Annotated in this window: 45 protein-coding genes (2 of these 45 only partly in view); 18 read left to right on the top strand and 27 right to left on the bottom strand. The window is 42.3% G+C overall.

What is annotated here, in order from left to right; all coding sequences use genetic code 11:
• The 5 genes in view from ACLOAU_RS11300 to ACLOAU_RS11280 are tightly spaced (at most 51 nt apart) and all read left to right on the top strand, a layout consistent with a single transcriptional unit that may run on beyond the window.
• A protein-coding gene (locus ACLOAU_RS11300) for a TonB-dependent receptor (RefSeq protein WP_427861978.1) crosses the window boundary here: on the top strand, positions 1-993 show its 3' end. The gene continues 1,416 nt to the left of window position 1, outside the view; 993 of the gene's 2,409 nt are visible here — the last part of the coding sequence; its start codon lies beyond the left edge, outside the window; it ends in the stop codon at positions 991-993.
• Positions 994-1,012: 19 nt separating this feature from the next.
• Positions 1,013-1,489 carry a DUF4625 domain-containing protein gene (locus ACLOAU_RS11295; RefSeq protein ID WP_427861977.1) on the top strand — a complete coding sequence of 159 codons (477 nt, stop codon included), beginning with the start codon at positions 1,013-1,015 and terminating at the stop codon, positions 1,487-1,489.
• A 31-nt stretch (positions 1,490-1,520) separates the two neighbouring features.
• Positions 1,521-2,435, top strand: coding sequence for a DUF4625 domain-containing protein (locus ACLOAU_RS11290; protein ID WP_427861976.1), 915 nt, complete (start codon positions 1,521-1,523; stop codon positions 2,433-2,435).
• A gap of 47 nt (positions 2,436-2,482) precedes the next feature.
• Entirely contained in the window at positions 2,483-3,415 is a 933-nt protein-coding gene (locus tag ACLOAU_RS11285; RefSeq protein WP_427861975.1) for a DUF4625 domain-containing protein, read from the top strand.
• A gap of 51 nt (positions 3,416-3,466) precedes the next feature.
• A complete protein-coding gene (locus tag ACLOAU_RS11280) occupies positions 3,467-4,699 on the top strand; it encodes a hypothetical protein (RefSeq protein WP_427861974.1) in 1,233 nt (410 codons plus the stop codon).
• Positions 4,700-4,772: 73 nt separating this feature from the next.
• Here the strand turns inward: ACLOAU_RS11280 and ACLOAU_RS11275 are convergent, their stop codons facing one another.
• Positions 4,773-5,480, bottom strand: a complete 708-nt coding sequence (locus ACLOAU_RS11275; RefSeq protein ID WP_427861973.1) for a DUF421 domain-containing protein — start codon at positions 5,478-5,480, stop codon at positions 4,773-4,775.
• A 47-nt stretch (positions 5,481-5,527) separates the two neighbouring features.
• Complete coding sequence (locus ACLOAU_RS11270) at positions 5,528-7,201, bottom strand: glutamine--tRNA ligase/YqeY domain fusion protein (RefSeq protein ID WP_427861971.1); 1,674 nt, start codon at positions 7,199-7,201, stop codon at positions 5,528-5,530.
• Positions 7,202-7,321: 120 nt separating this feature from the next.
• Here ACLOAU_RS11270 and ACLOAU_RS11265 point away from each other — a divergent pair, with 120 nt between their 5' ends.
• The gene (locus ACLOAU_RS11265) at positions 7,322-8,095 is read left to right on the top strand and encodes a hypothetical protein (RefSeq protein WP_427861970.1); all 774 of its coding nucleotides are present in this window, start codon (positions 7,322-7,324) and stop codon (positions 8,093-8,095) included.
• 84 nt (positions 8,096-8,179) lie between these two features.
• Here the strand turns inward: ACLOAU_RS11265 and ACLOAU_RS11260 are convergent, their stop codons facing one another.
• Both ACLOAU_RS11260 and ACLOAU_RS11255 read right to left on the bottom strand, forming a co-directional pair.
• On the bottom strand, positions 8,180-8,923 hold the full coding sequence (locus tag ACLOAU_RS11260) for a hypothetical protein (protein ID WP_427861969.1): 744 nt from the start codon (positions 8,921-8,923) through the stop codon (positions 8,180-8,182).
• 65 nt (positions 8,924-8,988) lie between these two features.
• Complete coding sequence (locus ACLOAU_RS11255; protein WP_427861968.1) at positions 8,989-9,552, bottom strand: hypothetical protein; 564 nt, start codon at positions 9,550-9,552, stop codon at positions 8,989-8,991.
• Positions 9,553-10,126: 574 nt separating this feature from the next.
• Between ACLOAU_RS11255 and ACLOAU_RS11250 the strand changes: the two genes are divergently transcribed.
• A complete protein-coding gene (locus ACLOAU_RS11250) occupies positions 10,127-10,576 on the top strand; it encodes a hypothetical protein (protein WP_427861967.1) in 450 nt (149 codons plus the stop codon).
• 3 nt (positions 10,577-10,579) lie between these two features.
• Positions 10,580-10,735, top strand: coding sequence for a hypothetical protein (locus tag ACLOAU_RS11245; protein ID WP_170138296.1), 156 nt, complete (start codon positions 10,580-10,582; stop codon positions 10,733-10,735).
• An 83-nt stretch (positions 10,736-10,818) separates the two neighbouring features.
• Here the strand turns inward: ACLOAU_RS11245 and ACLOAU_RS11240 are convergent, their stop codons facing one another.
• On the bottom strand, positions 10,819-11,862 hold the full coding sequence (locus ACLOAU_RS11240; RefSeq protein WP_427861966.1) for an ATP-grasp domain-containing protein: 1,044 nt from the start codon (positions 11,860-11,862) through the stop codon (positions 10,819-10,821).
• A gap of 106 nt (positions 11,863-11,968) precedes the next feature.
• Here ACLOAU_RS11240 and ACLOAU_RS11235 point away from each other — a divergent pair, with 106 nt between their 5' ends.
• Together ACLOAU_RS11235 and ACLOAU_RS11230 are read left to right on the top strand one after the other, a co-directional pair.
• Positions 11,969-12,760, top strand: coding sequence for a (Fe-S)-binding protein (locus ACLOAU_RS11235; protein WP_427861965.1), 792 nt, complete (start codon positions 11,969-11,971; stop codon positions 12,758-12,760).
• A gap of 196 nt (positions 12,761-12,956) precedes the next feature.
• Positions 12,957-13,469: a hypothetical protein gene (locus ACLOAU_RS11230; RefSeq protein WP_427861964.1), complete on the top strand. Its 513-nt coding sequence runs from the start codon at positions 12,957-12,959 to the stop codon at positions 13,467-13,469.
• Positions 13,470-13,478: 9 nt separating this feature from the next.
• Here ACLOAU_RS11230 and ACLOAU_RS11225 read toward each other — a convergent pair whose 3' ends face one another.
• Positions 13,479-14,327 (bottom strand): glutaminyl-peptide cyclotransferase, encoded by an 849-nt coding sequence (locus ACLOAU_RS11225; protein ID WP_427861963.1) that lies wholly within the window; start codon positions 14,325-14,327, stop codon positions 13,479-13,481.
• Positions 14,328-14,480: 153 nt separating this feature from the next.
• Here ACLOAU_RS11225 and ACLOAU_RS11220 point away from each other — a divergent pair, with 153 nt between their 5' ends.
• Both ACLOAU_RS11220 and ACLOAU_RS11215 read left to right on the top strand, forming a co-directional pair.
• Complete coding sequence (locus ACLOAU_RS11220) at positions 14,481-15,680, top strand: bifunctional 3,4-dihydroxy-2-butanone-4-phosphate synthase/GTP cyclohydrolase II (RefSeq protein WP_427861962.1); 1,200 nt, start codon at positions 14,481-14,483, stop codon at positions 15,678-15,680.
• Positions 15,681-16,168: 488 nt separating this feature from the next.
• Positions 16,169-16,543: an iron chaperone gene (locus ACLOAU_RS11215; RefSeq protein ID WP_427861961.1), complete on the top strand. Its 375-nt coding sequence runs from the start codon at positions 16,169-16,171 to the stop codon at positions 16,541-16,543.
• On the opposite strand, the gene ACLOAU_RS11210 is transcribed toward ACLOAU_RS11215, so the two are convergent.
• Entirely contained in the window at positions 16,544-16,903 is a 360-nt protein-coding gene (locus ACLOAU_RS11210) for a winged helix-turn-helix transcriptional regulator (protein WP_427861960.1), read from the bottom strand.
• A gap of 107 nt (positions 16,904-17,010) precedes the next feature.
• Here ACLOAU_RS11210 and ACLOAU_RS11205 point away from each other — a divergent pair, with 107 nt between their 5' ends.
• Positions 17,011-17,640, top strand: coding sequence for an NAD(P)H-dependent oxidoreductase (locus tag ACLOAU_RS11205; RefSeq protein ID WP_427861959.1), 630 nt, complete (start codon positions 17,011-17,013; stop codon positions 17,638-17,640).
• 148 nt (positions 17,641-17,788) lie between these two features.
• Positions 17,789-18,643 carry an endonuclease/exonuclease/phosphatase family protein gene (locus ACLOAU_RS11200; protein WP_427861958.1) on the top strand — a complete coding sequence of 285 codons (855 nt, stop codon included), beginning with the start codon at positions 17,789-17,791 and terminating at the stop codon, positions 18,641-18,643.
• On the opposite strand, the gene ACLOAU_RS11195 is transcribed toward ACLOAU_RS11200, so the two are convergent.
• Positions 18,644-23,512: a translocation/assembly module TamB domain-containing protein gene (locus tag ACLOAU_RS11195; RefSeq protein WP_427861957.1), complete on the bottom strand. Its 4,869-nt coding sequence runs from the start codon at positions 23,510-23,512 to the stop codon at positions 18,644-18,646.
• 199 nt (positions 23,513-23,711) lie between these two features.
• Here ACLOAU_RS11195 and ACLOAU_RS11190 point away from each other — a divergent pair, with 199 nt between their 5' ends.
• Positions 23,712-26,525 carry a TolB family protein gene (locus ACLOAU_RS11190; protein ID WP_427861956.1) on the top strand — a complete coding sequence of 938 codons (2,814 nt, stop codon included), beginning with the start codon at positions 23,712-23,714 and terminating at the stop codon, positions 26,523-26,525.
• A gap of 280 nt (positions 26,526-26,805) precedes the next feature.
• Positions 26,806-27,174, top strand: coding sequence for a transposase (locus ACLOAU_RS11185; protein WP_427861955.1), 369 nt, complete (start codon positions 26,806-26,808; stop codon positions 27,172-27,174).
• Positions 27,175-27,207: 33 nt separating this feature from the next.
• Here the strand turns inward: ACLOAU_RS11185 and ACLOAU_RS11180 are convergent, their stop codons facing one another.
• The 3 genes from ACLOAU_RS11180 to ACLOAU_RS11170 all read right to left on the bottom strand — a co-directional run bounded on the left by ACLOAU_RS11180 (position 27,208) and on the right by ACLOAU_RS11170 (position 32,883).
• Positions 27,208-28,896: a PNGase F N-terminal domain-containing protein gene (locus ACLOAU_RS11180; RefSeq protein WP_427861954.1), complete on the bottom strand. Its 1,689-nt coding sequence runs from the start codon at positions 28,894-28,896 to the stop codon at positions 27,208-27,210.
• A 460-nt stretch (positions 28,897-29,356) separates the two neighbouring features.
• Positions 29,357-29,731 (bottom strand): hypothetical protein, encoded by a 375-nt coding sequence (locus ACLOAU_RS11175; protein WP_427861953.1) that lies wholly within the window; start codon positions 29,729-29,731, stop codon positions 29,357-29,359.
• 530 nt (positions 29,732-30,261) lie between these two features.
• Positions 30,262-32,883, bottom strand: a complete 2,622-nt coding sequence (locus ACLOAU_RS11170; RefSeq protein ID WP_427861952.1) for a valine--tRNA ligase — start codon at positions 32,881-32,883, stop codon at positions 30,262-30,264.
• A 216-nt stretch (positions 32,884-33,099) separates the two neighbouring features.
• Here ACLOAU_RS11170 and ACLOAU_RS11165 point away from each other — a divergent pair, with 216 nt between their 5' ends.
• On the top strand, positions 33,100-33,756 hold the full coding sequence (locus tag ACLOAU_RS11165; protein ID WP_427861951.1) for an N-acetylmuramidase family protein: 657 nt from the start codon (positions 33,100-33,102) through the stop codon (positions 33,754-33,756).
• A gap of 49 nt (positions 33,757-33,805) precedes the next feature.
• On the opposite strand, the gene ACLOAU_RS11160 is transcribed toward ACLOAU_RS11165, so the two are convergent.
• The 15 genes from ACLOAU_RS11160 to rhaT all read right to left on the bottom strand — a co-directional run bounded on the left by ACLOAU_RS11160 (position 33,806) and on the right by rhaT (position 56,183).
• Positions 33,806-34,576, bottom strand: coding sequence for a succinate dehydrogenase/fumarate reductase iron-sulfur subunit (locus ACLOAU_RS11160; RefSeq protein ID WP_114789657.1), 771 nt, complete (start codon positions 34,574-34,576; stop codon positions 33,806-33,808).
• Between the two features lie 7 nt (positions 34,577-34,583).
• On the bottom strand, positions 34,584-35,456 hold the full coding sequence (locus ACLOAU_RS11155) for a glycosyltransferase family protein (protein ID WP_427861950.1): 873 nt from the start codon (positions 35,454-35,456) through the stop codon (positions 34,584-34,586).
• A gap of 12 nt (positions 35,457-35,468) precedes the next feature.
• A complete protein-coding gene (locus ACLOAU_RS11150; RefSeq protein ID WP_427861949.1) occupies positions 35,469-37,445 on the bottom strand; it encodes a fumarate reductase/succinate dehydrogenase flavoprotein subunit in 1,977 nt (658 codons plus the stop codon).
• A 131-nt stretch (positions 37,446-37,576) separates the two neighbouring features.
• Complete coding sequence (locus ACLOAU_RS11145) at positions 37,577-38,302, bottom strand: succinate dehydrogenase cytochrome b subunit (RefSeq protein ID WP_427861948.1); 726 nt, start codon at positions 38,300-38,302, stop codon at positions 37,577-37,579.
• Between the two features lie 174 nt (positions 38,303-38,476).
• Positions 38,477-39,040 (bottom strand): hypothetical protein, encoded by a 564-nt coding sequence (locus ACLOAU_RS11140; RefSeq protein WP_427861947.1) that lies wholly within the window; start codon positions 39,038-39,040, stop codon positions 38,477-38,479.
• A gap of 150 nt (positions 39,041-39,190) precedes the next feature.
• Positions 39,191-39,487, bottom strand: a complete 297-nt coding sequence (locus tag ACLOAU_RS11135) for a GntR family transcriptional regulator (protein WP_427861946.1) — start codon at positions 39,485-39,487, stop codon at positions 39,191-39,193.
• A 121-nt stretch (positions 39,488-39,608) separates the two neighbouring features.
• Entirely contained in the window at positions 39,609-40,928 is a 1,320-nt protein-coding gene (locus tag ACLOAU_RS11130; protein WP_427861945.1) for a rhamnogalacturonan acetylesterase, read from the bottom strand.
• A gap of 280 nt (positions 40,929-41,208) precedes the next feature.
• Positions 41,209-44,853: a hybrid sensor histidine kinase/response regulator transcription factor gene (locus tag ACLOAU_RS11125; protein WP_427861944.1), complete on the bottom strand. Its 3,645-nt coding sequence runs from the start codon at positions 44,851-44,853 to the stop codon at positions 41,209-41,211.
• Between the two features lie 58 nt (positions 44,854-44,911).
• Entirely contained in the window at positions 44,912-46,210 is a 1,299-nt protein-coding gene (gene thrC / locus ACLOAU_RS11120) for a threonine synthase (RefSeq protein WP_427861943.1), read from the bottom strand.
• A gap of 177 nt (positions 46,211-46,387) precedes the next feature.
• Positions 46,388-47,314 carry a homoserine kinase gene (locus tag ACLOAU_RS11115; protein ID WP_427861942.1) on the bottom strand — a complete coding sequence of 309 codons (927 nt, stop codon included), beginning with the start codon at positions 47,312-47,314 and terminating at the stop codon, positions 46,388-46,390.
• 17 nt (positions 47,315-47,331) lie between these two features.
• A complete protein-coding gene (thrA, locus tag ACLOAU_RS11110; RefSeq protein ID WP_427861941.1) occupies positions 47,332-49,788 on the bottom strand; it encodes a bifunctional aspartate kinase/homoserine dehydrogenase I in 2,457 nt (818 codons plus the stop codon).
• A gap of 233 nt (positions 49,789-50,021) precedes the next feature.
• Entirely contained in the window at positions 50,022-51,335 is a 1,314-nt protein-coding gene (locus ACLOAU_RS11105; RefSeq protein WP_427861940.1) for an FGGY-family carbohydrate kinase, read from the bottom strand.
• A gap of 87 nt (positions 51,336-51,422) precedes the next feature.
• A complete protein-coding gene (locus ACLOAU_RS11100; RefSeq protein ID WP_427861939.1) occupies positions 51,423-52,697 on the bottom strand; it encodes a sugar isomerase in 1,275 nt (424 codons plus the stop codon).
• Between the two features lie 190 nt (positions 52,698-52,887).
• On the bottom strand, positions 52,888-55,008 hold the full coding sequence (locus ACLOAU_RS11095; protein ID WP_427861938.1) for a bifunctional aldolase/short-chain dehydrogenase: 2,121 nt from the start codon (positions 55,006-55,008) through the stop codon (positions 52,888-52,890).
• A 50-nt stretch (positions 55,009-55,058) separates the two neighbouring features.
• Positions 55,059-56,183: an L-rhamnose/proton symporter RhaT gene (gene rhaT / locus ACLOAU_RS11090; protein ID WP_427861937.1), complete on the bottom strand. Its 1,125-nt coding sequence runs from the start codon at positions 56,181-56,183 to the stop codon at positions 55,059-55,061.
• A gap of 171 nt (positions 56,184-56,354) precedes the next feature.
• On the opposite strand from rhaT, the gene ACLOAU_RS11085 reads away from it, so the two are divergent.
• Positions 56,355-57,302, top strand: a complete 948-nt coding sequence (locus tag ACLOAU_RS11085; protein WP_427861936.1) for a 1-acyl-sn-glycerol-3-phosphate acyltransferase — start codon at positions 56,355-56,357, stop codon at positions 57,300-57,302.
• Between the two features lie 52 nt (positions 57,303-57,354).
• On the opposite strand, the gene ACLOAU_RS11080 is transcribed toward ACLOAU_RS11085, so the two are convergent.
• Positions 57,355-57,671, bottom strand: partial view of a lipocalin family protein gene (locus ACLOAU_RS11080; protein ID WP_427861935.1) — the 3' portion only. The gene runs 166 nt beyond the window's last position; the window shows 317 of its 483 coding nt (coding positions 167-483); its start codon lies off the right edge, out of view — the gene reads right to left on this strand; it ends in the stop codon at positions 57,355-57,357.

Raw genomic sequence — 57,671 nt, 5'->3', positions numbered from 1 at the left:
GCTTACCTATACGATAAATGGAAGGTGAGCGAAAAGCTGCTTGTACATGGCGCCATGAGGTATGACCATGTACATCTTGCCATGAAGAAATATACCGACTGGTTTCCTTCTACCACTACGGAGAATGGACACACACAACAGGAATACCTGATGAGGGCCGACCATGTGAACCGCAGCTTCAATAGTATTACAGGTTCTTTAGGTGTAAACTACAATACGAATCATTGGGAGCTGAAAGGCAATGTAGGCAAGAGTTTCAGAGTACCTATTGCCAAGGAGTTGGGGGCTAATGGTGTCAACTATCATTACTTCAGTTATGAAAAAGGAAATACACAACTAAAACCCGAAGAGTCATACCAGCTGGACCTGGGTGCGGCTTACGACAATTCTACAGTACGCGTTCAGCTCAACCCTTTCTTTAACTATTTCCCTAATTATATTTATTTGAACCCTACTGCCGGCCATGACTATTTCTATGGTGCGGGCAACCAGATTTTCGAATACGCGCAAGCACGGGTGATGCGGTATGGCGGGGAAGTACAGGTTAAATACCAGCCCTGGGAAAACCTGAGTACAGAGGTACTGGGTGAGTATATTTATGCGAAGCAGCTATCAGGAGATAAGAAAGGTTATACCCTGCCCTTCTCTCCCCCGGCTTCTGCACTGTTCAACATTACTTACAAGCCGGTACACACAGGTATTTTCACCCATACCTATTTATCGGTTGATTATCGTGTTACAGCAGCACAAAACAATATAGTCCCTCCCGAAAAGAAAACGGATGGATATACCCTGATCAATCTACAGGCGGGCACCAGCTTTCCGCTGCACGGTCAACAAATAGATCTGAATCTCCAGCTGCAAAATGCGCTTGATACGAGATACCTGAGTCATACCAGCTTCTATAGATTGATAGGTTTACCTGAGCAAGGAAGAAACCTGGTATTATCAATAAGAATACCCTTCAGCTTTAAACCAGCTGCTCAACCGTAATTTATAAATCTCCATAGTTATGAAACAAAAGCAATTATTCACCGGCCTGTTGAGCTTCTTAGTACTGCTCTCTGCCTGTTCGAAGAAAGACCAGGAAACCATTGATACCACCTATCCTGAAATTGATGTAGTCACTGCCAGTGCTTTTCCGAAACAATGCAGCGAGGTACAGCGGGGCCAGCCGTTTACAGCGAAGATCCACGTAAGCGACAATAAGGAGCTGGGATCGGTAAGCATTGACATACATCACAATTTCGACCATCACTCGCACAGCACGGAAGTTAGCGCCTGTAACATGGAAGCTGTAAAAACACCGGTAAAACCCATGGTGCTGATACAAACGATTCCGGTACCAGTAGGGCAAACGAATCATGTTGTTGAACAGGTAATCAATATACCTGCCGATGTAGATCCAGGAGACTACCATTTCCTGATACGTGTGACCGACAAAGAAGGATGGCAAACCATCAAAGGATTAAGTTTCAAAATCAGGTAAAAAAGAATTCAGATAAAATAAAAAACTCAACATGAAAAAAAAGATCAGCCTAATAAGCATATTAATGGTTGTTTTAGGTTTGGCCATTTCAGGGTGTAAAAAAGAGCAACCAGATACAGCAGCTGTTAAGCCCACAGCCGACAATATTGAAATTGGGTATGCGAATAACAAACGGGCCATAAGAGGAAGGGATTTTCACTTAAATGCTGATGTGATTGCCGGAAATAAAATCACTACGGTTATAGTTCAGATTCTACAGAAGGCAGATCGTACCTATTCGGGCAGTTGGAAATTTGAACTCACCTGGGAAGAATTTTCCGGTGTTAAGAATACCAATGTACACAAACATTTTACTGTTCCCAATGAAGCGCCGGAAGGTATATACGATTTTGTTTTCATAGTAAATGATGAAAACGGGACGCGGCTGGAGCTCAGGGAAGAACTCTCCATTATTGATGCGGCTAATATGCCGGTGGATCCATTAATCGACAGGGATATTTTTTTAAGAAATGGAACCATGATCTACTACATGAACACGTATGTTGAAGATCCCCTGCTCTTCAAAAAAAATGATTCTTTAACAGCACGTACCCAGATAAAGCAAATTCAGGGTAACGGGGTATTGTATACCGCATTGATCAATCGAAAACTCAGATACTTCCCTGAAACTGTAGATCAACTGGATTTCTCCAAATGTGTCATTATCTCTAAAGTAGAACATAGTGGTCTTAGTGCGGGATCAAGTATTTCCACTCTAAGGAATATAGACGGAGTATGGGGCGGCGACACCATGGAGATCGGAGCGGGAAAAGATGCTGCGGGAAATACGATATCGGGCCTCAAAGCATGGGAAACCGGCCAATATGACCTGGTCATTCTTTATTACAATTCATCCTATAATATTAGTGTCCACAAGTCTATTCCCATATCAATACAGTATGAATAATAAGTAATATAAAATACAATACTCATTTAAATAGAAAATTTGAAAACATGAATATGTCCAAATTTGCCATTGCCATACTGTTCATTTTACTGTCATTGGGTGCATGCAAGAAAGACCAGTCCATTGAAGGTGATAAAACCCTCCCCAAAGCAGATAACATTGAAGTAGGAACGGCCAATAATGAAACCGGGGTGATCGGGCGGGATTTTCATTTTAATGCTGAAATAACAGCAGGTTATAGAATCGATGTTGTACAGATAAAAATTACGCCCCGGGCCGGAGCAACCTACTCCCGGCCCTGGGACTATACAGTAGAATGGCTAGAATATAAAGGCGCGAAAAATGCCACTATTCATAAGCATTTCGATATTCCCACAACCGCTGTCGAGGGCATTTATGACTTCCTGATCATTGTGAAAGATGAGAATGGTTCTGTATTGGAAGTTAAAAAAACTATCAGGATCTATGACCCCGCCAACCTTTCCGTTGACCCAACCCTATCCGTATTAAACTTACACATTGGCGACACACCCTACTACCGGAACGGAGCCTTTGTTACGGCAGGCCTTAAGCTGAAAAAAAATGATGTATTCAGTGCCCAGGCTGCTATTGAAAATGTGAAAGGAAATGGAAAACTATACCTGTTACTGATCAATAAAAAAGATAACTATCGGCCTGAAAGTATTGACAATATTGATTTCAGCAAAGTAATCGTGTACGATGTATATGAGCATAAGGACTGGCCGTCAGCGGGCTCCTTCTCCAACTTTGTTTTTGACCTCGCCACTTTTCAGACAGTAAGAAGTATACCCAATTTATCTATAGGCGCCGGTAATGACAACAATGCGCCTACTCCCAACCCGATCACCGGCACTAAAAGCTGGGCTTCGGGCGATTATTATTTTGTGGTACTGTACAAAAACCAAACCTATAACCTATCGCTTTACCAATACTTAGAGCTGGGTATCGACTTCAATTAATTATTCAATCATTCTTTAAAAACAAAAAGACCCCTTAAATCCATTTCAATTATGAACAAAAAATCAATTTTCAGGACAACTGCTGTTGTTGCATTACTGGCCGGCTTTGCGGCATGTAATAAAAACGACGATGTATTACCTCCCACTCCACCCGAAGATGCCAACGAGTATAAGTTTGTACGCGTTTTAGTAAGTGATGAAACAAGCACCACGCTTAGTTTTCTGCAGCCATACGATGCAAAGATCTCCACGTTCCAGGCTAAATTTCCACTGGCCAATCTCTACCCCACTGCATCCGGAAGATATGCCGCAGTATTACACGGCACCAATAACCTGGTAGAGGTGTTTGATAACGGTTTGCTTTCTCATGATGACCATGTAGATGTGGCCGGGTCGGCTAAATGGACACCTATAACTGCAACCGGGTTGAAGCCCACTCACTTTAAAAGTAAAGGCCGTGAGAATCTTATTTTTAATGACGGCGATGGTACTTTAAGCGTAGGTAACGAAGCGGACTTCAATACTGCGGGTGCTACATTCAAGATCGTTAATGCAGGCCTTGTAGCACATCATGGAGCGATGGCACAGTTTACCAATGGCAACTATGCTATTACCTGGGCTTCAGCCGCGGGTAAATCTCCTACCCGTGTAAAGATCATCGACAAAAACGGCGCTGAAGTACATGCTTCAACAAGAGAAGTAGGTAATCTGCATGGCAATGCCAGCGATGGCCAGTATGCAGTGTTCGGCGCCTTTACCGATGCGAGTGCAACAGCAGGTGGCGCATTGTTGGTTGCACAGAACGGAACACAGAATTTTATCAATAACCCTGCAGACTTCGGCGCGGCCAGGCTGGGTACTATACTTTATGCAGAGGGCGCAAAAAAATTCATTGGGTACAGTGCTGCCAAAGGCGCTTATATTATCGATATCACGGGTAACAAAATGACAGCCGTTTACGCCGGTGCAGATGCCTTTCAATGCAAGGTAGATTACAGCGGAAAAAACCTGCTGCTTTTAACTACCGACGGCAAGCTTAGAATATATGACCTGGCAACGGGCTTACTTAAAAAAGAAGGCGCAGCCATCGGAGCTGTTAACAGCGCAGATGTTTATAAACCCGTGCTTGAAGCCACGGAAAGGTTTGCTTACATCGCCGTTCCGTCCAGCGGAGAAGTACTCCAGGTAAGCCTGGCTGATTTTAGCAAAGTTGTAAAACACAAAGTGAGCTCACGGCCGGTGAGACTGGCATTATTCGGCTTTGAAAGCAGCGAAGAACATTAATTAATCTGGCTTTTTTAATCGGAGGTTTAAATGGAGAATCCGCGAAAGAAATTTCGTGGATTTCTCTTTTATATCACTGCCATTTTGCATCACAACCTTCAGACCATTTCACGCCTTCACAATCTTTACAAACAGCTACCGGCCCTTGTTTTTTATGTTCGGTATATCCACAGCAAACACAGGCATACAACCCATCTGCAGGGTAATAATCTGTATAAAACTTTTTCATTTTATCGGGTAAGATATGAAGACCTGGTGTAATTTCTTCAGGTGCTCTTTTAAAGACGCTTACATCTCCGTTCACTTCAAGTATTGCATATTTTATTTGTCCGAGGTGCTCGATACCCGCGAGGCGTAGTTCCATAAAAAACTCATCGAAGGAAATATTTTCGTTTTTGACTACCTCCTCTGTATAACGTCCGTGCCTGATAATAGTAACGGGCTGTCCTTCTATCAGTCTTTCAAACTTATCGGATTTAATCAGCAACCAGGTAACTAATTTGTAAAAAAGAATGATGCAGATGATGGTAAGTACTGCCGGCAGTACGCCCACGTCTTTGTAAAAGCCCATATCACCTGCAGCGGAGCCCAGCGTAAGGATAATAACGAGTTCAAAAACGGTAAGCTGCCGTACTCCTTTCTTGCCGGTTAGCCGTAGGGCAAATAAAACGATCACAAAGGATATGAAGCATCGTACAACAACCTCAAATAAGAAGACCCATTCGTCCTGACCCAGAAAGAATGCTTTAGCATCAATAATATCCAGACTGCTTAAGTCCATAACTATATTTTATTAGTTATGAACTATATGCAAAAACGATGCTAATGCTATTTACCGGCCTTTGCCCAGCTATCTTTTAAACCAACTGTACGGTTAAACACTAAAAGATCTTTAGGACTTTCTTTATCTAATACAAAATAACCTTTACGCAAAAACTGGAAACGCTCAGTTACCAGCGCTTCCTTCAATGCAGGCTCCGCCAGTGCGCCATTTAATATTGTTAAAGAATTGGGATTGATATAAGACTGGAACTCACCTTCTTCATTCGCCGGGTTTTCTACGGTAAACAGTCGATCATATTCGTGAATTTGGATAGCGATATGATCTTTGGCGTTTACCCAATGCAGGGTTCCTTTTACATGGATGCCGGAAGTATCGGCACCGCTTTTACTTTCGGGAATATAAGTACAATTCAGTTGCGTTACATTACCCGCTTCATCTTTCACTACTTCATCGCATTGGATAATATAAGCATATTTTAAACGAACTTTCTGACCAGGCGCCAGGCGGAAATATTTTTTTGGAGGATTCTCCATAAAGTCTTCCCGCTCGATGTACAACTCATTACTGAAGGTTATTTCACGGTTGCCTGTGCCGGTGTCTTCAGGATTGTTCTCTGCTACCAGCAGCTCACTATCCTTATCATAATTGGTGATCACCACTTTTACCGGGTCAAACACCACCATTCTTCTTAAAGCGATCTTATTTAAATGCTCACGTGCACAAAACTCCAGCAATCCCAGGTCTACCATATTATCCCGTTTGCCTACCCCGATACGATCACAGAAATCCCGGATGCTTTCTGGTGTATAGCCCCGGCGACGATAGCCTGCAATAGTGGGCATACGGGGATCATCCCAGCCCGATACATATTTTTCATTCACCAGTTGCAGCAGTTTTCTTTTGCTGGTTACCGTGTGGCTCAGGTTCCTTCTCGCAAACTCGTATTGTTTAGAAGGAAATATGCCGAGCTTTTCAATCAGCCAGTCATAAACTTCACGATGTGGTACAAACTCCATCGTACAGATCGAGTGTGTGATATGTTCTATTGAATCGCTTTGCCCGTGCGCAAAATCATACATCGGGTAAATGCACCAGGTATCGCCGGTACGATGATGATGCGCATGTTTGATACGGTATAAAATAGGATCACGCATCAACATATTCGAAGACTCCATATCTATTTTAGCCCTCAACACCTTTTCGCCATCTTTATACTTACCGGCACGCATATCTGCAAACAACTGAAGGTTCTCTTCTACCGACCTTTCTGCATACTGGTTACGATGTCCCGGCTGCGTAGGCGTTCCCTTTTGCTGCGCAATTTCTTCGCTGGTGCTATCGTCTACATAAGCCAGGCTATTATTGATCAGCTTTATTGCAAATTCGTATAAGGTCTCGAAATAATCCGAAGCATATAATTCATTTTTCCATTCAAAACCCAGCCATTTAATATCCTCTTTAATACTTTCTACATATTCAGTATCCTCCGTAACCGGGTTGGTATCATCAAAACGGAGATTCGTACCGCCGCCGAATTTTTGTGTTAATCCAAAATTCAGGCAAATACTACTGGCGTGACCAATATGTAAATAGCCATTAGGCTCGGGCGGAAAACGGGTCATAATCGATTGATATTTCCCTGCCGACAGATCATTCTCTACTATTTCTTCCAAAAAATTGAGGCTTTTTTCCTCTTCTACATGCTTATCTACGCTCATACTTGTTTTACTGGTGTGACGGCAAATTTAACTTATTAAGCGGATTTCGCGACCATTCTTTATTTTGATTTTTTTAATACGAGTTGTTGCACTTCCGGTTTATTAGCCGTTATATAGGTCATGAAACGATTATATCCGCTGGCTCTGTTCGCCGCTACCCTGCTTCTGTTCTCCTGTAAAAAAAATGGAATTGAAAACCCGGTAGTTGAAATACCGGTTAAAAGCGTGGCTTTTGCCATAAAGGACATTGACCTGAAAGAACGACAGGACTGGATCCTTAGCGGAGGCAACCAGAAATATACCTTTAATATAGCAGCAGATACGTTACATGCTGTTCCGGCGGGCGATCCTTATTCGCTCCGGTATGAGCCATCCAGCTATTCTTTTAACTATATAGGATTTGGACTTGTTTCACCTGATTATTACAAATCTCCCCAGGCGTCGGTTAAACGAGACGTTTATGCAACTTCTCCGGTGACAGTATTTCCGAATATTGGCGACCAGAGCGATGAGGTTAAGCTCAGGAATGCCGATGCCCTGATTGCAATCAACCATGAAACACCTTCGAGCAACATTAAAGATGGCAGGTTTATTCACAGGAACACCTTAATAGACTTTGAAACGGTGAATGTACCCAACGATGCCGTTATTACCGTACTGCAAAGTGAAGAAACCAAACCCTGGCACTACAAACCTGGTTTTTACAAAGCTATTGTTGTGGCCGTACCGGCGATATCTGTAAAAATCGGAGCGGAAGTATTTAAAGCGCAGGTAATCGACCCTAAAGGCATGTCTGGCAACGCACACTATACTTTTAAAGTAGTGTATGATACGGGTAAAAAAGCGCTATCGATCACTGATCTTAAATCAACCAAATGGTCCGCTACCAATTAATAGTTGGTAACCTACATTTCATTAGACCAGAATAGCGGGGGCGATATAGTAAATATATTGAAGCCGTGATAGCCAACAACCCTTTTACCAGGCGATATAGTCGTAATTCCGGGTTGATATTGCAGTACTATTAGAAGCTGAATATTCTATTGAAGCCGGGTAACCACTTTCATTTGCAACGATCTTACTAAAAAAAGTTGTCGTTTTGGCAGGACTATCGGGTAAAGAATTATCGTATTCAACACGAACCGTCTTTTCTGATGCATTGGTGTTGATAAACCCATTTACAGCTTCATACCCAAACCGGGGCGCTTTTACATTGCTAATGGTATATGTTTCGTCCTGTGCTACTTTACCTGAAGTACCGTACAGCTTATAATTCGATACATTCTTTTTATCCGCTGTATAAAAATAAACATGTTTATTAGTGCTACCGTTTGGATAAGTCTGCAGCATCTCTAACCTGTCGTCAAAGTAAGTAAATACAGCCTCGCTCCCCTTGGTACCATCAGAATTATAACCTTGTTTTGAAACGAGCCTGTTTTGGCCGTCATAGGTATACTCCCAACGGTTTTGATTGAGATATGTAAATCGCATTGCACTAATATTTCCGCGAGCGTCATAATCGATGGCCACAGAATCTTTAGATGATGACCCATAGCTTAATAATCTACCGCTGGCGTTACGATTATATTTCACTACGGTAGTAGCACTTGTGCTAACCGTTGTTGATTGCGATACTAATATTGTCTTCGGCTGTGGCAATTCTTCATCTTTACCACATGATACAACAACAGCAAGCATTAGAATAAGTAATAAGTTTTTCATTAGAATTTATTTTGATTAAATTATTTACAGAATAGTTTTGGGAAAATGTTTGGCATAGCTAAACGCTAAAACGGAAGCGAGGCAGTAATTACTTTCTTTTCACCTTCACTTGTAAAAAGGCTCAAATCCTTTATCTCGATCGTCCGGTTTTTAACAGTAATGGTTCCGGTAGATTTTTCGCTTCCGGTAAACTCGTCCGAACCCAACCCATTACCTACACCGGTTAACGAAACTGCTACAATGCCCGGCTCCGGTTCAGTCATAGGTAAGGATGAACCATTGCTGTAAATTTTTAAAGCAGGGTTGGTAGTCGCATCTTTCTCATTTATAAAAGTCACCTGCAATAATTCGAAATTGGCACCGGCAGGATCACTGCCTTCATTATGCTGGCACAATACCGAAAAATTTCCTTTTTCCTTATCACCAAAATACTGGGTCGTAACGCCCGCACTTACTTCTTTTCCGTCAATGCTAAAAGTGCCGGTTTTGGCATCCTCACTATTAACGGTCGGCCCTCCGTCAGCCGTTTTATCCGCCAAAACGCCCGCTGCTTTTTTATCACTATTGCCGGCACAGGAGATAAGTGTTATAGAACCAATAACTGCGACCAGGATTAGGTTGTATTTCATTGCGTGTATTTTTTAACGAGGTATTTTTCTGTTATCAAAGAACGGGATTGATTTTTATTTGATCATCAACCTTACTGATCAAACTTTAAAATATAACACGAATTAGGTATATGTTTGGTTAAACGTTACGAGGCAGCTTAATACCCCAGGCAATTACGCAACACAACCGTTTAAAACCAGGATGTCATGCAGGCTATAACCCCACCGCACTGCTTACTTCATATTATTTCGGCCAGACATAGCATTTTATCCAAGACTTGAATTAAGCGTTTGCTTAAAGTTTTGATGATTTTTCAGCTAACTTCAATTTCTAAAAATATGTAATTGTTGAGATTGACTACTTTGTTCTTTGCTTGAGGTAAATATGTATGCATGAGCAATTTCCTTTGACGTTATCTCGTAAAATGTAGCTTTGAAGCACCATCAGTACACGGTCTATACAGCTTGCCCTTACGTCTTCGGTTCTCGCGCCTGCCGACTGCAGCAGGTGGGGTTAAATGTTTAGTGCACAACAAATAGTATAACAACCTAAGTTTTTAAGGAAAGATTTACCTGCTTAACTAGTTTTGCAGTTATGAAAATTTTGCGTCCATTGCATAACTTGTTGCTGATTGTATCCGCTTTATTTTTTCTGGCGGCCTTTCTTACCCTAAAAAAGACGCTGGATATTAATTTGTATGATACAATTTATATAGTTCCGTTTAGCAGGATCTTTATGGTTTGCGCAGTTTTTCTATCGCTGCTCTGGCTATTGTATACTTTTACATATCACCGTCTTTTTTCGCAGAAATTGTATAAAATTCATGTTATTGGTTCTGCCCTGTTGTTTATCATCATCATTGCAGGAAGTTTATGGAATAATCAATTTATCGAACATTACACTAGCTATAACCAACTGCAAAAAATGCAGCTAGCAACAGAAATAGGCAATGGCATTGCCATAGCTTCGATATTATTAACATCTATCCAATTACTTTATCCATTAAATTTGATCATTGGATTATTTAAAACTAAAAAACGTTAGGCCATGTCATTACTCAATCAAAATAATAAGAAAGGAAAAAAAGACAACAAAAGCAAGGATAATAATAAGCAGGGTAATAACTCTAAGTTTATCCAAAAACCTCAGTCAGGAGCATTTGTAAGTAAACAACAAAACACAGGTTCTCAAAGAGGCAGCTAAACAAGATATGACAGATGACAGTTTATTAAATGACAGTTGCAGAAAATGCACTGTCATTTGTCATTTAATAGCCTCATACCTGATTATTCATCAAATTTCTCCAGTATTCTAAAATGATGCTTGGCGGCACGCAGGTATTTTTTTCCCCGGCGATAAGACCAATAGGCATGCCCCTGTTTTGCGTTGTATCGACTTATTTCGTATAAAGCTCTCCAATGTTGTAAGATTGTTTTGTAAGCTTTGCCCAAACTCATGCCACAATCATAGATATGGTTGGGTTCTGCTCCAGCACCGTTATATTCTAAAACAATAAAATGCTTACCGTTTTTGAGATCCTCGATAGAGTTGGTTTTAATGTCATAGCGGCCATAATAGAACTGGGTATCCTGGCTTAGTTTATCAAATACGGCTACCAATGCGGGATTAATTTCGTGGTGCAGGTTGGTAAATCTTGCACCGCGGTTATGATTGCCGGCGAAAGAAAGATAAAACACTTCCCCTGTTTCAAGAATTTTGTCAAAATCATGCCCATGCTTCAGCTCCATTTCTTCAAACCGGTATCTAGCCCTTTCGTGCTGATTGATCAGCTGTTTCAGGGTACTTTTTCCATCTCCTGTTACCTGCAATAGCTCTTTGTATATAAATCCGGACACAACACCCGTTGACTGCCAGGGATAGCGGTAGTAAAACACACTTACCTCTACAGGAAAATCAATTTTCTCCTGTATAATATATTTAAAAGGGATATGAGCGTGATACTTTTTCAACTGGGCATCATCTTCAATAACCCGGAAAAGGATGCCCTTCATACCCACGTCCGGCTTAACAACAAAAGGATACCGGATGCCGGAAGCATCTACCCTCTTCTTTAAGTCATGGAACGAGATCCCTGGTTTTACATAAATGGTTTGCGGAGTTATTTCAGCAGGTAATAACTGGTACATTTCCTTCTTCCCTTCTCCCTCAAACCCTCCAAAAGTAATATTAGGATTAGACGGTGTAAAGAACCAAAGCGAGCGGCTTTTAATACAATACCACAGCCAAACGGGTGCAATTGGCGCATATAAAATGTGAAAATTCCACAGTTCCCAGTTAAAAAGCCTTTCAAAAAATTTTCTTACGCGCATGAATTATCAGCAAATATACCAGCCCGTGAACTAAAATGAACTAATTTTATAAAGTACAACCGGGCAAGCTTTATTGCCATTTGTATGCCAAAAAATATAACGATCTATGCACGTACCTACAGCAGCGGAAATATTTGCCAATGGAGAAATCCCTGAAATACTTTTCTGGGTGGGATGCGCCGGTAGCTTTGACCAGCGGGCGCAGAAGATAACCAAAGCTTTTACCCAGATACTGGATGCTACTCAAATAAAATATGCCATACTGGGTAAAGAAGAAATGTGTACAGGCGACCCTGTTAGGCGGGCAGGTAATGAGTTTATGTTCCAGATGATGGCTTATCAAAACATACAGATACTGAACAATTATGGTATTAAAAAAATTGTAACAGCCTGTCCGCATTGTTTCAATACCCTTAAAAATGAGTATCCTGAGCTGGGTGGCAATTATGAAGTGATACATCACACTACGTTTCTACAGCAATTGATCAACGAGGGTAAAATAAAAATTAAGGAAGGCGGCGATTTTAAAGGCAAAAAGATCACCTACCATGACAGCTGCTACCTGGGGAGAGCCAACGATATTTACGAAGCACCCAGGCAGGTTTTGGAAATGCTGGATGCAGAGCTCGTGGAAATGAAACGTTGCCGGAGCAAAGGACTTTGTTGCGGTGCCGGGGGCGCTCAAATGTTTAAGGAGGAAGAAAAGGGTGAAAAACGCATTAATATTGAACGCACAGAGGAAGCCCTTGAAACTAACCCGTCGTATATTGCAGCAGCATGTCCCTTTTGTAATACCATGATCACCGACGGTGTAAAAAATGCCGAAAAAGAAGGGGATGTAAAGGTTTTGGATATAGCGGAGATAGTGGCAGCAAGTATGGAGGTGAAGGCTGGTTGATGGGTTGACTGGTTGACTGGTTGACTGGTTGACTGGTTGAAAGGTTGACTAGTTGACTAGTTGATAGGTTGACTGGGAAACCGGTGGAAAGTTTTACTGGTTGAGAAAGATTGAACTATTGTGCCGGAAGCTTGTTATTGGTCGCGAGTACTCCTTTGAAGATTTTTATTATTTTAGATTTTTGTGTATTTATAAAATGAACTTACAATATAAAGAATTACTGCCTGCCGATTTTAGTCCCGCATCACGCGTATGGATTTACCAGGCCAGTCGTTTATTAACCATGTCGGAAGCGATTGATGCAGAAGAGCGATTAAACAATTTTGCTGAACAATGGCAGAGTCATGGCGCTGATGTAAAAGCTGCCGGTTTATTATTCTTCGGCCAGTTTGTAATATTGATAGCTGATGAAACACATGCCGGCGTAAGTGGTTGCAGCACCGATAGTTCTGTTCGCTTTATCAAATCGCTGGAGGCCGCCTATGGCATCAACCTTTTTGATCGCACATCGCTTGCCTTTGTTATTAAGGACAAAATACAGGTATTACCTTACGCGCAGTTACAATATGCACTGGATAACGGCTTTATAACGCCAGACACTTTATATTTCAATAACCTGGTAGCTAATAAGGAAGAACTGGAAAATAAATGGATGGTACCGCTGAAAGAAAGCTGGCTCAAAGACCGTTTACAGCTGGTTCAATCGTAGGCCCTGTCATTATTTTTGAAAATCTATCTCATAAACAGATGGCCAGAGTTTGCCGGTAATTAGTACTTTGCCGGTAGCCGAATCGTAGGCAATCCCGTTCATCTCCTGGGAGCCGGGTTTGCGCGCAGCCACTGCATTAACGATAGAATTTAAATTGAGTTTGGCAACAACCTCCCCGCTTGCCGCGTCAATTTTCACTATTTCAGGTCTCCCCCATATATTGGCATAAATAAATCCATTGATATATTCCAACTCGTTTAAACTATCTCTTATCATTCCGTTTTCAATTACTCTTAACATTCTCGCCGGTTTATAAGTGCCCGGATTGAGAAATGTCAGATACTCAGTTCCGTCGCTCATGATGATACTTTTCCCATCGGTTGTGATTCCCCAGCCTTCGGTATTGGCATAAGTAAATTCGTCGATCTTTTTAAATGTTGTAGCGTCATACACAAACCCTTTCTGATTTTTGTAGGTAAGCTGATACAGTTTATTGTTGAGAAAGACGATCCCTTCTCCAAAATATTTCGACCGGTCTATTTCTATCTTAGGAGTAAAATTACCGCTGGTCAAATCAGATACACCAATTACTGACCGGGTGAAAGGATACTCGGGAGGCGCTCCCCCGCTTTCGTACAGCAAACCATTGTAAAAAGCCAACCCTTCCGTAAAAAGAGAAGTATCATGCGCATAAATTGCTTTTGTAACGTAAGGGATCAATGGTGTGGAAGGTGCGCTTCCGGGAGGTTGTGTATCGTCATGTTCCTGGTTCTTACAGCCTGCAATTGTCATAAAAACGCTCCAAACCCAGCCTATAAGGATCATTTGAGGAAAGATGTTGCGGTGCCTGTATTTCATATGTTGAAACAATTTAGTGTCATGCGATGTTATAGTTAGCACAATTTGGCTTCCGGTTAAAAATAAGAAAGTAATCATAAATCAAACAACAACCGGGTAGTTGATTTGAAGCGGACAGTTCCAAATTATTTAACTTTGCGAAAATTTTTATAAATGCTCGATTCAATTGAAAGTGCGATTGAGGCTATTAAACAGGGAAAACTGATCATAGCAGTGGATGATGAAGACCGTGAAAATGAAGGCGATTTTATTGCCGCAGCAGGTGCCATTACCCCGGAAATGGTGAATTTTATGGCTACCCATGGGCGTGGCTTGATTTGCGCACCGCTGCCTGAAGAGCGCTGCGATGAATTGGGCCTGGGGCTAATGGTAACCAATAATACAGCCTTACACGAAACAGCTTTTACAGTCTCCGTGGACCTTTTGGGACATGGTTGCACTACGGGTATTTCGGCACATGACCGATCTAAAACAATTGAAGCTTTAAACAATCCTTTTACTAACCCCGCAGACCTCGGTCGCCCGGGGCACGTTTTCCCGTTACGCTCTAAAAAAGGCGGTGTTTTACGTCGTGTAGGACATACCGAAGCCGCTACCGACCTGGCGCGGCTGGCGGGATTCCCTTACCCTTACGGAAGCGTATTGGTAGAAGTAATGAATGAGGATGGCAGCATGGCACGTCTTCCGGACCTTTTAAAAGTGGCTGAAAAATTCGACCTGAAGATCATTTCTATAAAAGACCTGATCGAATACCGCCTAAAAAGCGATTCCCTGATTGAAGAAGTGGTACGGGTAAATATGCCTACACAGTATGGCGATTTTAAGCTGGTAGCTTTTAAAGATAAAAACAGCAACAGCGAACACCTGGCGCTGATCAAAGGGGAATGGGAAAAAGATGAACCGGTATTAACCCGTGTACACTCATCCTGCTTTACCGGCGATATCTTAGGCAGCCTGCGTTGTGACTGTGGCGATCAGCTACACACTGCCATGCAAATGGTACAACAGGAAGGCAAGGGTATTATTTTGTACATGAACCAGGAAGGACGTGGTATTGGCCTGATGAATAAGCTGAAAGCTTATAAGCTGCAGGAAGAAGGAATGGACACCGTGGAAGCCAACCTGCACCTGGGTTTTCAAATGGATGAGCGCGATTATGGCGTGGGTGCGCAGATATTACGCCACCTGAATGCTACCAAACTCCGCCTGATGAGTAATAATCCGCGTAAACGTATAGGACTGGTGGGTTACGGACTGGAAATAGTAGACAATGTGCCGATCATTATTTCGCCCAATGAGCATAACGAAAAATACCTGAGCACTAAACGTGAAAAACTGGGTCACGATTTTTAAGTTGACAGTTTACATATATTTTTTAAAGCACTCCCGGAATCAACACCGGGAGTTTTTATTTAATGCAGACCGGTAAATCTGTTACACCACAAGATGTATTAACCCCGCCTGCTGCAGTCGGGGCAGGCGCAAACAAAAGAGGACGCGAAAGAATACGCAAAAAACGTTTACAATCTCGAGTAAACCCGGAAGTTTATGTTCACCCCTCCGCGTTAACGCTGTTTCTCTTGCTGTAAGCAGTTAACCTCACCGCTGAGAAATGAGTACGCCAAGGTTTCGCAGAGGTATTATGTACTCAAATAATGTGAACTGAAACATAGCGTGTCTCCAAACTCCTCTGCGTTATATCCGCGCTCTCCCTTCCCCGCGGTTAACTCTTAATATAGTAGCGGCGATTGATCCCTTACAGTAAAACTTGTCATAGGACAGGACCCGGTTTGGACATTTATTGTACATTCGAAAGACTAATCACTTCAACAACGATAACTATGAGCAAGCCTGCAACAATCGAAGAATATTTAGCAACTATTCCTGCTGAAGCTATTGAAGCGGTCCATAAAATAAGACAGGTTATTCAGAAAGCGGCTCCCAAAGCGGAGGAAGGACTGAGTTATGGCATTGGAGGCTTTAAACAGAATGGCAGGTATTTTATTTACTATTCAGGTTATAAAAAACACACCAGCATTTACCCTGCACCACGTGGACATGAAGATTTCGAAGAAGAGTTAAGCAAATATAAAGGTGGTAAAGGAACGGTTCAATTTCCGCTGGATAAGCCCCTGCCAACTGCCCTCATCAAGCGTATTGTTTTATTTCGCCTCAGGGAAAATGAAGAAAAAGCGGTGATTATAAAAAAGAAATAATCACAGACCCGCATTAGCCCCTATAATCTTTTTGCGATGTGTATTACCCCAGTCCGCCAGGTTAGAGATAACTGACTTCAGCTTATGGCCATATGCTGTTAGTTCATATTCCACTGTAACAGGTTTCGTGTCTATCACCTCCCGCTTAACGAGTTGATTGGTCTCCATATCTTTTAACTCCCGGCTTAGCATTTTGCCTGATATGCCGGTTATATCCTTTAATATCTCTGAATAGCGTTTCTTTCCAAATCCCAGAGACGCTACAATTGATATCTTCCATTTTCCGCCCAGTACATCCATGGCATCATGCACCGCCAAAATCGTCTTTTTACAGGCTTCGGGATCGTGTTGTATTTCCATTGTAAGTTACTTAGTTACCTCTTTGTTACCATTACTTTTTGTCACCAGGTGACAAAAGTAAACCAAATAATCTGAACTTTGCCCTTCCAAACAAGAAATCAATTTATATGGAACTTATAAAACATTTGAACTGGCGATATGCCACCAAAAAGTACAGCAACAAGAAAGTACCTGAAGTGCAAGTACACCAAATCATTGAAGCTATCAGTTTGTCGGCCTCTTCTGCAGGCTTGCAACCTTACCGCATTTTTTCGGTTTCCAATGAAGAACTCAAAAAGCAATTAGGCGAAGGGTCTTTTAATACGCAAATAGCGGAATCGTCGCATTTATTGGTTTTTGCAGCCTATACTTCTATTACCCGGGAACAGATAGCAGCTTATATCAGCTATATGGCCAGAGAAAGAGGCATTCCCGAAGGTGGAATGGCCGATTTTCAAAAATCGCTGGAAGGATTTTTACTGAGCCGCCCGGATGAGGAAAACTTTGCATGGGCGGCAAGACAGGCATATATAGCATTGGGGACAGGCATTATCGCGGCTGCAGAATTAAAAGTAGACGCCACTCCCATGGAGGGCTTTGATTCATCAAAAGTGGATGAACTCTTGGGACTGAAAGAAAAAGGATTGAAAAGTGTTGTATTATTATCGCTGGGCTACCGGGATGAAGAAAAAGATTTCTTGGTAAACCTTAAAAAGATACGGATACCTAAAGAAGAATTTGCATCGATCATCGATTAATGTTACCGGCCTCCTTCGCGGAGGCTTTTTTGTGCCCTACTATTAACTATAAGATTATATAACACAGCGGTTTTAGTGCTTATTTGTTTATTATCTTCGGCTTCATTATTTTAAATTTTAACCGCCCTTTCGGACAAACCGCTTTGTTATGTTGAATAAAAAAAACAGAATTCGCCAGGTACTGGTGTTGGCAGCGCTGCTAATATGCCTGATGATTAACGCGCAAACCTTTAAAGTAGCCTCTTACAATTTACGTTTCGACAATAAAAATGATATAGGTAATCTCTGGCAGGACCGGTTACCTTTTGTAGCCAACCTGATCCGTTATCATGACTTTGACGTATTTGGCACGCAAGAGGCCTTACCCCACCAATTGGAGGATGTGGTAAAGGCATTGCCTCAATATGCACGTTATGGAAAAGGCAGAGACGACGGAAGCGATAAGGGGGAGCACTCAGCTGTTTTTTACAAAAAGGATAAATTCGCTTTATTACAATCAGGCGATTTTTGGTTATCTGAAACACCCGAAAAGCCCGGGTTGGGCTGGGATGCTACCTGTTGCAATCGTATTTGCTCATGGGTATACCTCCAGGATAAAAAATCGAAAAAGAAGTTCTATTTCTTTAATGTTCATTTTGACCATGAGGGTAAAGTAGCGCGGCTTGAAAGCAGCAAGCTTATCCTGGAGAAAATCAAAACCATTGCCAAAGGAGCGCCGGTCATCTTAACAGGCGATTTTAACGCAGACCGGAAAACAGATCCTTATCAGATCATTGCCAGCTCGGCTATTGTGAGAGATGCTTACAAAGACGTACCATACCCCTACGAAAACAACAGCTCATTCAACGGGTTTAAAAAGGACTTTAAAAGCACAGATATTATTGACCATGTTTTTATCAGCAAACAATGGCAGGCCAATAAATGGGGTGTTCTTACCGATACCTATTTTGGAAAATTCCCTTCAGACCATTTTCCGGTTGAAGTAGTGTTAACATTAAAATAGTTACTCTTCTTTTTCCGGTACCGTTTTAGGCAATAAAGGATCTGCTTTCCGCTCTACCGTTGCAGGCTGTACCGATTTGGTGGAATCAACCGGCGGCGGCAGGCGATTGGCTTCCCTCTCTGCACGCTTACGTACATTGATGAATAATTCAGGTAGTGTATTGAATTCTTTTTTAAAGGAGATACCTCCGCCTGTTCTTTTCAACTTAGCTGCACCCGTGCTGGATGTAGTGAGGTAATCCAGGTTTTCGCGGTAGAACAAATTCAAACGCAGGCTACCACTGGCATTCAGTAACCACTCAGCTGTAACATCTGGTAAAAACTGAACGGTTTGCTGCAGGGTACTGGATTGCAAGGGCACTTCGAGCGAACTACCCAACGAAATCACAAAGCGATCTTTAAACAAAGGTACCAACAGGGCCCCGCTTACATTAGCCTGGTTGATATTGAAATTTGCGTTGCTGGCGCCCAATACATTTCGGTTATAAACCGAACCACTGAAGTTGAAGCTCACATTTTGCCCTAACAACGACGACAGCGCACTATTGAGCTTTTTGTTGATCTCGTTAAAAAACAGCCCCGATAAACTTGATATGGTATTATAGGTAAACTCCATGGCAGCACCTCCTATACCTATATTGGACACACCTGTTTGCGGCGGCGCAAAGCTGTTGAAAACGATGAGATAAGTAACCTGTCTTGTAACTTCAGTCTGGCTTCTTTCTATTTGCTGCAGCGCGTTAGTTACGTTAAAGTCGTTATTAAAACGGCTATTGGGATCGAGCTCCAGCTCAAACTTAAATTCCGGTTGAAACAATTGTCCCGTTAATACTGCATAGATATACACATTCTCGCGCGTATTGGAATAACTCTGCCCGGGGTCGATCATACTGGCCAAAGGTGCAAAGCTCACTCTTTCTGCCTTGTATCTTGCCTGTATATTGATGTTGGCTTTTAACGGATCGCCCGTCCAGGATATATAGTTCTCGGTTCCTTTAATGATCTCGAAAGGTTTAGGGAAGAAAGATTTGAAGGTGTAGTTATAAGTCCCTTCCTGTATATCAAAACGCCCATTGATCTTTAGTTCCTCATTCGTTCCCGATTGTATGTTTAAACTACCTGCTCCTCTTCCAAATATCTGGTCACCGGTCAGGTCATCCATCACAAACTTCATTAACACTTTGGGATTAGCGGTCACATCAAGCTCGTACTTCATATTAGACCCGGTGCTGGCACTTACAAGGCTATCTGAAACTTCAACCCCATACTTCCGTTCTACCAGCCAATCGGGCATTTTTCCTGCCTGGCTGTTGGCCGAAGCAATCGTAAAATTACTTTCTTCCCGGTCGGAGGCAATAGCATCAATCTTCATGAAACTGTTATCTTCCGAACCTACTAACACAAAAGAACCTGTGGCTTTCACATTACCATAAAACAACTTGTTATCGGCATAAGTAGTGCTTAATACCTGTACAGGCCGGTTATTACGTGCATCACGGGTACCCGGCTTACGGGTAGACACGGTAATATCGTAGAACATATCATCAAATGCATTGTGGGTGATACCTCCCCGCAAATAAACCGGGTTGCCGGTAACCGTATCTTCCAACACAATGCCATTCAGGTTAATTTCATTTTCACTTAGCTCAATATCCCGGTCTTCTATCTTATAATAACATTGGGTAAATTTTACCTTTAAGCCGGCATTGTGCAGACGGCCTTTCCCCACTACGGCCAGTTCATTTAAAGGGCCTTTAATTTCAAACTTACCTGTAACATCGCCTGAAATATCAGTAAATAAAGTATTCAGGAAGCGATCGATATACTTCAGGTCAAAATGAGTAGGTGTTAAGGCTATAATATTTTTTTGTTGCGACTCCTGGTCTTTGAGGTATAAACGAATATCATAGGCAAGACTTTTGTCATCCGATCCCAGGGTTTTGCCATCTACCAGCAGTTCTTGGGTAGCCATATCAAAAATTACATTTGCCCCCAGGGTGCCAATCGAATCATTATCCAGCCTGATAGCCCTGCCCACAAAATCCCTGGAACTGATTTTCATATTTTTCCCGGGATTTTCAATCAGCACATGCGCGTCTATTAATCCTTCCAGCCGGTTACGTGGCAGCAGGTAAGGACCCAGATCACCCAAATTAATTCCTTTTAAAGTGATAGCCGCATCGTTCCAGTTACCTACATCAGAAGGCATGGTTTCAATCCTTATTTCCTGTGCACTTTCTTTAAGAACCAGTAGTCCGTGGGCCGGTGCGTTTTTCCTGAACTCCAGTTCGCCCTTATCTTCTATAGTCCAGATTTTACTGTTGAGCATAAATGAAGAAGGATTGAACCTGATACCAACGCCATTGCTATAAGTATTCACAACAGCATTGAGCCGCGCCTGGTCGAGGGTTTTACTGTTACCGGTACCTGTAAATATGCTCACTTCCGAAACATCATTATGCGCTTTAATATTGAAAGTTGCCAGTTGAATTTTTAAACTGTCTGTTACACCAATATTGGATACACTTCCATACAAAGTGAGACTGTCATAAGTACCCGCAGCATCAATATCTATATTGGAGAAATCGAACTGTCTGAATTTGAAATAAGGCACGTTGACATCCAGGAAAAGGTGATTAGCCGCTGTGTTAATTCCTCCTCTAATACGGCTGTTATCAAATCCTTTCAGGCTGCTATCGATAATGGTAGCAAACTCATCAAAATCCCCTGTTTTAATATCAAAGTTGAAAGACTGTTGCGGTATAGCTACTCCCGGTGCTTTGATGTAAGCCGGGTAATAGCGGCTTAGAAATGCAGTGACAGAACTAGGCAAATCACGGATTTTGAAAATGCCATCCACATCTACACTAAACTCGTTAGACGCTACACGCAAATGCTTGGTACTGTCCGTCGTAGTTGAATTGATTGAAAGTGAATCGAAGGAAAGAGGAAAACCATTGCGGGTTAAAGAGGCATTGGAAATATTGGCGTCGCCCAGAAAATCATCAATCGTATTGCCCGAAAACTCGGCATTCACACGGCCGGAGAAGGCGAGATTCTCTTTCAGCAATTGTGTATTATAAAGATTCAGCGTGTCAATATTGGCCATGAAATTAAACTCAGGCACTTTCTGGCTAAAGTCTACCAGACCATTAAGGCTCAGCATGGCATTGGGGTCGTTTACAATAACAGAGCCGTCAAATATCCTCTTATTGAGCTCACCATCCAGGGTAATATTCTGGTACCGGTACTTCTTGTAATCAATATGCTTAATGCGGGCATCCAGCGCAATGTTGCCGCTGTTAGGTTTAAAGCCGGCACCTTTTAAAGTAGCATTCAGGCTGATATAACCCAGGTCTTCATTTTTTAGAAGTGGTCCCAGATTTAAACTTTCTGTAGCTACCGTACCGGAATAAACAGGGTAAGCGGGGTTCTGTAACTTTAAATTAAGATCTGCCTTTACCGTACCCAAACCGGTTTGGATAGTACCATACGTTACAAAATCGTTGATAAAACCTGCGAAGTTCCCGGTAAACATTACAAACCCCAGCTTGCTCAGGTCCGGATTGGTAATTCGCTTCAGAGGTGGTATGAAAGCTGTGGCATCTGAATAGACAGTTCTAAATTCATTGGCCTTAATATCCAGGTAAGTACTGTTAATTTCAGGCAGACCTGTAATGGAAGCATCGCCCAGGAAATAAGTATTAGCTCCAGCCCTGATATCGAGGTTTTTACCAATTAATGAGGATACGGGTCCTTTTACATTTCCACTTAGCTTGATGCGCTTCTTCCAGGTTTTCAGATCGGGCGCAAAGTAGGCAATATCATCACTGTTGATCTCGGTATGATCGAAGCGACCTTCCATTCTCACCTTCTCAACAAAGTCGCTCATATCTCCAAAACGGTCGAAACGCATGCTGAAATAGTTGCTCAGGTGACTATCATTTGTCCTGATATCCAGGTTTTCAAATGTCATTTCCCGCGGGGTGAATTTGGCGTCGGCAATCAGGTGCTTTACTTCAAAGCCACTTCTTTCACGGGTCTGTAATTTTATGGATGCGGTTATGGTATCCATTTCCCATTTCACATTGCGGAAATCTCCATAAATTTTAGAGAACTCAATATGTTTACCGTCGAAGGCAATGGGATCCAGCGGCCTTGATTCATTATCGTTTTTAAACGTACCATTTCGAAGGCTTAGTTCACTTACCAGTATTTTCCATTTGTTGTCATTGACATCTATTGTACTGGTATCTGTAACAATCGGCTTGGGAACGCTTTCCATTTCACGGGGAGGCCTCTTACCATCGTAGTCCCTGAGCGCAAAATAAGGCTGATTAATATTGAGTGAGTTGATCTCAATGAGCTTCTTCTTGAAATCTACATTACGGGACACGGTATTGAGTGAAGCCAGGGAAAGGGTCATATCCTGGCCAATCCAGCCATCCTCCTGTTTTACCCGTATATTTTTAAGATCTACTTCCCGAAGTGCGAGGTTGATACCATTTTTTTTCTTTTTAGGAGAGGCAGGCGTAGAAAAATAATCCAGCAAAAACTGGTGGTGCCATACAGAATCCTGACGCTGCAGGTGAATGTAGGCATCCCGCAAACCTATGTATTTCAACTCTACATCTTTCTTAAAGAAAAACCAGTCGGTGATATTTACTGTAATTTCGCCTGCACTTAAAATGGTGTCTTTTTGACGATCCTTTATCAGCACCTGCTGCAGATTCAATTTATTGAATAAAGAAAGGTCGATGCGACCAATTTCTATTCTCGTTTGCAGCTCTTTAGAAAGCCGGGAGGTCACTTTATCTATAAGCCAGTTTTGTACGGGCGGCATTTGAATAAGCACCCATACGGTCGTCAACAGCAAAATAATTGACGCCAGAACGATCAGTAATATTTTTCGAAATTTCTTCAGGAAAGGCGATTCTAAAAATTATTTGTAAAAGTAATTTATTAGGGGGCTACCTGCAAATTTCATGCATATCTAACTGTTAATTTTATATTTTTAGGAAATTCATTTTGTGTATCAACTTCAGTCACCTTATTTGCGGCAACTGTATATGAGCAGATTCTTCATTTTCGTTCTGTCAGTTCTCCTGATCTTCCTTCAGAGTAATATAGCTGTTGCCCAGCAATTTGGAGGCAATCCTACCGGTATGCGATGGAAACAAATTAATACTGATACAGCACGGATTATATTTCCTGAGGGATTTGACACCGCTGCCCAGCGGGTGGCTTCATTTATTAGCCGTGTATCATTGAGAGATCAGTTAAGCCTGGGTAAAAAACTGAAAAAGATAGATATTATACTACAAAACCAGCCGGTTATTACCAATGGTTATGTCTCGATGGGGCCTTTCCGAAGTGAGTTTTATACTACTCCTTCGCCAGACAATTATGATCCGAGCAGCCTATCGTGGCTTACTCAGCTTACGGTACATGAGTACCGGCATGTGCAGCAGTATAACAATTTTAACAACGGGTTGAGCGCCGTCATGAAAAAGCTGTTCGGGCAGGAGGGGTATGCGTTGGCCGTTAATGCAGCAGTACCGAACTGGTTTTTCGAGGGTGATGCCGTATATAGTGAAAGTTTGCTGGCTCCCCATGGCCGGGGAACCCTGCCTTTTTTCCTGAAGGCCTTTCCCGCTTTGTGGCAATCAGGCAAAGATTATAGCTGGATGAAGATCCGGAATGGCTCTTTAAAAGACTATGTGCCTAACCACTATGACCTGGGATACCTGCTCGTTAATTACGGCTCCCGGCAGTACGGTTATGATTTCTGGCGCAAAGTAACCCGGGATGCCAGCGCATACAGAGGCTTATTTTACCCGCTACAACAAGCCGTTCAGCGACATTCGGGCATTTCTTACAAAGATTTCAGGCAAAATGCTTTTAATTATTATAAAGCGCAATACCAATTAGAGAATCCCGGGATGTTGGCAGACAGTCTTAATGTATTTGCCAGCAATACAAAAACACTAACTCAATATAGTTTCCCTTTCCAGCTGTCGGAAACCGATTTACTATATCAGAAATCATCTAATAACCAGAGAACGGGCTTTTATATAAGGGGCCCTGAAGGTGAGCGCTTACTCCGTTTGCGTGATATTAGTATCGAAGACCAATATAGTTATCGCAATGGGAAGATTGTTTATGCAGCTTACGAATCACACCCCCGGTGGCGCTGGGTAAGCTACAATGTCATTAAGTTACTGGATGTGGCAACCGGGCAGCAGCGAACACTTACACATCAATCAAGGTATTTCTCACCCGATATCTCGGCCGATGGCAAAACGATAGTAGCCAATAGCGTTTCGCTGGACGGAAGATCTGCACTAACTTTTTTAACTGCCGATAATGGGAATCCTTTCAGAACTATCGTTAATGACAGCATTAGTTATTTTTCCAACCCCAAGTTCTTAAATGACAGCACGATCATTACTGTGTTACGCAACAAAGATGCTACAACGGCTATAGCTGCGGTGGATATTCTTAGTGGCAGCATTAAAAATATCACACCACCCTCATCTACCGTAATTGGTAATATTGCTGTCAATAACGGCAAGATATATTTCACCGCTTCTAAGCATTTAAAGGATGAATTATTTTATTACGATCTGGCGCAGCAACAACTCTTTCAATTGCCTACTCCCGGCGTAGGCAGCTATTTTGCCAGCAGCGATTTCAACAAGCTTAACTGGAGTGTATTTACGGCAGACGGCTTCCAGTTACAACAGGCTGATGAAATCCAGGCCCAATGGCAACCGCTACCAATGGAGGCATTTGTAAATAATAAAACCGGCATCGTAAGCGATAGCATACATGCATCTTACCAGTTAATGACAGCATCCCCAACCCATGCTGTAACCCAACCCTACCGGAAGCTAACGCATCCCTTTAATTTTCATAGCTGGCGTCCCAATTACTCAGACCCTGAATTTAGTTTTACTATTTACGGCAATAATATTTTAAACACCACCGAAACCCAGTTATATTATGTATATAATGAAAATGACAAAACCCATACTGCGGGTGGGGCAGTCACCTATGGAGGTCTTTTCCCGTATATCAGCCTGGGCTCTAATTATACTTTTGACCGCCGCGCGGTTGCGTCTAAAAAGTTAAGGCAGTGGAATGAATGGAATAATTATATAGGGGCAAGTATTCCATTAAGCTGGGCCAGCAACCGAACCTATAAAGTGCTTAACATTGGAAGCAATTATTACTATCGTACTGACTTCAATACAGGCCCTACAAAAAACGAATTTAAAGAACTGCAATTCAGCTACCTTGCTCATGGTGTTAGCTGGACACAGCAGGTGCAGACTACAACCCAGGATATTTACCCGAAATGGGGGTACAGCGTTAACACCCAATTTCGACATGCTTTGAACCTCTACGACAGCTGGCAGGGCTATGCGGGTGCAGCATTATATTTGCCCGGCCTTGCACGTGCACATAGCCTGGTTTTAAATGGAGCCCTGCAATACTCCGGGTCAGAACAACGGGTATTTGGCAACCGCACCGCATTTGCGAGAGGTTATGCAGGGAGAGATTCAGCCGGCATTTATGCAGCCAGGGCCAACTATCATTTTCCTGTATTTTATCCGGATTGGGGATTCGCCAATATTTTGTACCTGCAACGCATAAGAGCCAATGTTTTTTATGACTACACCCAGGCTTTAAATAAAAGCGGTACACGTAGTGCTACCTTACAAAGTACCGGTGCGGAAATTTGTATGGATACCAAATGGTGGAATCAACATTCTTTAACCTTCGGATTTAGAGCAGGCTATTTACTTACTGCAGTACCCGGGCAGGATCGAAAAATGTTTTTTGAATTTATACTGCCGACCAACTTAATACCGAGGTAAATAGAGGCTAACAGTTTAAATAACTGCTTATAGTTGATACAACATTTTCGTAACTTTAAATATAAACACCTATCAAGAACACCTGGTTCCGGGATGCTATTACCATATTTATAACCGTGGGAACAACAGGGAAGTAATTTTTAAGAAGCCTGAGAACTATATTTATTTTCTACATCTTTGGAAGAAATATGTAACGCCTGTTGCAGATACACTTTGCTATTGCCTGTTGCCCAATCATTTTCATTTTTTTATCAGGATAAAGGGAGACAATGCTAATAATATGGAGCAAAGTATACATGAAATAAAAAAAGACAAACCGCTCAGCAAACATTTTTCTAATTTATTTAATGCATATGCGAAAGCTATCAATAAAAAATATAATCGGGTACGAAGCCTGTTTCAGGAGAATTTTAAACGAAAAGAAATTATCAATAACTCATATTACACTCACCTGATCGCTTATATTATTACCAATCCGGTTAAACACGGTATTTGTAATAGTGCTGCCAATTATCCTCATTCGGCCTATCAAAGCCTGCTCTCAGATAAACCGACGCTTTTACTGCGAAATGAAGTGATCAACTGGTTTGGTAGCAAAAAGGCATTTGTCGAATATATTCGGAATTATGAAGCTGGTTTGCGGATCTGACAGGTTTCGGAAACCTGTCAGATCTGGCCGGGCCTAATCGCCTACAATTACCCCACTCACATTCCATGCACTGAAGCTGCTACCTTCCCTTTCACCTTGCGCTATCTGCACCTGTATGATATGCTTTCCTGCTGATAAATTTCCTAACTGTATGACAAAGGGATTGGTTACAGTACCCGGGCACCAGTTAGAGCGACTCAGATCTGAAGAAGACAAACCCGTAGCAAAGTTTCCTGAAGCAGGATTAAACAAGCGATAAGAACCACAATCTTCTCTCCAGGGAATCATCTTTAAAATAGTTTTCCCATCTAAGTTGATCGTGTTTTCTTTGGGCACAAATTCGTCACCGTTTCCCCAGCCACCATGTCCGGTGGTAGTATAACGGAGTACTGCGTTATTTATCGCTTCTTTTAATTCAAAATGGACTGTGACTCCCTCAGTCTTATCAAACATAGTAGCATACTCCTGTCCGGCCATTTCCATAATATTAAGCGTATTAAATAATGGCACTACTTTTTTGGGCGGTTCGTCTCCTCCCCTGTGAATGGTAATAGCGGCGTTTATTTTATGGCCCCCTTTATCATAGTTGCCGATGAATACACCAATATATACGTCCTTACCGTCCAGCAGGGAAGCATAGGCTGTTATATCCTGCCTATAGGGAACCACCTGGTGCCACTCTTTCCCCTTTAATTGTATGTGATTGTATTGCTTTATTCCGAAGGGTGTGAAAAAACGCATTAATTCAATCGCGGGACTGTAATCTGCCGTGGCAACTATACCCTGGTATTTTTTGCCATTACCATTCTCAAAAACAGGCAAGGTTGAAGCCCCGTTTTTCAGGCCATCCAGGAAGGATTGTTTTTTGTCAACCGGGATCAGGAATACCGTACCGGTACGGTCATAGGCATCTCCGTTAGATTGCTCCTGCAAATCAAGGAAGATGGTTTTTGCATCAGTCAGGGAGGGAAACTTCACTTTCTTTACCACAATGGTTCCATTGGCAAATCGCAGTACATCCGGTTTTACGGTAGCACTGTCAGAGAAATTGATGACCTGATCTTTAAACAGTTCTATGGTGGTAAAACGATTGCGCCAAATCTCATCGCGATAACTTAAAAGATCTAGTAGCTTTGGCTTGATTGAAGCAAACTTGGCTGGACTTATATATGTTGTCTTCTTTACCTCGTCAGCGCTCATTACAAAATTACCATTGCGAATCATTTCCAATACCAGTCCCAGGTTTTGGCCTAATGCCGTTGGCGCCCCTTTTACAGGTAAGTCGGTTGTGTACCAAAACTCAATTGTGTTGGAGTTAACCACTGTTTTTGCTTTTTTACAGTTGTATCCCAATATTTTTTTGCTTCCCTCCTGTAACTCAAATTGCTGGCTTTTTATAGTAGTAGAATCGATAGTGGAGATGCAATTGGCTTGATCGAGCAAAGTGTATAATTGCTGTGAAAGATTAGTTCTGTTGATCAGCGATACCTCCAATGGATATTTGCCTTCTCCTTTAAAATCTTTCTCGTTTGTAATAAGCGTCTGCCGGGCATTTGTAAATACGACAACCTTGTTTTGGTTAGGCGACGGCTTACCATTGGAAGAAGAAACATAGGTTATCCGGTAGGTATTATTATCAGATTGAAAGGGTATTTGCCCTACTGCTAATGATGTATATAAAGTAAAACATACAATACTCATTATTAAACGTAGCGGCTTCATATTTTTTTAATCAAATGTAGTATACCGGGAGGGAATTTCAACCGGGGGAACTTTTTAAAATAATGAGCGGAAAGTGAAACTAACGGTACGGCGCGTGAGGACACGCGCCTGGCTACATTGCTATTTTAAGCCTATCCATTAAAATAAAATCCGGCAGACTAATATTAGTGGATTGATTTCAGGGCCGGGACGCGTGTATTCAAATGAGCGGGCGATGAAATTGTGCGTAAGGACACTCGCAGTGGCTGCAATTACTATTTGAAGCCTATTTATTAAAATAAAATCCGGCGGACTAATACTAGTGGATTGATTACAGGGCCGGGACGCGTGTGTTCAAATGAGCGGCGATGAAATTGTGCGTGAGGACACTCGCATGGCTGCTTATCAAAATGCGGCAGAGGGATAATATAGCCTGTACGCGTGTCTTCACGCGGGCTCAACGATGCTTAGCTATATTAATCTAAAATTCATCGCGAATATCCCTTAGAAAACTAAAATGCTGAATACCTTTTTCATAGAACGCTGCTGAAGAGAAATAATAATCACATGGATCTGCCACTAATTTCCATTTACCTGCACAGGGATTAAAATGTATATAATCCAATTTTTGAAAAGCAACCTTCCGGGTATATAAAATAACCGCCAACGGGTCTTTCTGCCAGAATTCGTAATGCTTATTATGTACATTGATCTTAAAAGAAGACAACGGTATCAACGGATCAAAAGACAACAGCTTCTTAAATTCATGTGCAGTATATTTCAGAAAAGATCCTTTAGGATGTTCTTTCCCATTTAACGACCTTGCCCTCCAGATAATATGAATATGAGTAGGCATTATTACAAATGCGAAAACATCCGTTTTATTTTGTTTGGTTAAATAGTCAAGAGCGAAACAATAAGCTGTTTAGTGGTGTCCGGCGCCAGCAGAGGCATCCAACGATTAATACTTGCAGTGAAGAAATAAATCTCGTCAAGCTCCATATGACTTTTACGGCGATGGCATAAGTTGGTGTAGCTCATAGTTGTAGGTTTGCTTGTTAAAGCTACATGATTATTTTGAACTCTGGCGCTTAAGTATACACGCCATGGCGCGCGAGGACACGCGCCATGGCGGCATTTAGGTAATTATCATTGGTATTAATACAGCGTCATCCAATAAAAATCCCGACAGACGAATAACTACAGGATTGATTATAGGCGACCTAATATAATTACAGCGATGCCAACGCATCTTTCAACATAGCTATCTTCTCCTTGTGAGGACATGCACTATGGCTACTTTTTACTATTTGAAGTTTTTCCGTTAAAATAAAAATCCCGGCAGACTGATCACTACCGGGATTGATTATAGACGATTGAATATAATTAAAGCGATGCCAATGCATCTCTCAACGCAGCTATCTTCTCTTCTGCATCGGCCTTTTTCTTTCTCTCTACATCTACTACTTCAGGCTTGGCATTCTGCACAAAGCGTTCATTACCCAGCTTTTTCTCAACCGATGCCAGGAAACCCTCCAGGTAAACGATATCTTTCTCTAATTGCTCCTTTTGCGCAGTTGTATCTAACTCTGTTTGGGTTTCGATATACAACTTATCTTTTTGAACCAGAACGTTGATACATTTTTCCACCGTAGCATCTGTGAAAGCTATTTTTTCGGCGTTTAACTGCCTTTCTAAAATGCTAAATAATGCTTCGTAGTCGCTACGGTTCTCCGCCTGAATATATAGTTTGATGGATTCTTTATTTTTGATACTGTTCTTCACCCGCGCATCTCTTACAGCGCTGATCACATTTTTTAATATCTCTCCCTGTGCTATAATCCTGTCGTCAACTACACCTGTTTCATTAAACTGTTTAACTGATAAGTCATCGCTTTGCGCTCTCAATTGGTGATAGATCTCCTCTGTAATAAACGGCATATAAGGATGCAGCAACTGCAACAACTCTTCGAAAAATCCTATAGTTGCCTGTAGTTTACTGTTGAGGGTTGCTCCGCCAAATTCCGGCTTTTGCCACTCCAGGTACCAGCTGCAGAAATCATCCCATATCAGTGAATAGATAGTTTTCAGCGCTTCGCTTAGCTTGAACTCCTTTAACAATCGTTCTACTTCCGCCCTTGCTTCATTAATACGGTTACGCATCCATTTTGCGGCAAAATCGTCATCCGCATTTTTATCATCCAGGGTCACACCATTAGTATTATCTTCCCACATCTTCACCAGCTTCAGCGCATTCCATATTTTATTGTTGAAATTACGGCCTTGCTCCAGCGATGCTTCATCAAACAGCAGGTCGTTACCAGCCGGTGCAGCAATCATAATACCAAACCGTACGGCATCGGCGCCATACCTGTCAATCAGTTCCAGCAGGTCAGGCGAGTTACCCAAAGACTTAGACATTTTACGTCCCAGCTTATCGCGTACCATCCCTGTGAAATACACATCCTTAAACGGAATTTCTTTTTCATATTCCAGGCCGGCTATTACCATCCTGGCCACCCAAAAGAAAATAATATCCTGACCGGTTACGAGCACCGAAGTTGGGTAATAATATTTCAATTCTTCATTACCGGGTTCAGTAATTCCTTTAAACACCTGTGACGGCCACAACCACGAAGAGAACCAGGTATCCAGCACATCATTATCCTGGCGCAAGTCATCAATAGTCCATTGACCGCCAGACAAATTCTTAAACGCCTCTTCTTTGGTTTCACCAACAACGCAGGCTCCATCCGGTGTATACCAGGCCGGTATTTGTTGGCCCCACCATAACTGGCGGCTGATACACCAGTCTTTTACGTTTTCCAGCCAATGCTTATAGGTGGCTAAAAAGCGATCGCCCGGATGTATTTTAATATCTCCCTCTACAACCGCTTTCAGCGCGGGCTCTGCCATTTCCTGCATTTTCAAAAACCACTGGGTAGATATCTTGGGTTCTACCACAGCATTACTTCTCTGGGAGAAACCATTTTTATTAGTGATATCCTCTATTTTCACCAGGTTGCCCGAAGTCTCAAGGTCAGCTGCTATCTTCCTGCGAACGTCAAACCGGTCTTCCCCGGTATAAAGCTGCGCAGCATCGCTTAAAGTACCGTCATCATTTAAAGTATCAATCACTTCCAGGTTATGCTTCAGGCCGAGGTTATAGTCATTAATATCATGTGCCGGTGTAATCTTCAACGCGCCCGTCCCAAATTCCATATCTACATACTCATCGAAAATCACAGGTATACGCCGATTAATCAATGGCACCAAAGCATAAGCACCCTTCAAATGCTGGTAGCGCTCATCATTAGGATTTACACAAATAGCGGTATCTCCTAAAATAGTTTCGGGCCTTGTAGTAGCTATAGTTATATACCCCTCTTGTCCGTCGAGCTTATATTGTACATAATATAATTTGCTCTGCACTTCACGATACTCGACTTCTTCATCGCTTAAGGCTGTTTTTGCAACCGGGTCCCAGTTGATCATACGGGCGCCACGGTATATCATACCTTTTTTATAGAGGTCTACAAATACTTTTATTACCGCTTCGTAATAATGGTCATCCATTGTAAAAGTAACGCGACTCCAATCTACGCTGCACCCCAGGCGCTCTATCTGGTTATAAATAATCCCGCCATATTTATCCTTCCACTCGAACGCATATTTAAGAAATTCGTCCCTGGTCAGTGTATTCTTATCGATGCCCTTCTCACGCAGCATCTGCACCACTTTAGCTTCAGTAGCAATAGAGGCATGGTCACTACCCGGAACCCAGCAGGCATTGTAACCAGTCATTCTTGCCCTGCGTACCAAAATATCCTGGACCGTTTCGTTTAATGTATGCCCCATGTGTAAAACACCGGTAACATTAGGAGGTGGAATGACCACCGTAAAAGCAGGTCTGCCATCTGGCTTGCTTTCAAAATATTTTTGCTCTTTCCAGCGATTGGTCCAAAATTGTTCCACCTGCGCTGGTTCAAAATTCTTCGATAGTTGCATAAGGGTGCAAATTTACTGCTTTTATACGTGCTGCAAAAGCATAAATACCGGGAGTTAATCATGTTGGGAGCTAAAAAAGCCATTCCAGTATCGGGATGTTTCCAGCCGGTTATCTAATACAGGCATCGCTTGTTTATGCGGCTGTTCAAGCTTAAAAGAAATCGTAATTTCATGATGTAGATCACTCCATCACGTTATAAACCTCAAACATCCCATATGTCTAAACCAGCATTAAACGAAAAAGACTTCCAGGATGCGGCACGCCAGTTAAACTGCGAGGTTGCCGCCATTAAAGCAGTGGCTGCAGTAGAAAGCAAAGGCGATGGCTTTTTGCCTACCGGCGAGCCTAAAATCCTTTTCGAGCGACATATTTTTTCCAAACGTACCAATGGGCTTTTCGACAAAACAAACCCAGGCATATCTAACCCCTTGGCAGGAGGATATGGCGCTTCAGCATCACAGCACAAACGACTACAGGAAGCGGTTATATTAAACCGGAATGCGGCACTGATGTCTGCCTCCTGGGGACGCTTCCAGGTAATGGGGTTTAACTATGCGCTGGCCGGCTTCAATTCTTTACAGGAGTTTGTAACTGCCATGTATAAAGGGGAACGTGAGCATTTATTTGCTTTTGTTAATTATATTATCAATACATCACTGGGTGATGAACTCCGTGAAAAACGCTGGTCTGATTTTGCACGTAAATACAATGGACCTGACTATAAAAAAAACAATTACGATGTAAAAATGGCCGAAGCTTACAAGAAACTTAAGGGTAGCAGCCGAAGCCTCGTTACAACAAAAACACCTGTGAAAAAAAGCACTATATCGAAAAATAAAAAAACTAAAGGAATCCCCAATTATTTCCAATAAAAAAACCTCCCGCGATTGCAGGAGGTTTTAAAGATATTTAAAGCAATTTTTATCCTTTTACGTCTGCTGCTAATCCTGCTGCAGTGAAGTCCCTGTTCAAACGCGCGATATTGGTAATTTCAATTTCTTTAGGGCAAACTGCTTCGCAGGCGCCAGTGTTGGTACAGCTTCCAAAGCCTTCTTTATCCATTTGAGCTACCATTGCCAGTGAGCGTTTATTTCTTTCTGTTTGTCCCTGCGGCAATAAAGCCAGGTGAGATGTTTTGGCCGAAAGGAATAATAAAGCTGAAGAGTTTTTACAAGCCGCTACACAGGCTCCGCAACCAATACATGCAGCTGCAGCAAATGCTTTATCTGCATTATCCTTATTAATAGGGATAGCATTACCATCAACCGTTACACCGGTATTTACAGAAACATAACCCCCCGCCTGTATGATGCGATCAAAAGAAGAACGATCTACCACCAGGTCTTTCACAACCGGGAAAGCATTGGCTCTCCATGGTTCTACCACGATAGTGTCACCATCTTTAAAAGCACGCATGTGCAACTGGCAGGTAGTGGTACCTTGCCATGGGCCATGCGGGCGACCGTTAATATACATAGAACACATGCCACAAATTCCTTCGCGACAATCGTGGTCAAAAGCAATTGGCTCTTTTCCTTCGTGTATCAGCTGCTCGTTCAACACGTCAAACATTTCCAAAAAAGACATTTCGGAAGAAATATTCTTTACCTGGTAAGTTTCAAAACCACCTTTACTTTTCCCGTCTTTTTGTTTCCACACCTTTAAGGTGAGGTTCATATTGTAATGTTCCATATTAATACTAATGAATCAGTTTATAATTTTTGTAAGAAAATGGTCTCCATCCAAATCTTTTGTCCAAAAAGTAATAAAGCCGGTGCTTTAAGTTTTTAAAATTCTTCTTATTTATATCTCTGTTCAGTGTCCAGTCTTCACTCGCCACTATATCTTTCATAACATCAGGATGCGATCCTTGAAATAAAGTAATAGAATCAACCTTACTATAATCGAAAGCTATTTCTTCTTTTTGATCCACAGTCTGTCCGCCGTTATATAAACTGCCAAATGCAGATTGCTTTCGATTCATGATTACGGGATTTCTGGCCCATCCATAGTGATAGATATGAGCATTAATTAACTTAACCTGAAGCTTTTTACCATCTTCCCATCTAAAACCCTGAGCATCTTTATAAGAACGTATTTTTTTGTTGTTCCTGATAATTCTGATCTCGAAAGGGTACCAACTTCGACCATCTCCCAGGAACCTATAGCTCCCATAAAAATGATAATATCGAAATAGCAACCCTTCAACATTTTTATCATCCTTATACCTCAACATCTGGTTGCGTATTTCATCATAATCTTTTTCATGGATTACTTCATCTCCCTGTATGTAAAAGAGCCAATCGGCCTCGGCACCTGTAACATCCAAAGCTTTGTTTGTTTCTACAGCCAAAACTCTTCCTGCGGTTTTTAATGACTCATCCCAAATACTATGAATCGTTTTTACCTTTTCCTTCGGCAACCTTTCTACAAGATCATTCGTTTCATCATCGCTATTACCAAGGTTTATCACAAACTCATCTACCAACGGTAACACTGACCTTATGGATTCTACAAAAGGATAGCCGTATTTTACTCCATTTCTAACAAATGAAAAGCCCACGACCTTCATATTGCTTTACTACTATTTATAGTTTCTCTGAGATGGCTTGATTACCTCGTAATCAAGAGGTTCTTTTACCAACTCCCAGTTGCTTTCGCCATTGTATTTCCAGGCGGCTACGTGCATAAACGCTTCGTCATTACGCAATGCTTCACCATCCTCTGTCTGGCTCTCTTCACGGAAATGACCGCCACAACTTTCTTTACGCTCTAAAGCATCTTTACACATCAACTCTCCCAGTTCAATAAAGTCAGCCACGCGATTGGCTTTATCCAATTCAGGATTCATTTCGTGAATGCCACCAGGTATGCGCACATTGCTCCAGAACTCTTTTTTAAGTGCCTGTATCTCTGCAATGGCTTCTGTTAACCCCTGGGCGTTGCGCGCCATACCACATTTCTCCCACATGATCTTGCCCAAACGCTTGTGGAAACTTTCAACAGACTGGGTTCCTTTAATATTCATCAGCTGCGTGATACGTGCATTTACTGCAGCTTCAGCCTCTACAAATGCTTTATCTGTTGTAGGTATTGGTTTTACTGCAATTTCATCAGCCAGGTAATTACCGATCGTATAAGGTAGAACAAAGTAACCGTCAGCCAGTCCCTGCATCAACGCAGAAGCACCTAAACGGTTGGCACCATGATCGCTAAAATTAGCTTCACCCAGGCAATACAAACCTTTTACCGAAGTCATCAGCTCATAGTCAACCCAAACACCACCCATTGTGTAGTGCACTGCCGGATAAATACGCATAGGAACTTCGTAAGGATTCTCTCCGGTAATTTTTTCGTACATATCGAAAAGGTTACCATATTCTTCCTTTACTACTTCTTTACCCAAACGCACCAGCGTTTCCTGGTCGGGATTTTGAATACCTTGCTTATTGGCTTCTGTTCTACCGTATTTATTGATCAGGTTATATTTGAAATCCAGGTAAACGGCCTGTTTGGTAGTTCCTACTCCATAACCCGCATCACATCTTTCCTTGGCCGCACGCGAAGCTACGTCACGAGGCACGAGGTTACCAAAGGCAGGGTATCTCCGCTCCAGGAAATAGTCTCTTTCTTCTTCAGGTATATCGTTGGCCTTGCGGGTATCGTTTTGTTTTTTGGGCACCCAGATACGACCGTCATTTCTCAGCGACTCTGACATCAGGGTCAGCTTACTTTGGTGGTCGCCGGAAACAGGAATACAGGTGGGATGGATCTGTGTGAAGCAAGGGTTTGCAAAATGCGCTCCTTTTTTATGAGCTTTCCAGGCAGCTGTTACATTGCTACCCATTGCGTTGGTAGAAAGATAAAACACGTTCCCATATCCGCCCGAAGCCAGTATTACCGCATGCCCGAAATATCTCTCCAACTGACCCGTAATCAGGTTACGTACGATGATACCACGGGCTTTTCCATCAATCATTACAATATCCAGCATTTCGTGGCGGGTATACTGCTGCACGTTACCCAAAGCCACCTGCCTTTCTAAAGCCTGGTAAGCGCCTATTAATAATTGCTGACCGGTTTGACCCGCAGCATAAAAAGTTCTTTTTACCTGTGTACCACCAAAAGAGCGGTTATTTAATAAACCACCATATTCACGGGCGAAAGGTACGCCCTGCGCCACACACTGGTCAATGATATTTACACTTACCTCAGCCAAACGATGAACGTTAGCCTCACGTGCACGGTAATCGCCACCTTTTATTGTATCATAAAATAAACGGAAAACAGAGTCTCCGTCATTCTGATAATTTTTTGCTGCATTGATACCACCCTGCGCAGCAATAGAGTGCGCCCTGCGCGGAGAGTCCTGGAAGCAAAAAGCCTTCACCCTGTAGCCCAACTCACCTAAAGAAGCTGCTGCAGATGCCCCGGCCAAACCGGTTCCTACCACGATGATCTCTAACTTTCTTTTGTTAGCCGGGTTTACCAGCTTACAATGACCTTTATAATCATTCCATTTGTCTTCCAACTTACCCGCAGGTATTCTTGAATCAAGCATAATTCAATTTATGATTTGAGTTTTATGATTTGAGTTTTACCCCAAATTCCACTTTCTTTTTGTCCGAACCTTAGTACTGCTGCTTTCTTGCTGCCGACCCGCCCTTCCAGGGACGGGATCCCACTCAAATATTAACTAATCCAGCCGGCCAGGAAGCTGATAGGCATTAAAATAAATGCACCACAAACAATAATAGCAAAGCACCAGCCCACAACAGTTAATATATTGATGTACTTGTGATTGGTTACCCCGAACGTACGGAACGCACTTTGGATACCATGCACCAGGTGCCAGAACAAAGCAATAACACCTAAAATATACACCACCGAAATCCAGGGGTAGCTGGTAAACTTATACAACATCTCTCCATACAGGTCGTGAAACTCTTTGGCGCCTGGTGTACCCGCAGCAACAATCTGGTGGGTTGACATATCAATATACATCTGACCCAAACCGCCAAAGCGGGAAGGGATCCAGAAATCGATCAGGTGAATTACCAAAAAGATAAGGATAATGGAACCTAAAATACCCATAGCACGACTATACCATTTGCTTCCACGGTTACCCATTGGAATGGCATAACCCACTTTACGTTTGCTGCGGTTTTGTATTTCTAATACTAAACCCTGGATAATATGCAACAGGAAAAATACAAACAAACCAATCTCTAATACCCGGGGCACCACATTAGCTCCCATAAAATGAGCCGCTATATTAAACATTACCCCTCCGTCGTTAGCCCAGATACAAGCATTTAAACCGGCATGAACCAGTAAAAAAGCTACCAGGAAAAGACCGGAGAGCGCCATCGTTATTTTCTTTCCTACACTCGACGTAAATAGTTGAGACCAGTTCATATAAGCTAAATCTAATTAGTGAATGGCGCAAAAGTAACGCAGAATTATCAATTCCATGACAAAAAAATGACGGAAACGATTGCGCTGCGGAATTTCGATAATAATTGGCACTCCTTTAATTTTACATACGGGATAACAGTATAGTATGCATCCCTGCCATTGAGCAGCACTGCATTACAATAATCTTTTACTGATTTGCTCATCTATTTTCTTAAACAGATGATAAGGCTTATAGGTTCGCCAATTATCCAGCTCCATTAATTCTATAAACTGGTTGAGTCTGGCACGTTTAAAATCGTATTGGGTTTGCTCAGGCATATTTAAACATACGATCCAGCCGTCTTCGTCAGAAAGTTCCTCATGTAATTCTTCATAGTATTCTTTATCACTACTATGGAAATTGAGCACATTTTCGGCAATTAATATTAGCTTATGTATCCCTTCATGCATAAACACCTCCAACACATCCCTTTTTAAGGTCATAATATCATTTTCCACTGCGTCATTCCACTCGCCTATCAATTCAATAACAGCATACCCCTCATCATAATCAGCCATCAACACTTTTAAGTAAAGCGTGCGGCTGCCAAAATATTCCCATTGAGGGTGGATATAATAATTGTAGATCGTATCCGTATACTCAAACTGGGAGTGCTCGGTACCAAAAAAAGGAGAACGTTCATCCTCCTCACTTACATAAATATGTTGCCAGTTATAAAAAGGTTCCAGCTCATGCATGTCTCGCGATTTTAACTCCTGATATATTCTATATACAAAGGGTTTGCATACATTGTTTACATCAGTTGCCCGAAAGGTAAAATGATTTACCGGAATCGCAAAGACCCGCCCGCAATCTGCGGGTTTTTAGCCCGCTGTTAACAGTATGCGTCAATTCAGGCCCATCCTGTCAGAAACGAAGTAGCCATCGCCCTTTCTTTTCTCAACAATACCTTCACGTCTCAGGTCGCGATAAGCCCGCTCCACGGTGGCCAGGGACACTACGTTGGTTTTACCTATTTCACGTGCAGATGGGAGGCGTATACCCTTTTCTATCTGCCCGCTGACAATAGCCTGTTTGATTACCTGTTTTACCTGTAAGTACAGGAACAATTTTGATGAAGTATCGACATCAATATCTAATTGAACATCAAAAGTCAGTCTTCCGTTTTTAAAAATTGTATTCATCTGCTTATTTTTTTATTGTTTTAATAGCCAGATGTAATTCGCCAAAATCATCATTATCTGATTAGACAAAAGATCTATGGCTCATTTCATGTGCATCGCTATAATTGAGTGTAATTATTGTCTAGTTTCCATCGGGTTTGGTTGCATCTTTTCCCGGACTCTCGGGCCAGTAAAAGCTGACGTAAGCATCAGGCCGGGTAGGATCGAATGACGGCTCGGTGGCTTTAATTTCTTTCGCCAGATCCAGCCCCGCATCTCTGACACCTTTCAGGATCAATTTGGCTACTTCATAAGCCCCGAAAGGCCTGAAATGAGTGTTGTCGGCTATCGCTTCGGCCCTGCCGGGAAAGGTTCCGGCGGGAAAGTGGGCAAAGGCCAACAAAGAAGCCTGCTCTCCCATCGATTCAAAAAGTGTTTTACTCATTGCATTCAGATCGATCATTGGAATATGCTGCTCCCGTGCCGTTTGTCTCACAGCAGCAGGATAATCACCCAGGGTTTCTACAATCTTGCCTTGCTCAAACCGCCGGCGTTGTACAGATGTCACCAAAACCGGGTGGCCTCCTTTCTTTTTCACTTCATTAATAAAGTATTCCAGGTCCTTTTTGTAGGTAGTAAATGCTCCTACACCTGCTCCCTTTTGTTTTTGATCGTTATGCCCAAACTCCACCAAGGCATAGTCGCCCGGCTTCATCAGGCTTAGCATTTTAGCAAATCGACGTGCGCTAATAAAACCGCTCAGGGTTTCTCCGGACTCAGCGAGGTTGACGATAGCTACTTTACCAGGCTTAAAAAAGTAAGGGAACATCTGCCCCCAGGCCGAAAAGGGTTCACCCGCACCATCTACAACAGTTGAATTTCCGGCGAGAAAAACTGATACAGCTTCTTTATTAGGCGTAATTTCTATGGCGTTGATCTTGGGTTGTGTGCTGTTAAATTCCAGCGTGAGCTTATTATCCCAATGTAAATATCCGTACTCCCTTGACTTCAGGCGTACTTTTCTCCCGCTGCCAGCAATCAGGCTATCGCGGATATTTACGGTAAACTCCACCAGCTGATGTTTTCCTTTATCAGTTTGCAGGCGATTAACAAACATGCGCCGGTTTTCGGCGCGTATGGCCACATCAGCAACACCCTGGTCGTCTCCTACCCATAGTTTTATATTATAATTACCCTCGGGAAGCTTTACGGAAAAATAAAAAGGCTGGTCACTGGTCAGGAATCCGTCAGTAAGCGCTGTTTTACCTATCGAATGGTTGGCTATTACCTTTGTACCCAGGTCAATTCCGTACCCTGATTCCTGGCTGAATACCGTTTCGGGCAGTACCTTTAAAAATCCCTTTTCAGCTTTTCCCTTGCCAAAATCAAACCTGAAGCTTTGAGCATGGGTAGCAAACAGACCCACCCCTATTAACATCGTTATTACAATCGTTCGTTTCATATTTTCCGACTTCCGGCAAACCCTATCATCTGATATGATTCATTTTTAATGGCAGGAGTCACCCGGATTTACAAGCAATATTTATTGATTATTTCCTTACCGAAACTAGTTTACGAAACAGTTTTGGGGCATTTGTATCGTACCAAAAAATCGGCATTTTGATTCATTTCATAGTTAACAACTATTGATAATCAACAAAAAATAAAAACAGCAGTAAAAAAAGTAAGGAAACGACCTAAAATAAGAGACCTGGAAATCGCAGGAGAGCAACGGGTAAAAATCAATCCGTTTTAGAGCTTTGGCTGTACTTTTTGGGGGTAGTACCGTATTGCTTCTGGAACATACGGGTAAAGCTGGTAGCATCAGCATATCCTACCATATAAGCAATTTCTGTTACCGAATGCTGACCCTGCAACAGCATTTCAGCGGCTTTACTTAAGCGGATGCCGGTTACGAATTCGTGAACCGACTGATTGGTAACTGCCTTTATTTTACGATATAACTGGGTACGGCTCATGAACAGTTGGCCTGCCAGCCATTCTACGTTCACCTCGGCTTCGGACATGTGCTCCTCTACCAGCCGGGTGGCTTTAGTCAGGAATGACTTATCAGCAGCGGATAGCCCCACCGGGTTAGCATATGATTCGGGAGATTGTGCAAATAATTGTCGCAGCTGGGCACGACTGGCAATCAGGTTGCGTACCCGTGCCTGTAACAGCGGCATACTGAATGGTTTTACGATATAGGCATCGGCTCCTGTCTCGTAACCTTCGGCCTCATATTGGTCAGACTGCCGGGCAGTTAGCAATATTACCGGGATATGGCTTGTTTTCTCATCAGATTTTAACTGCTTACACATTTCCAAACCATTCATACCCGGCATCATTATATCACTTATCACCAGGTCTGGAATATCGGATACTGCTTTTTCTAATCCTTGAATGCCATTTGAAGCCTCCAGAATAGTATACTCACCTGCCAGATTTTGCCGGATGTAGTTGCGGATATCGTCATTATCTTCAACCACCAGTATGATAGAGCGTTCCGTGGGTGCTATCGTTTCATCGACAGGTTGCTCCCCTATAGAACTCAACCCGGCATGAACAGGAGTGTCCCGAGCAACCGGTGCATTTGCATCCGTCTCCAGGTTGGTTAGCAAAACCGTAAACTGCGTTCCAGCCCCTACGGTACTGTTTACGCTGATCGTTCCTTTATGTAAAGCCACCAGCTCCCTGGTAAGAGACAAACCCACCCCGGTGCCGGCATGTTGTTGTGCGCCCTCTATCTGGAAAAAAGGATCGAATATTTTATCCAGTTTATCTGCGGGAATACCTAACCCGGTATCAGCCACAGTTATTTTAACCGATTCCGGGGCATCATGATCTGCTTTTATCTTCACAGAAATAGCTCCTCCGGCCGGGGTAAATTTGAAGGCGTTAGATACCAGGTTATAAAGGATCTTGCCCGTAACATCCTGATCAAACCCTAGTTGAATGACCGAAGGTTCAGCCATCACTTCAAACTGTATATTTTGTTCCTCTGCCTTAAAGTTAAATGCAGCTGCAGTGTTTCTTACAAACGCTACCAGATCCTGCCGTACCGGGTGCAGTTGCATTTTCCCGGATTCTATTTTTCGGAAATCAAGAAATTGGTTGATCAAAGCTAACAGACGCTGCGCATTACGGTACATTACATTATAATGTGCCATTTCTTTGTCAGACGCATCCTGCCGGGTTAGTAAAGATCTTAGCGGGTCAACAATCAAAGTAAGCGGTGTTCGAAATTCATGTGACACATTGGTAAAAAAGCTCGACTTCAGCTGGTCTAATTCCTCTGCTTTTTCAGCTTTTAAACGCTCAGTAAGTATTTGCCGATGGTATTGTTGTCTCACCTGCACGATCCTCACAATAATATAGATACCCAGCAACGATAACAACGTGTAAATACTATAGGCCCACCAGGTTTTCCACCAGGGAGGCAGTACTATAATCTCCAGGGTAGCAGGTACACGGTTCCAAACCCCGTCGCTATTGGAAGCCATTACCTTTAGCATGTATGTGCCGGCTGGTAAGTTAGAATAACCTGCCACCCGCCTGGAAGCATCAATATACACCCAGTCTTTATCCTGTCCTTCGAGCATATAGGCGTATTGATTCCTGGCAGGATTAGAAAAGTGTAGGGCTGAAAATTCAACCGAAAAGCTTTTGTCTTCGTGAGTGAGTGTAATTGTTTTGGCTAAATGCAAGGGCGTGGAAAGAATCACCCTTCCATTAATGGTATCACCCACCTGAACCGTTTTATTCAGCACCTGTAAATTAGTAAATGTAGTGACCGGTAAAAAAGGATTGTCAATTATTTCATCCGGGTCGAAATGAACAAACCCCTGTGTGGTTCCATAGTACATCTGTCCAGAAGTAGGATCAAAAAAACCCGAGCCATCCATGAACTCATATTCCTGCCCCGGCTTCTTGACAGCATAGTTTTGAATATGCCCGCTTTTGATATTAAATTTAGACAGGCCATTCTTGTGAGCAAACCAAACAAATCCTGGATCCTGAGCCATTACCTGTGTAATGTAGTGATCGACCAGTCCATCTTTTATTGTATAGGTTTTTGACTCCCTGGTGTGGGGATTGATACGGGTCAGTCCGTTAGCAGCGCCCACCCAGATCGTACCCTCAGAGTCTTCCGTCACCGCATACACCCGTTCATCCGGCGAGCGGGAATCGGAAGCCATCGTGGTATACAAAACCGTGTCAACCCAGGCGTTGGTGGAAGGGTTTCTTCTGATCTGAATTACTCCCGAATATTCTGTACCAATCCAGAGATTATTTTTTGAGTCAAAAAACAGGCAACCAGCTCCTGAACGTCCATAGGATGCAAGTGGTTGTTCTTTTAAATTTTTTGTTTGATAGTCATACTTAATGACGCCATGATAATAAGAAAACCAAAGATCGTGTGTGAGCGGGTCTTCAGCTATAGCATAAAACCTGCTTTTATTAGGTTCTGCTGATGATTTAAAATAAGAAGTAATCTGTTTTGTTCGGGGATCATATTTGTCCAATCCATTTCTTTTGCCAATCCAGATATGCCCGTTATTATCTTTAAGAAGTGCTTTGATGTTTTCATTGGCTAATTGAGGTGATACATACTGATAAGCTCCCGTTTGCTTATTCATATAAATAAGGCCATTGTAATCAGATCCCAGCCATACGCCATCTTTATCTATCCACATAGACCTGATGGCTGTACCTACATTGGCCCTACCCGGTTCGTAAATCATTTTACTTTCGAATTTATTGGCATTCAGATCTGCTTTATTAACGCCACCAGACCGGGTTCCCACCCAAAGTATACCTTCATTATCACGGTAAACTGAATTGACATTATTATCATTCAGACTACCATGCCCGTCAATGGGTGTTTCAAAAAAAATACTCTCTTTACTCTCCGAAAGATGGAAGGGACCAATAACATTTTGGATGAAGTCTTTCGAATGCGTAAATATATCCAGGCTTCTCAACCTGTTCACCGAATCTCTAAAAGATAAAGGCAGCGAAGAAAGCTTGAATCGGGTAAAGTTGTCGGTCGCATAATTGTACCGGCATACTACCTGGTTAAAAACTGACACCCAGATATTACCATCTTTGTCCTTGTATAAATAGTGAATCCGGCTGCTGGAGAGAGAGGTAGTATCTCCTAGTATGGTTCGGTATATTTTTAATGAATAACCATCATAACGACAAAGGCCGTTCCAGGTACCAAACCACATAAAGCCATACTTGTCTTTAACAATACCCAAAACCGTACTTTGTGGCAGCCCATTTTTAGCAGTTATATATTCAAAAGTTACGGGTTGACTTATACCGGTGCCTATACAAAACACCATCAACAGTCCTATTAATATGCCCCGATAAACAGCCATGGACGATGAATATACGAACATCCGGTTACCGAACCTTGGTTATACGCGGCTCCGGTATTTATTCTCCCAGCAAAAACGATTTTAATGCATCAAAGGTGGCTTCAATTTCTATCGACTCTTTTTTTTGCGTCATTATTTCTTCTAAAGCAGAAGGTATAGCTACCTTTTCTCCCGTGGCGGATTCCACAGCTTCAGGGAATTTTACCGGGTGGGCCGTTTCCAGTATAAAGCCTTTTTTATCCGGATGTTGCTCCAGGTATTTCTCAAGGGCCAGGTAAGCGACTGCACCATGCGGATCCAGGGTATAACCCGATGCTTTATACACTTTAGTGATGGTAGCAACAGTATCCTCGTCGCTAATGGTATCAGCAGACAAATTGTTTTTAAGATCAGGAAATTGTTGATGGAATAGCTCAATGATCCTTACAAAGTTGCTGGGATTACCTACATCCATTGCATTGGATAAAGTGGCCGTAGCTTCTTTGGGCTTCAGCTCCTGTGTTTGTAAATAGTGCGATACAATGTCGTTCACATTACAGGCCGCTATAAAATGACCGAGCGGCAGGCCGGTTACCTTCGCAAGCAGCCCTGCACAGATGTTTCCAAAATTGCCACTGGGCACACATACCACGGGCTTTTGCTCTTTTTGCTTCCATTGTTTGTAAGCCAGGAAATAATATACCTGTTGTGGCAGCCAGCGCGCCACGTTAATAGAATTGGCTGAAGTAAGGAATTTCTTTTGATTGATATCTGCATCGGCAAATGCCTGTTTTACCATTTTCTGGCAATCATCGAATGTTCCATTTATCTCAAGGGCTGTAATATTCTTTCCTAATGTAGTTAATTGCTTTTCCTGTACCGGGCTCACTCTTCCTTTGGGATACAAGATCACGACATTTACATTCTTTACACCATAAAAACCATTCGCCACAGCTCCGCCTGTATCGCCCGATGTAGCAACCAGCACCGTCACTTCCCTTTCTTCATTCTTTAAAAAATGTCCCAGGCAGCGGCTCATAAAGCGGGCTCCTACATCTTTAAACGCCAGCGTAGGGCCATGAAACAGTTCAAGTGAAGAAATATCGTCTGTCGCCGGCTGTAATGGTATCGGGAAATTAACAGTTTCTTTTACGATGCTATATAATTCTTCATTATTCAGCGAGCCTGCAACATAAGGTTTCAAAACTTCGAAAGCAATGTCAACATCCGACATGGATTCGATACGGTCTATTAGTTGAGGATCAACCAACGGAAGATATTCGGGATAATACAAACCCTTGTCGGGTGCCTGCCCTAATATAGTGGCTTCTTTAAAAGATACTTTTGGAGACTGTTGATTAAGACTATAATAATTCATGATGCTGGATAATAGATGTTTGATATTGGATGCTTGATGCTCGTTTTTTGATACCGGATATTTGATGCCTGATGCTGGTTCTTTAACATTGGATGTTGGGTGTCGGATAATTCTGTCCCTATTTACTCCCTCCCTACTCCCCCATTCTCCACTTTACCATTGCCTACTCACTATTCACTATTCATGCTCACTCATTCGCTCCACCCCATTCTTGCCAATCGTAGTAACATAAACGTAGTTTTCAATACCGATACCATCGTATACTCTCTTCATAATATCGCCAATCATTTGCGCGGTAGCTTCATTTTCACTCAACATAAAAATAGAGGGGCCTGAACCGGAAATACCACCACCCAGCGCACCAGCCTCTTTACATTTGGCTTTTACTTCATCGAAAGCAGGAATCAGGATACTCCGAACGGGCTCAATAATCACGTCCTCCAAAGAACGCCCGATCAGTCCCCGGTCATTAGTCATAAAGCCTGCTACCAGGCCGGCAATATTTCCCCATTGTTTAATGGCATCTTTTAAGAACACCTGCTTGCGTAATATTTGTCTTGCATCGGCTGTGCGTACCTCTATCTGTGGGTGCACTACGGTTACAAATAGGTCGGGACTGGCAATTGGTACAATATCCAGCGGGTGTATAGAACGGATCAATGTAATACCACCCATTATGCAGGGCGTAATATTGTCAGCATGTTTTACACCGGTTGCCAGTTTTTCTCCAATCATCGCTAACTGCACCAGGTCATCGGTAGAAAAAATATCGCCTAATAAGATGTTGGCACCAACTGCAGCTCCAGCCGCACTTGCAGCGCTTGAACCCAAACCACTACCCGGTTTAATATGCTTTTCAATAGTAACCTTAATTCCCTTATTAAAACCGGCCTTTTCTATTGCAGCCAGTAATACAACGCCTGCCACATTTTTCTCGGGCTCTGTAGGTAGATTATAGGCATCGCGGTTTTCTATTACCACTCCTGGCTGATCTATTATTTCAAACTCCATAATATCATAGGGTGCTTTTAAGGCAAGACCCAGTATATCAAAACCACATACCAGGTTGGCAACGGTTCCGGGAGATTTTATTTTTACTTTCATTATATACGCTTGATGTTTTAAATACTCGCAGCTCTTACAATATCAGCAAACACACCGCTGGCGGTTACATCGGCACCCGCACCGGCGCCTTTTACCACCAGTGGTTGTGAAGGATAGCGCAATGTGTAGAACAATACTACATTATCTTTCCCATACAAATGATAGAGGTCATTTTCAGGAGCGATATGCTGTAGTCCAACAGAAGCCTTACCCTCGTTAAAAGTAGCTACAAATTTTAACTTACAATTTTGAGCATTGGCATCGTCCAGCAATTGTTTAAAATGCGCTTCATGGCGGTGCATGCAGGCATAAAAAGCTTCTACATCCCCTTCCATACATTCTTCGGGTAAAAAACCATTATTCCCAATATCCTCCATCTGCATTTCATGACCGGCTTCACGTGCCAGGATGAGTATCTTCCTCATAACATCGGTACCGCTTAAATCGAGCCTGGGATCCGGCTCGGTATACCCCTCTTCCTGTGCCTGCCTAACCACATCAGAAAACGGCCGGCTTCCATCATAATTATTGAATACAAAATTCAATGTTCCGCTTAATACGGCTTCCAGCTTTTTCACTTCATCACCACTGTACACCAGGTCATTTAAAGTGCCTATCACCGGCAATCCTGCGCCTACATTGGTTTCAAATAAAAACTTACAATTGAACTCCCTGGCCAGATCTTTTAACCGCTTATAGTTCGCATAATCAGAGGAAGCTGCAATTTTATTACAAGCTACTACTGATATACTTTTTTGTAATAAACGATCGTAGATCGCAGCTACATCCGGGTTAGCTGTGATATCTACAAAAACAGAGTTCCGTAAATTCTTATTAATAACATGATCAACAAATAAAGGCAGTGATGCTTTTTCACCCTGATTCAGCTCTTCCTGCCAGTTATCCAGTGCAATACCTTTTTCATTTAAGACCATGGTACGGCTATTGCTGATACCTACTACATTGATCTTAATTTTCAGATGCTGTTGTAAAGACGCAAGCTGCTTCTCTATCTGCTGCAGCAGTTTGGATCCAACATTACCTACTCCGGCGATGAATAAGTGTACCTGCTTAAAAGTAGTTTCGAAAAAGTCTTCGTGTAAAACGTTAATTGCCTTACGCACATCGGCAGTAGAAATAACCGCGCTGATATTCTTTTCAGATGACCCCTGGGCAATAGCGCGAACATTAATACCATTACGGCCCAATGCGCTAAACATTTTACCACTTACACCCGGATGACTCCTCATTTGCTCTCCAACTAAAGCTACAATGGAAAGATCAGTTTCTACTTTCAAAGGTTCTACTTTCTGCAATGCCAGCTCATTGGCAAAAGCCTCGTCTATTGCCTGCTTTGCAGCATCAGCTTTTCCAGCATCAATAGCTACACATATAGAATGCTCTGAAGAGCTTTGTGTAATTAAAATAACATTGATCTGCTCATTACTTAAGGCTTCAAACAATCTTTTAGAAAAACCTGGAATGCCTACCATGCCGCTTCCTTCCAGGCTTAGCAAAGCCAGGTTATTGATACTGGAAATACCACGGATAATATTCCCGTCTGACTGCGCCGCAGAGCGCTCATTATTGAGTACCAGCGTACCGCCATCTTCAGGGGCAAAAGTATTTTTGATCCACACCGGAATATTCCGCGTCATCACTGGTTGTAAAGTAGGAGGATAAATTACTTTGGCGCCGAAATGCGATAATTCCATTGCCTCTCCATAAGATATTTTCTCAATCACTTTCGCATTAGCCGCCAGTCGCGGATCAGCAGTCATCATACCACTTACATCTGTCCAGATCTCCAACACCTCTGCATTCAAAGCAGCCGCGATAATCGCCGCAGTGTAATCAGAACCGCCACGGCCGATTGTAGTGGTGATACCGTCTGCATTGCTGGCAATAAAACCTGGTATAATACAAAGTGGTTGTTGCAAACCATTAAAATAGTCAACAATATTGGCCTGTGTTGCTTCGAAATTCACCTGAGCCTGTGTATAATTGCTATTTGTGGTAATTAATTGGCGCGCGTCTTTCCATTGAACCTCCACCTGGTCAAACCGGAGCTTTTCGGCAATAATCTGCGAAGACAACCATTCCCCATAGCTCGCCAAACGGTCTTTGGTACGGGGTGTTATTTCGCTTAAAAGAAAAATACCATTACAGATATCTTCTATTTCGTTAATAGATGTTTTAACCAGGCTTAATAACTGGCTTTGATGCGCTACAGGTATCAGACTCTTTACCGCATCAAAATGGCGTTTCTCTATTTCGGCAATAGTTTGTTTATAATCTTCATTACCCCTGGCTGCATTATTAGCCGACTGCAATAACATGTCTGTAACACCGCCAAGTGCCGATACAACCACAATGGTTTTGTCTTTACTTACTGCCTTTTTTACGATAGCAGCTACTTTGTTTATATTCTCAGCATTGGCTACCGAAGTACCGCCAAATTTTAAAACCTGCATGGTTTATAACAATTAAAATATTAAGGATGATTTATCAGGAACGGCCTTCATTGGCCCAGGTGGTGATATGGCGAAGTACAACCCTTAACGGGTTGTGGTAATAGTTGTAGTGGTAGCAGTAGCTACAACGTAAACCTGGCTGATATGTGTATAGTTGTTATACATGAACCTGCACAAGATAAGGCAGGATTAAAATACAAACAAATATTTTTTGGTAAAGGCTATAGTCCCGCTTAATATTTCCTGGTGCTGATCACATTATCCGGAAGATTGAGGTGGTTCCAGTCTTGATGAAGTGCCATTGCCGCTCCCATAGCGGTAGCCTGTGACACTGAAGCCGCAAATACTTCTGTTTGAGGATAAACTTCGGCTAATAGCTGCATGTAAGTTTCGTTTTTAGCAAAGCCGCCGTCAACAAAAATCTTCTTAACCCTGTCATTATATACAAGATCAGTGGAGCGCTTTTGTGCAATGATGACCTGCCTGATGAAGTTAATGTACGCAGCTTCGTAGCTTACATAATTGGATACATCAAAATCGTTTAAATCTTTTAAAGCCGGTTCATCTTTTAGCAGGCTTTTATCATAAGCTATTTTTTCAAAATAGTTAGGTACTTCTACAAAGTACTGTGATAATTTTTTGATGATCTGTTCGTGGGCGTACCCGGCAAACAAACGTGAAGATTTCACCGTGTTGCCCTCATAAGTCATATAGCAAAGACAATCTTTTTCCAGCTCTTCCTTCGTCAACGGCGTATCATTAAACGCATTCATGCTGATACACCAGGTTCCGGTAGAGATTAACAGGAATGGTTCATTTACATTTTGAATATAAGGAATAAAAGCAGCCGAGCTATCGTGCAGGCCAATACCACATTTAAGCGGTTTACCATTGTAAATAATATCTATCGCTTTGGCTGAAGAAAACACCGGAGCCAACTTAGTATCTATACCCTCTTTTACTACCCAATCATGGTAGCTATTCTTACGATAGTCCCATAGGGCAGTGTGACAACCAATGCTGGTAATATCAGAGTACTTCCGGCCGCTGATCAGATAGCTCAGGTATTGAGGAAAATGGAGAGAGGACCTTGTTTTATCAAACAGCTTTGCCTTATCGTATTTTAAGGAGTAAAGCTGCAAGCCGGAATTCAGGTTCCCTAAAGCCGGCGACGCGGTAGCAATAGCCACTTCTTCTTTTGTTCCGTAGGTAGCGTAAAACTGTTCTTCTGTTTTAGCGGGATAGGGCTTAAGATAGTTATATAAAGGTGTTACAGGAACATCCCTTTCATCCAGGTGTACAAAGCTGGCGCCATACGCCGAAAAGTTAATTGCCTTGATATCGTAAGTATTGCTATCTATATACTTGTTTAATGTATCCAGCACCCATCTGTGTAAGGCTGTTATATCTTCGCAGGCAAACCCATCCTCGTCTTCAATTTCCGCAAAGTTTACAGATACTTCTTCTACAATTTTATAGTCTTCATTAAACAGGAAAAACTTTTTGTTTGTTTTTCCGATATCGAATATTGCAATAACAGGAATCAAAACAATTGAAATTTGAGATTTGAGATTTGAGATTTTTGCACTCAATTCTCAAACTGTGAAAAATTGAAATCGCTAAGCCGACAAAGATTATAGCCCGGTTGCTACCGTTTTTTCTCCTCTTTTGCCAATCAGCTGTTGCCTGATTTTTTCTTCTCTGAACAACTGCAATGGGCTTAAGGCAGCACCGGCTCTTAACCGGGCCTCAGCCAATACCGGGCGCAGGTCGGTGCGATAAGCATCCTGTAAGATTTCCTGGGCACCTGCTACATCATTATTCAGCTGAGCTTCATTTAATGCTTTGCTATCTACCAGCAAAGCTTGAGCATAGGCCAGGTTGATGGCCTCAACACTCTGTAAAAGATCTTCCAGCGGATCTTTAATATTATGGCTCGCATCGATCATCCACCCCAGGTCGGTAGCATGATTCAATCCGCGGGCATCCATCCCTTCTACCAGCTCTTTAAATATTAAGAACAACTGGTAGGGCTTAATACTTCCAACAGTCAGGTCATCATCGCCATACTTGCTATCATTAAAATGGAATCCGCCCAGCTTTTTCTCGTTCAGCAATAAAGAAACGATTTGCTCAATGTTAGCATTAGGTAAATGGTGACCCAGATCTACTAAGGTATAGGCCTTTTCGCCCAGCTTATTAGCATACAATAATGACTGTCCCCAATCGCCCACCGTTGTGGAATAGAAATTCGGTTCGAATGCTTTATACTCTACAAATATTTTCCAGTCATCCGGCAAAGCACTGTATATACTTTGCAGGCTCTCTAATGTATTATTAAATGCATTTCTGAAATTTAGCTGTCCGGGAAAGCTGGAACCATCTGCTAACCAAACCGTTAAAGAAGTGGAACCTAATTCCTGGCCATATTTGATCACTTCAATATTATGATCAACAGCCTGCTGACGCACACCCTTATCTACATGCTGCATAGAACCAAACTTATAGCTCAGCTTCTGATCTCTCTGATCCTGGAAGGTGTTGGAATTCATTGCATCAAACTTCAGGTCGAAGTCAGCCGCCAGATTTTTTATAGCTTTCGCATCAGTAGGGATATCCCAGGGAATATGCAGCGACACCGCACCACTGCTGCGATTGAGCTGGTGAAGCAATCCAATATCTTCTATTTTTTCTTCCAGGGTGGAAGGTTCACCCCCACCGCTAAAACGGCCAAATCTTGTACCACCGCTTCCCAGTGCCCATGATGGAATAGCTACCTGGAAATCTGTTAGCTTCTTAATAATGCCTTCTGCATCAGGAATGATTCCGGATACATAATCAAAGCCCCTTTTATGCTTTGCTAACCCCTTCTCGTTATGTGCATCTATCTGCGATTTATTAAGAATCATGAATCAAAATATTTTTTGACGATTAAGTAATGTTTTTATAACAACCATTGTCACTGCCGGGTTGTATTACCTGAGTTTTCTTATCCTAATCAGGTCCTGAACCTTCTTTAAAGCGTTTAAAAAACGGGTTAGCCGACTGGAAAATCACCAACCCTTGTTGCTTTGCTATATGAAGATTTTTAATTTTTTGTTATCTCACGAATGCCTGTGCCACACCGCCGTCTACGTTCAGTATATTACCTGTCGATTTGTTCAGCAAGCCGCTTACAAATACAAAACATGCGTTAGCAATATCATCCGGAAGAATGATCTCGTTCATTAAAGTACGTTTTGCATAATAAGCTGGTAATTCTGCTACAGTAATACCATAAGCTTTGGCGCGACCTTCGGCCCAGCCACCTGCCCAGATATTGGAATCGGAGATCACCGCATCAGGATTAACAGTGTTTACACGGATCTTATCGCCTCCTAACTCTGCTGACAATAAGCGTGAAAGATGCGCCTGTGCTGCTTTTGCAGAACCATAGCCGGCATTATTCGGACCCGCTACTATTGAGTTTTTAGACACAATATTGATGATATCACCACCAATGGCTTGCTTGCGCATAATCTTAACAGCCTCTTTTGATACCATAAACTGGCCCTTTACCAGGATATCATATAAACGATCCCATTCTTCGATAGAATGTTCTGTTATGCTTTTTGATATACTGATACCTGCATTATTTACGATAATATCTACACCACCAAAAGCCAGAGCAGTATTGGCCAGTGCCGCTTCGATAGAGGCGGCATCAGTTACATTCAATGTTACAGCAGCTGTTGAGTCTTTACCAAAAGCTTTCCGGAACTCTTCAGTTGTAGCATCTATCCTTTCCTGGTTAATATCGTTGATAATTACACAAGCGCCTTCAGCAGCAAATTTCTTAGCAATTGCCTTACCAATACCGCCACCGCTGCCGGTGATCAGCGCAATACGGCCACTCAATGGCTTTGGTTTTGGCATACGTTGCAGCTTCGCTTCTTCCAGCAACCAGTATTCAATGTTAAATGCTTCTTGTCTGGGCAAAGATGTGTATTCAGAAATAGCTTCAGCTCCACGCATTACGTTAATCGCATTCGTGTAAAATTCTGCAGCTACTCTTGCCGTTTGCTTATCTTTTGCAAAGGCAAACATACCTACACCAGGATAGATAATGATCACCGGGTTCGCATCCCGGATAGCCGGGCTATTCGCATGTTTGCAGGTGTTATAGTACTCCTCGTACATTTTACGGTAATCCTCAAATAGAGGAGCGATCTTTTCTTTTACTGCAGCTACATCATCCAGGTTCTCGTCTGTTGCCAGGTTCAATACCAATGGGCTGATTTTTGTACGCAGGAAGTGATCAGGACAAGAAGTTCCTAAAGGGGCTAATCTTTCCAGGTCGTTGGAGTTGATGTATTGCAATACGCGATCATCATCAGTAAAATGACCGATCATTTTTACATTAGAAGAGCAGAAACCACGAAGAACAGGAGCTAAAGATGCAGCCTTGCTCAAACGCTCTTCTTTTGGAAGCGACTGGATTTTTTCACCGCCAAAAACAGGTCCTTTTTTACCCAGGTTTTGTTCGATATACTCCGCACATTTCTCAATTACCTCCAATGTGTTGATATAGCTTTCATAGGCAGTATCTCCCCAGGTAAACAAGCCGTGCGAACCTAACATGATACCACGGATACCAGGATTTTCATCCAGGCATTGTTTCAACATCAGGCCTAACTCGAAACCTGGTTTTTGCCAGGGCACCCAACCAATGGTACCGCCAAATAATTCTTCAGTTATTTTTTTACCATCTTTTGCTGCAGCAATAGCAATAGCAGCATCAGGATGTAAATGATCTATATGTTTGAATGGTAAAAACCCATGTAAAGGAGTATCAATAGAAGGCGCTTTGGAGCTCAGATCATAAATGCAATGATTGAATAATTCTACCATTTCATCTTCATGCTCCAAACCACGGTATACATTCTTAAGGCTACGTAATTTATCTACGTATAAAGCAGCCAGACCACTCCTTTTTAAAGTACCCAGGTCTCCACCACTGCCTTTTACCCACATCACTTCTGTATCCTCACCGGTAAGCGGATCTTTAGCTGTTGCTTTGCAGGATGTGTTTCCTCCGCCATAATTGGTAAGGCGTAAATCTGCTCCTAATAAATTGGAACGATAAATCAGCAATGCTACCTCATCCCCAGCGAGCTCAGCAGCTTTTGCCTCATCCCATAAATAACTTACATGTTTGAAAGTTGTTGTGTCTGTTGCCATAACGATATTTGTTTGTGCTCTCTTTTATACGAGATATATTTTTATACTTTTTATTTCATTGAGTTACCCAATCCAACCAGCAGTACAGATGCCAGAATCACAACAATTCCTGCAATGACTGTTTTCATTGTTTTCTTACTAACGCCCTTCCATTCTTTCAGGATCAACCCCCATACATTGGCTATTAAAATAATAAATGCCATGTGGAGTATCCACGAGCTCGGCCCGTTGCCCATTTTGCTTTCGCCCATACCATAAAAGAAAAACTGTAAAAACCAGGTAGTACCTGCCAATGCACAAAAAATGATATTTTTTAAGATCGGCACTTTTGAGTTCGTGTAATCTCCAAATGTTTTATTGCGGGCATTCAACAATAAACACCATATTAAGTTAGTAGTAAGACCTCCCCACAGAATAATGATGTAAGAAACGTTGTTCTGATATAAGAACTCACCCTGACCGGGATTAGCCGCTTTCCATAATTCATTAGCTGTATCAGCCATTGGTTTTGCGGCTTCGATTCCAAAGTTGAAGCAGGCACTTAATACCCCGGAAATGATGGCTACTACAATACCAAGACCGAATTTATACTCGTCCTTACCAGAAAGATGCACCTCCGAATCTGCATTTCCTACCGCATGCGGATCGGAGCTTTTGGCGCCGCTGCCTGCCAGTTCCTTTTCCTTCATCATCCCTGCTTTACCGCAGATAACAATACCGATAACGCAAACCAGCAAGCCCGCTAATACTGTTTGCCCCCAGGAAGTACCGGTGAGCAAACCAATGGTATCTTTGCCTTCAGCCGGGGTAAACTGGTAGTAAATGGCTGGTATCAATGCACCGAAAACCATGCATAGCCCTAATATAACACTACTTCCCAACGACACACCGAGATACCTTACGCCTAAACCATAGGTAAGGCCGCCAATACCCCAAAGTAAACCGAAGAAATATGCGTAGCCCAGTGTACTACCGTTAGAAGTTGTAATAATTTCCCAGAAGTTAGGAATAGTCAGCCAGGCTGCCAATGGTGGAACGATCAGCCACGAAAAAAGGCCGCCAACGATCCAATACGACTCCCATGCCCAGCCTTTTACTTTTTTATATGGAATGTAAAAACTTCCTGAAGCAAAGCCACCTATAAAATGAAAAATAACACCGAGTAAAGCGTTCATGAATTATAATATTTTCTATGCAGTAAGCGAAATCATTAGAAGCCGAAAATAAATCAATCAAAAAGGTCAACTGTCATGCACTGTCATGAATTATTGTAGTTTTTACAAAAATTAAGAAAATAGAAGCTTTTATACTTATTTTGATATATTGCCAATATAACTTTTTGCAATTTGCTTTACAAGCTCCTGAAAATATATGTTCGCCTGGCTATTCATTTATTTTGCCATTCTATTGATGTAGATAAAAGATGGCTGCTGCAAATGAAAGGCCCGATATTGATTGCCGCTAATCATCCAAACTCTTTCCTCGATGCCATCCTCTTTGATATCCTGTTTGATATTCCTATCACATCGCTGGCACGTGGCGACGCTTTTAAAAACAAACGTATTTTCAAGGTATTGCGATCACTTAAAATGCTGCCGGTGTATCGCATCAGGGAAGGTGCTGAATACCTCAACACCAATTATGATACATTCGACTCCTGTATAGTACTATTCAGGCAGAATGAAGGCGTATTAATATTTAGTGAAGGGCTTTGCGTGAATGAGTGGCATTTACGCCCGCTTAAAAAGGGCACGGCCAGGCTGGCTTTCAAGGCATGGGATGCGGCTATTCCGTTAAAAGTGCTCCCGGCTGGTATTAATTATAGCTCATTTCGTAAATACGGCAAGAAGGTAATTGTACATTTCGGAGACCTTATAGAAGCCGGCAATTTTGAAGGCGTCATAACAGACGGAGAAAAGAACACGCAGTTCAATAACATACTAAAAGAAAGACTGCAGCCGCTTGTTTATGAAATTGACCCTGCCGATAAAACGGAGCTGAATAACAAATTCGGAACTACAGCTCCAATCAAAAAGTATCTTTTAGCAATACCTGCATTGTTGGGTGCGCTGCTACATGCGCCCATTTACTGGTTCGCCAAAACCATCTTTCACCTGTTTTTTAGTGATACAGATCATCATGATTCGATGATGCTGGGTATTTTGTTACTTACCTACCCTTTTTATGTGCTGCTCTTTTGCTACCTGTGTTGTAAAACGGCAATGCCATGGGCACTGGTGCTGCTGCCGTTTACAGCATGGGCTTACTGCAACTATGACGTAAGAAAAGGATAGACCTTTTAAAGCCTGGCGACCATGACTATCTGATTTTCCGCAAAGGCCCGGATTATTTCACCATTGTCAGCTCATATTGCACCACCCCTGTAGGACAAGAGGCAGGAGCCTCCCAGCCGGGTTCCCCTGTAGTATCGAATACACCGCAAGTCCCTACCAGGTCCACACCCTTTATGACCAGCCTATCCCTAGTTAAGGAAACGATGGAATATTCAATGCTTTTACTAGAAGAAAAAACAACAGTTAATTTTTGCTTATCGGAACTTAAACTCCAGGCTCCGGGCTTTTGATCGGGACAATCATCACATGATTGCTGAACAAATATGCCGCCCGTCCGAAAATTCCAAATTTCAGATGACGGGTTAACTT

Source organism: Paraniabella aurantiaca, from assembly GCF_050309965.1.
Classification (GTDB): Bacteria; Bacteroidota; Bacteroidia; order Chitinophagales; family Chitinophagaceae; genus Niabella.
This window is presented reverse-complemented; position numbering and strand designations above follow the sequence as displayed.

Coding starts and splice junctions, on each gene's coding strand:
- ACLOAU_RS11170 (WP_427861952.1), bottom strand. CDS start 32,883: ATGCAACTATCGAAGAATTTTGAACCAGCGCAGGTGGAACAATTTTGG.
- rhaT (WP_427861937.1), bottom strand. CDS start 56,183: ATGAACGCTTTACTCGGTGTTATTTTTCATTTTATAGGTGGCTTTGCT.
- ACLOAU_RS11255 (WP_427861968.1), bottom strand. CDS start 9,552: ATGAAATACAACCTAATCCTGGTCGCAGTTATTGGTTCTATAACACTT.
- ACLOAU_RS11240 (WP_427861966.1), bottom strand. CDS start 11,862: ATGCGCGTAAGAAAATTTTTTGAAAGGCTTTTTAACTGGGAACTGTGG.
- ACLOAU_RS11200 (WP_427861958.1), top strand. CDS start 17,789: ATGTTGAATAAAAAAAACAGAATTCGCCAGGTACTGGTGTTGGCAGCG.
- ACLOAU_RS11175 (WP_427861953.1), bottom strand. CDS start 29,731: ATGCCTACTCATATTCATATTATCTGGAGGGCAAGGTCGTTAAATGGG.
- ACLOAU_RS11130 (WP_427861945.1), bottom strand. CDS start 40,928: ATGAAACGAACGATTGTAATAACGATGTTAATAGGGGTGGGTCTGTTT.
- ACLOAU_RS11230 (WP_427861964.1), top strand. CDS start 12,957: ATGAACTTACAATATAAAGAATTACTGCCTGCCGATTTTAGTCCCGCA.
- ACLOAU_RS11150 (WP_427861949.1), bottom strand. CDS start 37,445: ATGCTTGATTCAAGAATACCTGCGGGTAAGTTGGAAGACAAATGGAAT.
- ACLOAU_RS11165 (WP_427861951.1), top strand. CDS start 33,100: ATGTCTAAACCAGCATTAAACGAAAAAGACTTCCAGGATGCGGCACGC.
- ACLOAU_RS11180 (WP_427861954.1), bottom strand. CDS start 28,896: ATGAAGCCGCTACGTTTAATAATGAGTATTGTATGTTTTACTTTATAT.
- ACLOAU_RS11225 (WP_427861963.1), bottom strand. CDS start 14,327: ATGAAATACAGGCACCGCAACATCTTTCCTCAAATGATCCTTATAGGC.
- ACLOAU_RS11295 (WP_427861977.1), top strand. CDS start 1,013: ATGAAACAAAAGCAATTATTCACCGGCCTGTTGAGCTTCTTAGTACTG.
- ACLOAU_RS11260 (WP_427861969.1), bottom strand. CDS start 8,923: ATGAAAAACTTATTACTTATTCTAATGCTTGCTGTTGTTGTATCATGT.
- thrA (WP_427861941.1), bottom strand. CDS start 49,788: ATGCAGGTTTTAAAATTTGGCGGTACTTCGGTAGCCAATGCTGAGAAT.
- ACLOAU_RS11210 (WP_427861960.1), bottom strand. CDS start 16,903: ATGGAAATACAACACGATCCCGAAGCCTGTAAAAAGACGATTTTGGCG.
- ACLOAU_RS11220 (WP_427861962.1), top strand. CDS start 14,481: ATGCTCGATTCAATTGAAAGTGCGATTGAGGCTATTAAACAGGGAAAA.
- ACLOAU_RS11205 (WP_427861959.1), top strand. CDS start 17,011: ATGGAACTTATAAAACATTTGAACTGGCGATATGCCACCAAAAAGTAC.
- ACLOAU_RS11100 (WP_427861939.1), bottom strand. CDS start 52,697: ATGATTCTTAATAAATCGCAGATAGATGCACATAACGAGAAGGGGTTA.
- ACLOAU_RS11245 (WP_170138296.1), top strand. CDS start 10,580: ATGTCATTACTCAATCAAAATAATAAGAAAGGAAAAAAAGACAACAAA.
- ACLOAU_RS11250 (WP_427861967.1), top strand. CDS start 10,127: ATGAAAATTTTGCGTCCATTGCATAACTTGTTGCTGATTGTATCCGCT.
- ACLOAU_RS11215 (WP_427861961.1), top strand. CDS start 16,169: ATGAGCAAGCCTGCAACAATCGAAGAATATTTAGCAACTATTCCTGCT.
- ACLOAU_RS11285 (WP_427861975.1), top strand. CDS start 2,483: ATGAATATGTCCAAATTTGCCATTGCCATACTGTTCATTTTACTGTCA.
- ACLOAU_RS11155 (WP_427861950.1), bottom strand. CDS start 35,456: ATGAAGGTCGTGGGCTTTTCATTTGTTAGAAATGGAGTAAAATACGGC.
- ACLOAU_RS11140 (WP_427861947.1), bottom strand. CDS start 39,040: ATGCATGAGCTGGAACCTTTTTATAACTGGCAACATATTTATGTAAGT.
- thrC (WP_427861943.1), bottom strand. CDS start 46,210: ATGAATTATTATAGTCTTAATCAACAGTCTCCAAAAGTATCTTTTAAA.
- ACLOAU_RS11095 (WP_427861938.1), bottom strand. CDS start 55,008: ATGGCAACAGACACAACAACTTTCAAACATGTAAGTTATTTATGGGAT.
- ACLOAU_RS11290 (WP_427861976.1), top strand. CDS start 1,521: ATGAAAAAAAAGATCAGCCTAATAAGCATATTAATGGTTGTTTTAGGT.
- ACLOAU_RS11235 (WP_427861965.1), top strand. CDS start 11,969: ATGCACGTACCTACAGCAGCGGAAATATTTGCCAATGGAGAAATCCCT.
- ACLOAU_RS11270 (WP_427861971.1), bottom strand. CDS start 7,201: ATGAGCGTAGATAAGCATGTAGAAGAGGAAAAAAGCCTCAATTTTTTG.
- ACLOAU_RS11160 (WP_114789657.1), bottom strand. CDS start 34,576: ATGGAACATTACAATATGAACCTCACCTTAAAGGTGTGGAAACAAAAA.
- ACLOAU_RS11145 (WP_427861948.1), bottom strand. CDS start 38,302: ATGAACTGGTCTCAACTATTTACGTCGAGTGTAGGAAAGAAAATAACG.
- ACLOAU_RS11125 (WP_427861944.1), bottom strand. CDS start 44,853: ATGGCTGTTTATCGGGGCATATTAATAGGACTGTTGATGGTGTTTTGT.
- ACLOAU_RS11115 (WP_427861942.1), bottom strand. CDS start 47,314: ATGAAAGTAAAAATAAAATCTCCCGGAACCGTTGCCAACCTGGTATGT.
- ACLOAU_RS11275 (WP_427861973.1), bottom strand. CDS start 5,480: ATGGACTTAAGCAGTCTGGATATTATTGATGCTAAAGCATTCTTTCTG.
- ACLOAU_RS11265 (WP_427861970.1), top strand. CDS start 7,322: ATGAAACGATTATATCCGCTGGCTCTGTTCGCCGCTACCCTGCTTCTG.
- ACLOAU_RS11280 (WP_427861974.1), top strand. CDS start 3,467: ATGAACAAAAAATCAATTTTCAGGACAACTGCTGTTGTTGCATTACTG.
- ACLOAU_RS11185 (WP_427861955.1), top strand. CDS start 26,806: ATGGAGCAAAGTATACATGAAATAAAAAAAGACAAACCGCTCAGCAAA.
- ACLOAU_RS11135 (WP_427861946.1), bottom strand. CDS start 39,487: ATGAATACAATTTTTAAAAACGGAAGACTGACTTTTGATGTTCAATTA.
- ACLOAU_RS11190 (WP_427861956.1), top strand. CDS start 23,712: ATGAGCAGATTCTTCATTTTCGTTCTGTCAGTTCTCCTGATCTTCCTT.